This window comes from Thermotoga sp. Mc24 (genome assembly GCF_000784835.1).
Classification (GTDB): Bacteria; Thermotogota; Thermotogae; order Thermotogales; family Thermotogaceae; genus Thermotoga.
On the sequence record NZ_JSFH01000009.1, the window covers coordinates 342,052 to 399,722 of the forward strand.

The following is a 57,671-nucleotide window of genomic DNA, read 5'->3' on the forward strand; positions in this document are numbered from 1 at the left end:
GAGGAATGGTTTCACGATCGTGGAGCTTTTGATAACTATAGCTGTTCTTCTCATCGGAATACTCTTGGTTCTGGGATTCACAACGAGAACAATTGTTGCCACTGTTCAGTCGTTTACCACGATCGAGTTAGCGGACGATCTTTTGAAGGCAGCGATGGAAATAAGAAAGGAAATCCTGAAAGCTGGACCTAGAGCGGATCAGATTTATTTTGATCCGGAGAATCCTGAAAAAATTTCTTTCCTTGTGAATGTTCCTTTCGGTGGAGAAAAGTACTATTCCAGGAACTACACATACACTATCACATTTGAAAAACCGGACATCAAATTGTACATCTTCCAGGAAGATTCGAACAGCACAGATACGAGGATACTCGTAACGGATGTTTCAACCTGCACATTTTTGGCGGGTGCCGGTACTGTCTCCTTTGTTATAGGAAAAGAAAAACACAACATCGAAAGAACCTATTTCATGAGCGTAGCCCTTCCCAATCTGAAGTGAAGGGGTGATCTTTATGAGGAATGGTTCCATTCTTGTGACCACTGTGATAATTCTGGTCATCGTTTCCGTTCTGGGAATCTCTGTGTTCTTCGCGTTCAATCAATATCGTGAAAATGTGGGATTGACCGCTCAGAGACTGGAGGCTACTTACAGAGCTTCAAATATCCTGAGTCTCGGTGTTGCCTGTCTAAAAAAGCACTTCGGTTTTTCAGGAATGGAAATCAACTGGTCCACTGGAAGTGTGACATGGTTTGATGATTTCAGAAAGAGAGTTCTGCTTCAGTCAGATGGAGATGCCTGGGAGAATGTTTTCTCATTGCTGGACACAGAAAAATACTACAATCTTTCTTCAGACATCGATTTCTCTACTGAAGCATCAAAATTGGGATTTTCTAACTTTGAAGCAGTAGCCATTCCGTTCGAGAACAACCCGTTCTTTGCTCTGCTTGTTGTAAGAGCACAAGTCGGAAAGGCTGTGGTTTACAAATACGCTGTTCTTTCTTCAGACTTTCTGAACAAGTACGCGTATTTCACAGAAAAAGAAACAAGACCGGATGGAGATAAGATATACTTCATCACCCAAGATATTATCGATGGGCCTTTCAGATCCAACGATGTGATACACGTGGAAGGAAAGCCTCTTTTCAAGGGAAGCGTGGAGTTCAAGGATATCGATATCGATTTGGAAGCAGGAGAAGGCCCAAGGTACGAAAATCCGCCTCCGAAGTATCTGACTGACGAAGACATACAGAAATACAACATAGAAAAGATAAAAGACTATTACGCGAGAGAAATCGAAAGGATAGCGAAGCCAGCGTCTGAAGTTGTTCTTTCGAGTGAACCAGTGGGGATCGAGCTTCCGTCAGCTATGATCGTTGAAGAAAAAGAAGGTTGGTACTGGTGGGGAGAATATCAATGGAGATACTACAAGAAACAGCTGGAGCCGGTCTATATAATCGAATTCAATGCACCGAGGGGAAACAGTGGAAATGACTATCTAATAAAAGTAAAATACAAAGAAATTTACAGAGAATACTTAAGCAACAATCGAAAGGATTGGTATTTCATTCAAGAAAGCGAAGGTAGAGAAGTTAATCTTTTCCACATCAAACCCAAACCGAACAGCGATCAGTACCATCTTGTTCTCCAGGGGGAGGAAGCAAGACGACTTCTTGATCTCGACAGAAACGAGTACGATATCTACTTCAACGGTGTTATCAAAACAGACAGTGATGTTTATCTAAGAAATGCAAGCAGTCAAGAAAACCAAGAAAACATAAAACCCATGTTCGTCGATGGAAGGTACACCATCGTTGCGAACAACATCTACATAGAAGACCACATCATCTACAACGATTACAGAGAAATTCTGGAAGAAATTGCCGATAAGGAAGGAATAAAAGGAAACTCCGATCAAAAAGTTGCACAGGTTTTGATCAGAAAACTCGATAAGAACGGAAACATCGAAGAAGACTACTCAGAACTTTTGAAGAATCACGAATCAGACGATTTCCTCAATCTTGTGGCGTACAAGAATGTGGTGATCACCGACAAAAAGCCCAACATGAAGATTTTCGCCAGTATATACGCTTTCACCGGAAGCTTTTATGTGAAAGATTACGATAGGGGAGATCCTGTTGGCGAGCTCACCATTTTTGGTTCTCTTGCGCAATACGTGAGAGGAGCCGTTGGAACTTTCACTTCGGCGTGGTGGTCGAAGGATAGAAAACCCGTTGTTTTAACAGGTTACCGTAAAAACTACATCTACGACTGGAGAATCCTCAAGGGGTTTTCTGTGTTTGGTACCCCCACTGTGCCGAAGGAATCGAACATACTCAATGTGAGAGAGGTGTATTGACATGAGAAATGGGAGTCTTATAGTTGAAACTTTGATAAGTCTGTTTCTCATTCTTCTCACCGTCGTTATATTCACAACGATCATTGTGGGAGTGGCAAAAAATGTGACACTCACCGAAAAATCCATTGAAACCTTTCTTTTTACCAACTTTGCGTACGATTTTCTTTCCAAGTACGGGGTTGGACATTTGATAGAACAAGGTGTGTACGAAGAGATAAACAGAGAATTCTGGAAAGACAAATGGAACGATCAAAATCCTCCTTTTCCTCATATTGATTCTTCGGGTTCAACCGTTGAGGATGTTGTTTTGCCCAGCAGCAGTGATGTGAAATACAAAAAAATCACGTTGAAGATAAAAATCAACGAAGGAGCTTCAATAGAGAGAATTGTTATAATAGGGGATTAAATTTTCCTGCCAACTGACCGATATATATAAATGGAAAATTGGATGTGGAGGGATCCACGATGAGGATCGATCCCACGGATGGGAAAGGAAACGAGGTGCTTCATAGAGAAATAACAAGAAGGGAACTACATGTGAAAGAGAACGGATCAACACCCGTCGCTGAGATGAAAAAACAGCAGGAAGAGGACGTTCAGAGAGCTATAGAAGAATTCTCGAAGAAGCTGGAAAAACTGAGAAAGATCTTCAGAGGAGAAGCCGAATTCAGGTACGACGGCGAATTGAACATGGTGATCGTGAAGATAAAAGACACCGAAACTGGGGAGATCATAAGGCAGATTCCTCCTGAGGTGATGGTGAAAATCGCAAAGAGTATAAACGAACTGCTTGGGATTCTCGTAGACGAAAGGGTGTGATCGCATGGACCTGAGTAAAATAGCGAGCACCATAAATATGAGATATTACTCACAGCTGGGTGGTTTCCAGGTGGGGGGAGCTGTCAGCGGACTCGACACCCAGTCCATCATAAACGCTATTCTCGAAGCAGAAAGCCAGCCGCTTCAAAATCTCACAGAAAAGTACGAAAAGTACGAGCTCATGCAAGAAGCCTACACAGAAGTGAAGACCAAACTCAGAGAGTTCAGAGATCTGGTCTACGGTTTCAAACTCAAGAGTACCGTTGTCCAGAAAACAGCCGTTTCTTCCAGTTCTATTCTTTCGGCTGAAGCTTCCTCTGTAGCCGTCACGGGTGTGTACCATGTAAAGATCGTTCAGACCGCAACTTACACCACGTTGGCTGGAGCGAGTGAAGTTGTTCCACCTCCCGATTCAACGAAGACGTTTGGGGAACTCGATTACATGTACACACCTCAGGAAGGAACTGTAAGACTGTACAACAACGAAACGGGAAACTACGTGGAAGTCCAGGTTCTCTCCACAGATACCATAGACGATATTGTCAACAAGTTGATCAGCGCTCTTTCATCTGCTGGAATAACTGGAAGCGTCAGCTACGATATTAACACCGGAAAGCTCAGCATCACTTCCGATAAGAATTTCTCGCTCGTTGATATCACGGGAAACTTCACGAAGGTGTTTCACCTGGATGAAGCCAGCCTGAATTACAGCGGTGGGAATTATTCTCTCACCAGTACTGCCTCTGTGAGCGGGCTTTCCACAGCGAAAACTCTCCAGCAGATTGCCACGTACACTTCAAAGACCATAATAAGTGGAAAGGTGAAGATAAACGGTGTGGAGATAGATGTGGATCAGAACGACACGTTGTCTTCTCTTATAGAGAAGATAAACGACAGCGAAGCCGGGGTTACCGCCAGTTATGATTACCATGCGAACAGAGTTGTGATCATTTCAAAGACCTCTGGTCCCGAGGCCATCACCCTGGAAGACACATACGGGACGGGTTTGTTCTCGCTTCTTGGAATAGAAAATCACAGTCTCTACGTGGGTCAGAAGGCTCATCTTCAGATCAGTATGGACGGCACGAACTGGGCGGATGTGTATTCAGACACGAATGACGTGGAGTACAACGGTGTCACTTTCCACATCTCTGGAATGACATCCGAGACGATCACCGTTGACGTGAGAGTCGATACGGATACGATAGTTGAAAAGATAAAAGAATTCGTGGATAAATGGAACGAAACGATGGATTATCTGAACGAAAAGCTCACAGAAGAGCCGATAACCGATAAATCCGAAGAAGAGATGACAGAAGAAGAGAAGATGAAAGGGGTTCTGAAAGGAGACGATCTGTTAGAAGAGATCTTCTCCCGTCTCAGAGGATTCATCACGTATAAAGTTGAAGGAGACATAAACTACCTCTGGGAACTTGGGATCAGCACAGGAGACATAGGAACCGGATACGAGAACATGATGAAGGGTCATCTCGAAGTGGATGAGGAGAAACTGAGGCAGATAGTGGAAGAGGATCCAGACAAGGTGTGGGAATTCTTCGGTGGGGAGAACGGTTTTGCCACACAGCTCGACGATTATCTATGGGAACTGGTGAAATTCAACGGCAGGATCGATCAGGTCGCGGGAATAAGCGGTCGAATAGAAAGAGAACAGAGATTCCTCGCCACACAGATAGCGAGCTGGATCGAAAGGCTCTCCAAGAGAGAACAGGAACTCTGGAGGAAGTTTTCGGCCATGGAGGAAGTGATCTCTCAGCTTCAGTCCCAGGGAAGCTGGATCTCTCAGGCGTTGCAAAGTAATAATAAGTGATTTTTTTTGTATGACTTTCGATTTAAAAATCGATCTTTTTAAACGAAGAGCAACCTCTTGAAGGTTGCTCTTTTTGTTTTCTAGTTACTTTGATTATTTGACTGGTACAATAGAGGCATCTATGATATAATGATAGTAAAATAACTCTAAAAAATTTCAAATTATTTTAAATAGATGGGAGGGGGGATTATGAGCATTTTTGTGAAAACCTTTGGCGGGACAAAAGTTATCAAGGACAATGATATCGTGAATGCAAGAGACTGGCCATCGCAAAAGGCGTTTGCCCTGTTCAGGTATCTCATTTTCAGGAGGAACGAAGAAGTGTCCGTTGAAGAGATCTACAACCTCTTTTGGGAAGACATGGATGATGCATTCGCGAAATCCAACCTGAACACCACGCTCCATATCATAAGAAAAACCACCGGAATAACAAGCGAACAGCTCTTTGTGAAGAGAGATCTCTGCTGTTTCTTCCCGGGAGATGAAATCACCATAGACGCAGATATTTTCGAAGAGTGTCACAGAAAACTGATGAAAACTACGTCAGATGCTGAACGTGAAAAGCTCCTTAAGAGGATGTTCGAGATTTACACTGGGCCATTTTTAATCGAAGACATTTTCGCAGAATGGGTTCAGGAAATCAGAGAAATCTACGAATCGTGGTACTCGGATGTTCTGAAAGAACTCTTCGAATTGTACTTGTCGAGAAAAGATTACGACGCTGCTCTTGAGATGGTAAACGCTTATTTTCAGAGAGAGCCTTACGATGAGGATATGTACTACAGAGCCATTGAAGTTCTTTTGAAAAAGGGTGATATCACGAGGGCGAAACGTGTATACGACAAACTCTCAAGTCATCTTACGGAGATAGGGATCAAGCCTCGATTGAAATTCGAAGATTTTCTCTCCAAAAGAGACTCAGAATTCATGCTGAACGGTAACAAAGCAGTGGTGGTTGATGAAAAGCTCTTTGAAAGATTCCTCTTTCTGGAGAGTCGAAGGAGAGAAAAATCTTTTGTCATCGTCGAGGTGAAACTGACAGATAAGAGTATCAGCACTGAAGATGTCTCCCAAAGATTAGCATCTCAGCTTCGAAAGGGGGACGTGATGACCTTCTCAGACGAAACTATCCGAATTCTTTTCCACTGTCCTGAACAACGTCGTCCAACAATAGAAAAACGTGTGGTAAATGCACTCGAGAAAATTGGAGTGAATAAAAACCAGTACGAAATTTCCTGAAAACACAGATCAAAAAATAGCGCCGCTACCTCGCATTTGAAGCAGCGACGCTCAAAGAAATGTACTTAATGAATGTATTGGGAGAAATGGGGATAGAGAAGGATCAAAATGAGTACCTCACCCCAACGAAAATTTTGTAGTTTGTAAAGTCATATGATACTCCCAAAAGAACAGTTATACTCTTACTGGGGTAATATCCTGCACTTAGAAACACCTCCCATGGTGTTTCCTCGAGTGTCCAGTAACTTCTGAAAGAAAGGCTCACAGAAAATCTGTTGAGTTTCAGATCCCCCCTACCCCACCAAAGTATTCCAGAGAATTTTGTGAGATCGAAGAGTGTGTACACACCAGCTGAGAGTGAAAGATTTCCCACACTGGTACGATCTGAAAATCCAGCTCCCAAGTATTTGAACCGCCAGTAGATAACCCCGAGTTTCAATTCTTCTCCAAACAGTTTCGTTTCTACAAGAAGTCCATCGGGAAAAGAAGCAGAAAAATGGATGCTTTTGTTCAACCAGAGACTTATTCTGGCTTCTGGATAAGAGGAAATCAGTATGAAACTCTCTTCAGATTTTTCTTCTTCTTTACCCATGAACTTCTCAAGCCCAGAAATATCCCCCGCGACGAAAACTTTTTCTTCAGGCGGTTTTTCTACAACGAGAGCCCTGCAGAAAACGATCATTCTGTGTTCTTTCTCATCCGTTTTGAATTTGGAATAAGCAATCGGTTGAAAATCCTCTTGAGAGATCCAGATCTTTGTTCGAAGATATGCGCCGTCCAGTTTCATTTCGATATCAGATAGAACACTTTGTTTATCCAACTGTTGTGGTGTTATCGAAAGGTACATTTCCTGCACCGTTGTCATTCCCTGTGTTACTGTAAGAATCTCCTCCCTTCCTATACGCACAACGGCCGATTTCCCGAGAACAGTCAGGATCCAGGGTTTTGAAAGAATTCTATAAGAATCGCGTATCATGGGGAATTTCACTTTTATGGAAAGTGGAAAAAACTTCAATTCTACTGTATCACTCGAGTAGTGTATTGAACCCTCGTTGGACTCATCGGTACTGAGATAGAGCTCCTCCAGAGAGACTCTAGTTCCGGTACTCTCTTTCACTTCTGCCATTACAAAATGATACATGATCATGGGCTCCGAAAACACCGTTGCAACAGTGAGAATCAGAAAGATCATCAGCGACCATTTCATGATCACTCACTTCCCTGGATTTCCGCCTTGATGAATATGTAAAGTTCTTTCTGGGAATCCTTTTTCGTCGTACCACCGAAGAAGTATCTTATGAGTGGAATCTTGTTCAGTATGGGTACACCGGAACTGGTCTGGGCGCTGTCTTCGATGGTGGCGCCGGAAATCACAACGGTCTGACCATTTTTCAGGAAAAGTGTTGTAGAGAGTTCGTTCTGTTTTACAACGAATGCTCCGAGTTTTTCTCCTGCAAAGTGACTGACCTTTGGCGAGAGTGTAAGCTCGAGTTCTTCTTTGTCCATCACACGTGGTTGAATGTCGATACTCACTCCAACGTCTATGGACTCGATCCTGCTCACCGCTCCCTCAGCCTCAAGGAGAACCACCTGTCTTTCTCCCAAGAAGAGAGAAGCTTTTTCTCCACTCTTCACGATGATCCAGGGGTCTGCTGTGATCTTTGCTTTCTGATTCTCTTCGAGAAGTTTCAGCTTCGCTAGGATCTGACCAAAGACATCCGTCTGAATATTGATGAGTCCTGTTACCAGACCGAGAGTAGCCGCCCAGTTCTCGTTGAATTCCTGATCAGAACCGAAGGAGTAATCTAAACTGTTCAATCCCAGCTCGTTCGAGTAATCTTTGGAAACTTCTGTGACGATCACGCTGATTTTCACCTGTGGTATCGGGATGTCTATCTTCTTGAGATCTTCCTCGAACTCCTGCGTGATCTCTTCAGGTGCTGTGATGGTTACCATGTTGTTCTTCTCGTTGAATTTGACGTAACTCCTGTAAACTACTGGTAGAAGTTCCTGGACGTCGGCTGTGGTTATGTATTTCAGCTTGTAGGTCTTTGTAACTGCAAGGTATCTGAATGCAGGATTCGCCGGGTCCGGTGATCCCACAAAATAAAAGCCGTCCATCTTCTTGAAAACGTATCCTCCAGGCATGAGGATCATCTTCAGTGCCTGTTCCAGGGGTACTTCGTTTAGCTCCATAGTGATGAAACCAGTCACAGTCGTGTCCGCTATGATTGGAATTCCTGTCTGCGCGGATATATCAGCGAGAGCATCCAGAATGTAGGTGTCCTGGAATATGTTGCTCACCAGGGGTTCCTCCTGTGCCGTCATCACCGCTGTTATCAACACGAATAAAACGAAACCGAGTTTTCTCATTCCCCATTCCTCCCTTCCATCCGGAAAGACTTTCTCAAAACGATCGGTGCCCTACCGTAGTCGCACCTCGCGAGCAGTTCGTACTGTCCCTCTTCCAACACGACTGGTATGAAGATGCTGAAGATCCTCTTCGTTCCTGGAAGCACAGGATTCGTTGACGAGATCTCTTCCTGAATGAGACTTTCCATTTTCTCCGGTATTATGAGACCTTCGTTCGTCACCTGCTGAGACGTGATCCTGTTCAAACCGAAAGTGATCTTTGGCAGAAGATGATAGTTCCCCGTGTTCTCAAAGACGATGTCCGCGTAAATACCATCTTCCTTCACGGTGTAAACCAGATCGGCGCTTGCTTCTTTAGTTATATCTTCGTCTCTTCCAGCGAACACAAGAAGATTTGCCCCCACTTCCGTCTGTAAATCGCCTTCTGTTTTGAAGACCACATCCGCGTAGTAACCTCCCGTGAAATCTTTTGGAATTCTCACGGCGACACGTACGTTCCTGGACTGTCCAGGTCTCAAGCTGAAAGAAGATGGAGTGAGGTTGATCCAGTTAGGAGGAGTACCCCTTTCTTCTTCCGGAAGGATCTCTCCGTAGAGGTCGTAAACCAGAGGCAAGATCTTTCCTTCCACCTGAAGGGTTTCTTCTCCCAGATTCGATACTTTCACTATCGATGATCGGTAAGATCCTGGAACAGCTTTGATTTCGATGTCTGCTGGATCTACTGTGATCATCACAGGATTTGCTTCCTTCTTCTCTTCTTCGGTTTCCACTTTTTCTGAAGTTACTGTGAAGGTGGTCTCTACCACGATCGGTCTTCTTCCACCGTAATCGACAACGGCTCTTGCGACGTATTCTCCGGGAGGAAAGAATCTTCTTGTGATCGTTCTCATATTAACCGTGCTGTCGGGGAGAACAATACCTCTTCCCCCACCAAGCGGCATCTTCGCTATTGTTCGACCTTCTTTTGTCTTTATCGTGAGTGTGCCTTTCGCGACGATGTGAACGTTGCTCTTGTTCAAAACACCGAGCGTGAAGACAAGGGCACCGTTTCCAATCTGCATCCTTATTGAAGGAATGTCATCTGATCTTTCCACTTTGAAGTAAGCGGGAAATGCTTCCACCCTCTGACTTGTTCCGGAGACAACAACTTCTAAAAAACTCGCCATCCTGTATTTGAATTCGATCTCACCATATGCTCCCTCTTCAGGGGGTCGTTGTGTCTCCCGCGATTGAGGTGTTTGGATTTCAAAGGTAACGGCACCGTAGAGTCCTCCAGAAGCACCCCTTGGAACGTTCACCGTGACGATGATCGTTTTGGTTTCTTGGGGAGGAACGGTGATCGTGTCGGGTTCCACCTTCACCCATCTTGCGATCGAATATTTTGTGCTTCCCGGCTGTTTCAGGTCGTACGCTCCATCCTCAGTTTCTGTTATGTCCATCACCATCGCTTTCAGTGTGATGGATTCGAATTCGCTGTCGTTCTCCAGGAAAATTTCGTAGCTGAAACTCGTTCCCGGGTTCACGGTTTTACTCACCACAATGGGATCCATTCGAACGGAGATACCCTGCGCGAGAAAAACACTACTCATCAGAATCAGAACAATTAAACTTATCCTTCTCATCCCCATCACTCTCCCATAAAAAATAAAAGGCGAGGGAAGCCCCTCGCCTTCCTTTTTTGAAAGATTTATCTCTGGCTGTTCACGTATTCTTCAAGATCTTCCACGTAGTTTCCTTCCTCGTCGATCCAAGGTTTCTGGTTTTTAAGCGTGAGTATAATTGTGCCGCTATCTCTGTAAGTGGATGCACTGTTGCACCTTTCAACATGAATTCTATTCCAGAGTTTGTAGGTCGCACCGTTATGGAGAATTTGGCTGTCAGGTACCAGTAGGGTCACGTCGTTGAGATTTGGAGCGGGTGTCCATATATCTTCTGGTATGGGAAGCTGTGGTCCGAACGCGTAGTCCACTTCGATCGTGTCGTCAACACTTGTACCCGTTGCGTATTTCAAGTGATCAAATCCACTGAATCTGATCTCAAGATCGCTGTTGCTCTGAAGAGTTGCTGTTATACAGTTGGCAACGTAGATTCCAGGTTTTCTCACAAACCAGGTCCACTTCGTTCCTGTGAGGCTCCATTTCACCCATTGGGCAACCTGAACTTCCAAAGTCATGGGAATTTCCCATACATGCCTGTTACAACTTCCGCTCATTCCTTCACTGATAAACGCTCTTGCGTTGTCAGTATTACCCTCGTATGCGTAAACCGGTACTTCTTGCTGGGCAAAAAACAAAGAACCCACTATCAAAACCATCGTTATCAACAGAAGTCTTCTCATATCAATCCCCTCCTCAATTGTTCGCGATGTAACACTTTACCAACTTACCTTTCGTTGGTCACGTAATTTTCCAGATTTTCTACGTAGTTTCCTTCTTCGTCGATCCATGGTTTCTGATTCTGAAGTGTGAGATAGATATACCCGGTGTCTCTGTAGGTAGATGCGCTGTTACATTCAACTACCTTGATCCTGTTCCACAGATAGAAGGTCATACCATTGTGGAGTTCCTGGCTGTCTGTCAGCGTGTAGGAAAGATTGTTCACCTCAGGTGCTCTTACCCAGCTTTCAGGATTTGGTATTCCTTCATCGGTCATAACGGTGTAGTACGCTTCAATCTCCGGGTTGACACTGCTTGTTCCTGTGTAGGTTGGGTCATCAAAGCCGCTGAAAGTCACCAAAACATCTCCATTGCTGGCAACGGTCCCCACGATAGCGTTTGCGTAGTAGTCTCCAGGTTTTCTCACAAACCAGGTCCATTTCGTTGCGTTCAGACTCCACTCGAGCCATTGAGCAACCTGAACCTCTGTTGTGAATTCAATCTGCCACTCAGGTTTGTTACAAGATCCATCCTTAGGGAACGCACTAAAAGCTCTTGCCAGATCGTTTGTTGCTGGCAGATTGATATACTGGCCATCCTCGTACTTCCAAACTTCGAGTGGTGTCTGTGCCAGTACAAAAGAAAACAGTGCTCCCATAAGAACTAACCAAAGTAACTTTCTCATACAAACCCCTCCTTCTACTCACCTTATGGTGAGGTATCGACGTACAGTTTAGAGTTGTTGATGGTGAAGGTTATAACGCCTGCGCTGGTGTAGATGTTCGTTGACAGAGTCTTTGGAACGTTGATTTTTTGCCACAGAGAAAATCTGTCTTCCAGAAAACTGAGGTCATCAAACCACTCTGTAGGAATCTCGTCACCATAGGCCACTTTCAGATCCACACTATCTTTTTCGTTCGAAGGATCGGGAAAATTCACGTAGATTGAAAGGTATGTGTTTGCTTCAACTTCCAGCACTTTCGCGACGTACACGCCGGGTTTCTTCACAAACCAAGTGACCTTTGTACCGCTCAGATGGATCTCTAGGCACTGCGAGAGCCTTCCTCCCCATGCGGTTTCTTCTCTCCCACTGCTGCTACTCACAACTCCATGAAGGAGAATGTAGTATTTGTTGTTCAGCCTGTTCAACCTGGTGAAACTGTTCTGGAAGAGAAAAGAGAGAGGAACTTTGAAGATGTAGATGCTCACGGGTGGGTCAAACTCTTCCTTAAACGGAAACTGACCCGGCGCTTGATTCCCATCGGGCTCTTCGGAGAGAACGTTGAGGTGTGTTTCTTCCAGATTCCACTCATCGTCGATATCCACTCTGACGTAGAGATATTCTGAATCGTTCCAGACGGTGACGGTTCCCACCACCGTGTCCTGACCTGCCCAGAAGCTGAAAAGTTTCTCCCCATCTCCCAGTTCGTATTCCATGTAGTAATACCACTGACCTTTTCCACGATAAGAGTTCATTTCAACAACACTCCCTGTGGTTTGTCTCTGAGCAGATGGGAGAACGAACACGTCTTCCTTGATCTCTTTTTCCCATCTTCCGAGTTCTTTGTTATACTTGTACATCGTTGTAGAAAAAGAAAGAGCGAAAAGAAAAACAATGAAAACTCCCAATCCCCACCTTCTCACGGTACCGCCTCCTACGTTTCAAACTCTATTCAAAAGAATGAAACAGGGTTGAAATTGGAAGAAATTTTCAATGAGTGTTTAATGAAAAAACAATAAAAACTGGTAGACTTTTAACGGGAGGTGAGAGGCGTGGAAGTGAAGATAGAAAAGCCCACCCCTGAAAAACTCAAGGAACTCGGTGTGGAGAGATGGCCCATCTGGGAAAAAGAGGTCAGTGAGTTCAACTGGTACTACGACACAAACGAGACCTGCTACATACTGGAAGGCAAGGTGGAAGTCATAACAGAAGATGGAAAAAAGTACGTCATAGAGAAGGGTGACCTTGTCACCTTCCCGAAAGGTTTGAGGTGCAGGTGGAAGGTTATAGAGCCAGTCAGAAAGCACTACAACCTCTTCTGAACTTGAAACCTTCCGGAAAGTGTTGTAGAATACTGATGCACCACGCTAGGCGGGGGGCTGGCGGTCCCCTGTACCCGAAATCCGCCGTACGCGGGGCCGAATTCCCACCCGAGGCTCTTCGGGTCGGGAAACGGCGTGACTCGGGGGCGGTGAAGACCGGGTCCCACGCAACGGGGCCCTGTGAACCTGGTCAGGCCCGGAAGGGAGCAGCCATAAGCAGGTGTCTCCGTGTGCCGTGGGGGAGCCCGGTCGGAGCTTTCCGATCACGCACGCCCCGGTCTGGAGAAGTCGACGGTGGGTGCGTGGTGCATTTTTCTTCTGGCTACTCCCTCGTTGAAACGTTAGCCCTCATGTTCTGCATCTGCACGGTTGTGATGGTAGGCCTTTTCTCCCTGTCTCTTGCCATGAAAACACGCGCCCGCCTCGTTTACGACATCGATCTTCTAACCGACGAATTCTACGCGGTGGATTTTATGAGACACGAATACGAGGTGAAAGCCGCGGCGTCTTCTTCTGTTTCTGTCACATTGAACAGTTTGATTTTTAACGCGAACTACGATAAAAAGAGTGGAAAGATTTCTTATCTTGTGATGTTCAAGGACGGCCTGTACAAAATCGTTCGTTTCGGTCTGAGCGGAGAGGGAAACAACTACCTGATAGAAACAAAAAAGGAAATTCACTTTTCACAGGAAGGGAAGGTATTCTCCGTAACAATAGGAGACACTATCTATGACCTTGGGATCTCAGAGTAGCCCTCTGTGTTTTATGAAGTAGTAGACGATGATCCAGCTACCCAGCATCACTTTCAGGTACACCACCATGTTCGCCGGAACTATGAGGTTTCTTCCCGGGATTATCAGAACAACGAGGAAAAGAAAAACGATCATGATGAACTTCTCCAGAAAGTACGCTTGCGTTCTTTCGAACTTCCTCTCGAAGTTTTCAAAATCTTCCACCATGGCGATCAGAGCGAGCGCCGTTCCACCCGCAACCCCAGCAGAGAATCCACCGCCTGGACTCACATGGCCTTCGAGGGCAAGGTACAGCGATCCCACGAGGAGAAAGAACGCTATGAATCTGGCGAAGATCCTGATAGTGACGTCCGATATGCCTTTTATCTCCTCTGGAGTAGGAAGGTAGGCCATGTGGAGAGAAACTCCAAGCACTGCGAGCGAGAAAACAAGAACCTCGAAGACAGTATCGTACACCCTGTTCAGAAGGTAGATCTGGGTGATGGGATTTTTCACCACGGGGTTTTCAAAGTTCACTTGAACCTTTTCGAAACTTCCGTTCAACAGAACAACAAAACAAAAAACAACGAAGATGGTGATCCACATCCATTTCATCCGATCTCCTCCCCAAAGTATTTCTTTTTCAATTCTTCTACGAACTCCTTTTCGGTTCTGAGAAATTCCCTGAATCTCATTTTCAACTCCTCGTCCGCGAAAAGAATGTGGTAGCTCCCATCTCTGTGTAAAACGTGATTCAACTGCTCGCCTCTGTACACCCTCTCTGTGTACCTCAGCAGATCGAGTTTTTCATCCTCGAGGTAGAAGATCTTTGTTTCCAGATAACCTTTTTTGTCTTCACTGAACACTCCGCCACAGGCAACGTCCACTTTTCCATCGTTCAAAGCCTCAAGGAGATCTTCCAAAGAGGAAAACTCGACGAATTCTGATCTGTAGTCGTACTTCTCACAGAACCTCTTCAGAAGTTCGTATTCGAAACCCATGAACGCCTCTCCCAATTTCTCGAACAGGAGCCTGACGGGTGTGAAACCGATCTTCACTCGATCTCTCGATTTCAGAGCGATCAAATAAACAAGGGTGGTGAGAAGCGCTCCAAGGAGGGCCTCCGCGATGGCCACGTCGGGAGAAGAAAACAGTGTGTACAGAAGAACCGCAAGAACGCTCAAAGCCGTTCTTCCAATGACCGCGTTCAATCTTATCGGGGTGAAGATCGTGTACAGAGATACAGAGACCATCAGAATCAGTACCAGATTTTCTATCAAGACGATCCCTCCGTGTACATGCGCGCTATAACGTGTGAAACGAAAGGTCCCCATACGAGAAGGAGTACCACCATGAGGATCGTTCTCGAAACGTCTTCCCAGAAGTTGAGTACAATGAAAAGGGATCCCACCGTGTCTGAAATTCCTATGAGATGGATCTTCAGAAAGAAGTCTTTTTTCAGAAGAGAAAGGAGAGTGCCGAGAAACATCAAAACCACACCGACGTATATCATTCTCTGTTCCTCCTCAGAAAGTAGGAGAACAAGATGACTCCGCTTCCACCGGCGAGCAGATAGAACACCGCGACGTCTCTTGCCTGAGATAGCCCCGGAACGAGGTACGAAAGAGCGTAGATCAAAACACCGACCTTCGTCGAGAGCGACGAAATCCCCAGAAGTTTTTCCCACTGGTTTTTCCCCAGAAGCACCTGAAGAACGCTCAAGATCAACGGAGAAACAAGAAGCCATCTCATGTTTTTCTCTCCCCCACCTGGTGGACTACCATGTAACCTTCCTCCGAGACTATCACCAGTGTTTTCGGAGTGAGGGTGATAGTAAGTGTTTTTTCGAGTTCCTCCCACTCATCTTTCACCGGAACTTCGTAAGCCTTTTTAGCCTCGTTGTGGAAGAGCAAAACCAGGATCGATTCAAAAACCGCTTTTGGAACGTTGTAGAAGAGTTTCAACACAAGAAAGGGAAACTTCTCAAAGTGGATGGGCCTTGTGAAGATGTACGTGACAACGCTCATCAAGCTTCCAAGTACGATTGTTGTCAGAGTCGCTTTCTGAGACAAAACCATGAAGAAAACGGTTCCCGTTATCACAGCGACAAGAAAAGACAAGCCACCACCCCCAGAAGATAGACCCCGAGCATGGACTCGAAGTCTTCAAGCGGATATTTTTCTATCTTCAAATTCTTGAAGAGAAAATGAACCAGAACCCCCGCACCCATTAAGAGGCAGCTTTCAAGAGCCTTTCCCCAATTTGCAAAGTAGAGTCCTATCGTCAGAGAAGCAATGAACAGAACGAGATTGTACACCCCTGGTAATTTCTTTCTTTTGAATTCAAAAGGTTTCAGAAGAAATTTCCAGAAAGAAGCCGCGGTGCCAACAAAAACAACTTCCATCAAGATCTTCTCCCATCTGTGAAGCTGTTCGAGAACCAGATTCTTCGAAAAACCCGCAAGGCCTGGAAATCCCATGATCGAAAGACTTGCCAGTGAAAGTGACAGCCACGTCCAGAAATCGAGCCTTTTCCACTTCGTCACATCCCTTTCTGGAAGTTCATCTTTCAAAAGAAAAAGCCAGGATTTAAAAATTCCATGTGCGAGGGCGTATACAGAAGCGGTGATGGGGGACGCAAGGACGATCCCTATCTGTGAAAGGGTACTGTAAGCAAGAATCCTCTTGTAATCTTTCGAAAGAAAGGCAAACAAAACACCTGAAAGCGCCGAAAAAATGGCAAAGATCTTCACCACATTCCAATTCACCACGTGTTCCAGCCGAACGAGCGCGTACACAGCACTCTTCACAACGACACCGGATAGAACCGCTGAAACGGGTGTTTCTGCCTCCGAATGAACCTGTGGAAGCCACATACTGAAGAGGAACACACCAGCTCTCAAAAGAAGTCCAACCGCAACGAGAGCGGAGGCAAACGAATCAACCTTCAAGATGTCAGAGATCGAGAGTGTGCCGTTTTCCGCGTATAGAACACCGATTCCTATCAGGTACAAATTCATACCAACAGTCCCCAGGATCAGATACTTGAAAGCGGACCAGTACTGAATCTTCTTTTTTCCCTCCACGACGAGAAGGAAGGTAATGAGGGATATCACCTCAACTGTAACGTATATGTTGAAAAGATCGTAACTCACGAACGCAAGGTTCAACGCTCCAAGAAGTATCAGAAGAAGGTTCGAAAGACTGACGTTCAGGTCTTTCGTGAAGACAGCGAGAAGAACCACAGCTGTGAGGATGAGAAAGAAATACGATGTCTGATCTAACAGAAGGTGAACGCCGAAATTTCCGGTCAAAACAAGATCGAAACGATATCCTAAAAGCATCATCGTGACTACGAAAAGAAGATTCACCAGTGTTGCCCACCAAGGAGCTTTCCTCTTCAAGAAGAAAAAGACAATCCCAAGCGATACAATGAGGAAATTGTAAACGAGAAAGATCACTCTTTCTTTCCTCCTCCTTCTCTGTCGAGCCTGTCGGAAGAAACAGAAGAGTACTTGGAAGCGATCACGCTCGCAGTGGTGACAAGGAGCGCTACGGTGGCGAACCCTATCACTATCGATGTGATGATCAGAGCCTGTGGGACAGGGTCGGCTGAGTTCTGTTGAAACGGTATCGGAACAGCTTCCCCCTGCTTTCTGGAGATGAGGACAAAGAAGCTGACAACACCCGTTCCCATGATATCTAGCGAGATGATTTTCTTTATCAGATCTCTGTTGATCAGAACTCCTAAGAGTCCAATCAGGACAAGAAGAAGAGTCAACCGTTCAGCCACTTCTCGATCACCTCTTTTCCAGTAAAGAAGAGAGCGTCCGCGTAAGAAAGGTCATCGAATCTGAATTCATCTCCCACTTCTACTTCTGCACTTTCGAACCAGACGAGGTAATTCTCCGGAACAAAAATCCTCGATGGTTTCAAACTTTCAATCACCTTCTTCATCGTTTTCTTCCGCACTCTGTCACCGAGAGATGGATCGAATGGCCCCGCGACCACGTACTTTCTCAGCTCAACAGGAACGTGATATCCTATTCTGATCACCTTTGTCCCCCAGCCCTCAAAAATGCAGACTAGATCAGAACAAATATCTACCACTTCTTCGACATTCAAAGGTGTGTACTCTCCTTCTTCCATCACCCTGTGGAGTTCCGTTCCTTCAAAAACGAGTGTCGGGTGTATTCTCACCATATCCGCTCCACATTCCACGGTCCTCAGCGCGGACAGAATTTCCCCTTTTCGATCACTTCCCGGAAGTCCTACCATCAGATGAACACTGAGAATAAATCCGTTCTTTTTGATGAGTTTGCAGGCTTTTTCAGCTTCCTCGGAGGTGTATCCTCTCTTCGACCTCTCGAGCACCTCATCCAAGAAAGACTGTACTCCCACTTCGATCATGTTCACACCGTATTTCTTCAGAATCTTCAGTTTTCTTTCGTTTATCTCATCCGGGCGCGTCGAGACCCTGATCGACTTCACCACAGAAAATCTCTTCACGAAACTCAAGTACTCTTCCATCTTTTCCTCTGAAAGACCGGTGAACGTTCCTCCGTAGAATCCCAGTTCGTATCCATTCGACGTTCTGGAGTACTCTTCTATGATTCGCGCGATATCATCAAGAGACGGGATTTTTGTCTGTCCCGTGGCTTTTATTTGATCACAGAAGACACATCTTTTCTTACAACCTGCGTATGGAAGAAAAATGGGAATTATCTTCATGATCTCTCCTTCAAAAGTTTTTCGTAGGCGATTCTTGCGGCCTCCTTTTCCGCTTCTTTCTTCGTTCTGCCTCTGCCCGTGGCGATGGGCTTTTCATCCACCCTCACTTCCACAACAAAAATCCTGTCACCATCATTCTTTTCCGTTCCCACCAGCACGTATTCCGGAGGCACTTTGTGTTCGCTCTGGACTATTTCCTGGAGAGCCGTTTTGTAGTCGAAGAGCATTTCACCCTTCATGATCTTTTCTATGTAGAACTCGAATTCCTGCTCAAATAGCTCCTTTATCTTCTCATAGCCCTGATCGAGGTATATGGCAGCCAGAAGCGCTTCGAACGCATCGGCGAGTATGGAATCTCTGTCACGTCCTCCAGTTTTGTCCTCTCCCTTTCCAAGGAACAAAAACTTACCAAGGTTCATCTTTCTGGAAACAAGGGCGAGAACTTCCTCACTCGCCGCTGCGGATTTCACTCGGGCCAGGTCTCCCACTTTCGCTTCCGGATACTTTTTGTAGAGTATTTCGCACACGAAGAGTTCCAGAACGGCGTCTCCCAGAAACTCCAGCTTTTCGTTCGATTCCACGTCTTTCCTTCCCGATTGATTTTGCTCGTTCGCGTAAGAACTGTGACATAGAGCTCGAAAGAGAAGTTCTTCGTTCTTGAAGTTGATTCCAGTTTCTTTCTGAAACTCCTCCACGATTTTTCTCTCACTCTCGTTCAACGAGCATCACCTCTTTCAAAACATCACCTTCCAGCGAGCAAAGGTAGAATTTTTTCTCATCCGTATCGATGATACCAAAAGTCGGACCGACCTCAGATTTTGGAAGAGAAACCGATCCCGGATTCAAAAGTAACACCCCTTCGCACCTTTCTGCCATAGGAACGTGAGTGTGACCGAAAAGAACCACACTGCATCCATGAGCCTGTGCCATACTCGCAGGATCTCCTCTTTCGTATTCGAGCTGGTCGCCGTGAATAAGGAGCATCTTCACATCTCCCAAAAATTCCATTCCAATCCTGGGCATTTCCGGAATTTCCAGAACCCTTATGTCCACATCCGCATCACAATTTCCGCGTATGTACTTCACACGGTGTTTCTTCAAAAATGAAGTGAGTTCCTTTGGACTGTATCCCTCGGGAAGTGGATTCCGAGGACCGTGGTAGAGAACATCACCAAGATGCCAGATTTCATCGAAATTCTCCGCACTCTTCAAGGCTTTCTCTGTGAGAGACAGTGAACCGTGGGTATCCGATATCACAAGAATCCTCAAAGTCAACCCCTCCTGATAACGAACTTTCCAGATAAAACGGAAATGGAGAACAAAACAACCGTCCAGAGCAAAACGACAAAGATCGAGTGATTATCGACAGTGTGTTCCAGCTGATGCACCCTGAGGGCGTACATGGTTCTGAACACAGGCGTTGACATGGTGATTCTTCGAAGGATATCTGGCAAATTGCTTACAGGAATGGCGAAACCGCTCGAGAACAGGGATATTCCTATAACAGAAACACCAAGTATGTTTGCAAGGCTCTTGTCAGGAGAAATGGAAGAAACCAGAAAACCCACAGACGTGTGAAGAAGCGCGTTGAGAAGAATGAGTACAGACGTAATGAGGAAACCCAGGCTGTCTCCTGTCAGTATCACCGTCAGGGTGTAGGCTATGAAAGAAACGGATGCTCCAACGACGGTGTAAGCGAGTATCTTCCCGCAGGCGTATTTCCATGCCGGAAGGTTGTACACGAGGAACATCTCGTGCAGGTTCTTCTCTCTGTCGAGAAAGGTGGAGACACTCGCTAGTGATACGGTTATCAAAATTGCCGTGAAAAAGACGACGAACGGGGAGATGAGATCGGAAAATCTGAGTTCTGAATCTTTCAATGTCAATCTGGGTACGGGATAATCGGACTCTGTGAATATGTACCGAAGCACCTTGGGATCGAAGAAGGCACTCCCCTGGAAATCTGCCAGAACGGAATCGAGAACGTTGTATATCGCGGCGGCGAGGTGAAGATCGATGGGACTCGGGATGAAGATCATCTGGGTTGGCTGTTTGGAATACAGTTTCGCCGCGAAGCCCTTTGGAATAATTATGACCGCGTTCAGCTTTCCTTCTTTCAAAAGTTTTTCGTAGTTTTGATCGACTTTCACTATGTTTTCCTGTCTCAGGATGGTTCCAATGAATCTCATGACGAGGGAAGACCATATGCTGTTGTCTTCGTTGTATATTCCAAGCTTCATCGTCTGAAGGTTGTACCCCTGCATGAAGAGAAGAGAGATCAGCACAACCAGAACGGGTGCAGTGATGATCATCAGCAGTGAAGATCTTTTCTTCAAGATCCTCTTCAGTTCCACGACAGTTATCCTAAACATCGAGTTTCCACCTTCTTTCAACCTCCCTCACCACGTCTCTGTGGATTTCCTCTATGGAGCGTTTTCCATCCAGCACCACGATCCTTTCGGGATGTTCTCTGGCAAGCACGAGGTAGCCTTCCCTTACACGTTCGAGAAACTCTCTTTTTTCAAAGCGGTTGAGTTCTCCTTTTCTTTTGAGGGCCGTTTCGACGTCCACGTCTATGTAGAAAGTTAGGTCAGGAATCAGTCCATCCGTGGCAAGATCGTTCAACTCCTCCACGATCTCTTTTCCCAGGTTTCTTCCAAAACCCTGGTATGCAACACTGGAGTCCGTATATCTGTCAAGAAGAACGGCGCACCCTTCGGAAAGATACTGTTTTATTTCTGTCACAAGGAGATTTCTTGAGGCAAGGAACAGGAAGAGCTCAGCTTTGGGAGTCACTTCTTCCTCCAGAAGAATCTTTCTGATCTTCTCCCCCGTTTCCGTTCCGCCCGGCTCCCTTTTCAGGATTACTCTCTTTCCTTTCTTTTCCAGGTATTGAGCCAGAAGCCTGATCTGTGTGCTCTTCCCGGATCCGTCTATTCCTTCGAACGTTATGAACATTCCTTTCCCTCCTGGTCATAAGGATGAAAGCGACAAGATTGTTGGAGGTGTGGTACAGAACAGCAGGAAACAGAGATCCACTGACAGCCACGCTGTGAGCGAATATGAGCGCAACTATGAATCTGTATACGAGGTTCGCAAAGGAAAATCTTTCGAAGCCCACGATCACGTTGAAGAGGTGAAGAAGAGAAAAAACGAGTGCGTTGGTCCATATGTCATTTCCGTTCAGTTTCAAAAAAACTCCTCTGAAGAACAACTCCTCCGAGAAAGGAGACAGAAACACCACCGAAACCATCACGATGAAGCGGTTCATGAAGGGTGGAAACCGAGCTTCACTGCCCCCCAAGAAAAACACGTTCACAAAGAGGAGAATCAGGAACCAGTGTAGATCGACAAAGCTTACTCTGAACGATGGAACGTATCGAAAGGCCGCACACACCGTCACAGCACCGGCGAGTCCCAGCAGGGACTGATAGAAGATCGCCTTCTCGAATCGGTGTATCCTGAAGAGATTTATTGAAAACATGAACGCAAGATACAAAGCAAGGGCTATTATCGAATAGAAAACGCTCACAGCTTCACCTCACAGCAGTGTTGCTATCATGACCGCTTTTATGGTGTGTTTTCTGTTCTCCGCCTCGTCCCAGACCCTGCTCTGTTTTCCCTCGATCACCTCGTAGGTGACCTCCTGGCCCTTCACTGCGGGGAGGCAGTGCATGAAAATCGTTTCCGATTTACCCGTCATTTCCATCACTCTCTCGTTCACCTGATAAGGTTTTAAAAGAGCCATTCTTTCCTTTTCTTTGTCTTCCTCACCCATGGATGCCCACACGTCCGTGTAGATAACATCGGCACTTGCGAGTGCTTCTTCCAGATTTGACGTGAAAGAAACGCTCCCATCGGTTTCTTTCGCGATCTCCTGACACCTTTCGAATATGTCAGATCTGGGCTTGAGTTCTTCGGGACCACACGCCACGAAATTCATCCCCATCTTCGCACAGGCAATCATGAGGGAGGTCGCAACGTTGTTTCTGGTGTCCCCCATGAAAACAACCTTTACACCCTTCAATCTTCCGAAATTCTCCTCTATGGTCATCAGGTCGGCGAGCGCCTGTGTTGGGTGGAACTCGTCGGTGAGTCCGTTGTACACGGGAACACCGGAGTACTCAGCCAGCTTTTCCACAGTCTCCTGTTTGTAGCCCCTGAACATGATGGCGTCCACCATTCTTCCAAGGACGCGTGCGGTGTCCTCGAGAGATTCTTTCGCTCCAAGGTGTATGTCGTTCGGTGAGAGAAAGATCGGATGTCCTCCTTCTTCTGCAAAAGCGGTTTCAAAGGCGAGTCTCGTTCTCGTTGATCTCTTCTCGAAGATCATGGCGAGGGTCATTCCTTTGAACCTTTCGGTTCTCAGTTTGGATCTGCTTTCCATCTTCACCTGCTCTGAGATATCGAGAAGGTATCTGATCTCTTCAGGAGAAAAATCAAGAAGAGTGAGGAGAGATCTCCCTTTCAGATTCACAGACACACTTCACACCTCCACTATATCCTCGAGTTTTTCACCTGTGGATATGTACCTTACCGGTCTTCCTGTCTCTCTTTCTATGAAATCAACAAAGCGCTCGAAGTTCTTATCTTCCAGAGATTTCCAGCCATCGAAGACTTCGTAGACAGGCTCTTTCTTTTCCAGATCTCTGAGTGAAACGAGATCTCTTCCATCGGAGTAGCGCACGCAGACCTTGATCTTTTCAAAACCGTTCAGCACGTCTGCCTTGGTCATGACCAGAGAATCGACACCGGAGATTTCAATGGCGTACCTGAGGAGCGGCAGATCGAGCCAACCACATCTTCTCGGCCGACCGGTCGTGGAACCGTATTCGTGTCCCGCTTCTCTCAACTTCTCCCCTTCCTCTCCTGTGAGCTCCGTCGGGAAGGGGCCTTCTCCAACCCGCGTTGTGTACACCTTGAAGACGCCTAAAACTTCATCTACTTCCACAGGAAAACCCATTCCCGCACTCACACCCGAGGAGGAACAGTTCATGCTCGTGACATACGGATACGTTCCCACGTCCAGATCCAGAAGAACCCCCTGTGTTCCTTCGAAGAGAACGCTCTTCTCTTCGAGGATTCTTTTCAACTGGACCGGTGAAACGACGAAGTCTTTTATTGTCTCATAAAAGGTGGAAAGATCTCCCATAATTTTCTCTGCGGCGAAATCTACCCCGTAGATCTTCTTCAAAGAGAGGTTCTTTTCGAGGAAATATCTGAGTTTTTCTTCGTTGCCGAGCTCTGCGACTCTCACATTCACCCTCATAACCCTGTCAGCGCAAGCGGGACCTATTCCTCTTTTCGTAGTGCCTATTTTCAACACTTCGTCTATTATCCTGTCCATTTCTTTGTGCACTGGAAGAACCACGTGTGCGCTCTCAGAGATGAAGATTTCACCTGAATAATCGGGAAATTTCTCTTTCAATTCCCTCAATTCTTCTGTCAGCACCTGAGGATCCAGGAGAACACCGCTTCCTATGGCGATTCCTCTGTTTTTTGTGAAATCGGCCGAAGGGAGGAGGTGGTGTATCACCTTGAAATCTCCGTAATTCACGGTGTGCCCGGCATTCGCTCCGCCTGAAAATCTCGCCACAATATCGTGGTATCTGGAAAGATACGTTACCACCTTGCCCTTTCCTTCGTCTCCCCATTGAAGTCCCACCACAACGCGGTTCATTCGCTTCACTCCTTTTCAAAGCGTTTGAAAATGTGGTCCACGTGTTTCAGGTAATAAGAGATATCGAAGAGTTCTTCGAGCTCTTCTTTGGTAACCAGTTTCTTAACCTCTTCATCCTCGAGGAGGTACTCGAGGAAGTGTTTTTCGGAGTTCCAGGTTTTCAGAGCGTTCCTCTGGACGATATCGTAAGCCTCTTTCCTCGTGAGTCCTTTCTCTATGAGTTTCAGCAGGACTCTCTGGGAGAACACGAGTCCCTTTGTGAGATCTATGTTCTTCTTCATTCTTTCTTCGTTCACTTTCATGTTCCTCACTACGTTTGTAGCCGTGACGATCATGTAGTAAAGAGTCTGTGTGGCGTCAGGAAAAACGTATCTTTCAACGGAGGAGTGTGAGATGTCTCTCTCGTGCCAGAGAGCGATGTTTTCAAGGGAAGGATTGACGTACGCCCTCATCATTCTGGAAAGTCCCGTGAGGCGCTCGCAGGTGATGGGATTCTTCTTGTGGGGCATGGCGCTCGAGCCCCTCTGACCTTCCCTGAACGGTTCTTCCACCTCGAGCACTTCCGTTCTCTGGAGGTGTCTGATCTCGACAGCGATCCTTTCTATTCCCGCTGCCACGATCGCGAGTGTGGACAGGTAGAAAGCATGGCGGTCCCTCGGAACAACCTGTGTGGAGACGGGTTCAGGTTTCAATCCCAGGTACGAAAGTGCCTTCTCCTCCACCTCCGGTGGCACGTTTGCATAGTTTCCAACGGCACCACTGATCTTACCGTAAGAAACTTCATCTATCGCCCTCTCAAGGCGTTGGACGTTCCTTTTCATCTCGGAATACCATCCGAGGACCTTCAAGCCTAAAGAGGTGGGTTCCGCGTGGACTCCGTGTGTTCTTCCAATGGTGGGAGTGTGTTTGTATCGATTTGCAGCTTCCCAGAGCACATCGCAGAATTCTTTTAGAGACTCTAACAGGATCTTTCCCGCTTCCACAAGAGCGAGGGAATTTGCGGTGTCGAGAACATCTGACGAGGTGAGACCGTAGTGGAAGAACCTCGAGTCTTCTCCTATCATCGAGCCGACTCCTTCGACGAACGCCACCACATCGTGGCTCGTTCTCTCTTCTATTTTCTTGAACAGTTCCACATCTATCTTAGCGTTGTTCCTTATTCTCTCTGTCACTCCCTTCGGAATCGTTCCCAGTTCTTCGTACGCCCTCGTCACTGCCAGTTCCACTTCCAGCCATCTTCTGTACTTCGCTTCCTCCGTCCAGAGATCCTTCATCGGTGACAGCGAATACCTTTCTACCATCTTTTTCCCTCCCAAACAGATCTCTTATGAACACGAGCGCAACAACAGGAAAAACAAGATAAGAAGCCGTTGGATATTTAATACTCGCCACCTTCCACAACGCCATCGCAACGAGAAACCAGAAAAGCGATTTGAGAGGTATGTTCACGGCTTTTTTCTTTGCAAAACTGGTGACGATCAGAGGAAAGAAAGACAGCACCAGAAACAACTCGGCTCGATCGTAATTTGTTCCTTTCAAATATTCGAACCCCTCGAGGACGAGGAGAAAGATCAGACTCACATGAAACAGGGTCTTTTCTCTCTCACTTCTGGTGAAGAAGAAAACAACGGAAGCGATAAGAGCGAGTATCGATACAAAAGTACTGTCTTTCCAGGAGAGAACAGCGAAGATCAGAGAAAGTCCCAGGCCTAACATCATCGATCCCCTTTCACGAGAGTCACAGCAGTTTCCACATGGTAAGTCTGAGGAAACATGTCGAAAGGCTTCACCCTGACAATAGAATAGCCGTTTTCCACCAGCACCTTGAGGTCTCTCACCAGAGTAGAAGGCTCACATGAGACGTAAACGATCCTTTCGGGTGAAAGTCTCGCTATTTCTTTCATCGCTTCTGGACCCGCACCTGATCTCGGTGGGTCCAGGATTATCCTGTCTGCCCTTCCGCTGTAGTTTCTCAGAAAGTCCAGCACATCTTGTTCCACGTATTCTATGTTCCTTCTGCTGTTTATGTTTGCGTTCGCCTTTCCAGCTTTCACGGCGACTCTGCTGGATTCAACAGAGATCACCCTCGCTGCCGAAAAGGAAGTCCTCATGGAAAACGTACCGATACCCGCATACAGGTCCAGCACCATCTCGTTACCCTGAAGTGATAGTTCCCTGTACACGTGATCTATCAGTTTGGATGTGATGGAGTAGTTGCTCTGGAAAAAGGCGGTCGGTGGAATTTGAAACCTTTCCCAGTCGAACTCTTCTACAATTACACCCTCACCGTAGAGAGTTTTGTACGGTCCCCTTAGGACCACAGAATCTTTGGAGTTCATCACATGGATGATGGAGTGAATCTTTGGAAATCTCTTCAATACAGCACGAACCAGATCCCTTCCCCAGGGAAAGGATTCCGTCTTCGTCACAAAGATCACCATGAACTGGTCCGTGCTGAATGCGTACCTGATCACGAGGTGCTTGAGCACTCCCTTCCTCGTTTCCCAGTTGTAAACAGGAATGTTGAGTACCTGAACGGCCTCTTTTACAGTGTTCAGAATCTCACCCGTGCCTTCCGGTGCCACCTCACAGTCTTTTATGTCAATCACAAAATCGGAGTTTCTCTTTTTCAACCCCAATTTTCTTCCCTGAAAATGAAACTCCATTTTCGTCCTGTAGTGAAAAACAAGATCACTCGGCTCCACATCTTCCACTTCTACCTTCAGATTTGAGCGTTCGAAAAGATCGATCAATACCTCCTTTTTGTAACGAAGCTGGGTTTCATACTTCACATCCATCCAGTGACAGCCACCGCATCTTCCAAAGTATCTGCAGGGTGGTTTTGTTCGATCTTCGGATTCTTTCAGAAGGGAAACTACCTTTCCAAAAGAAAAATCCCTTTTCTCTCTGTAGGTTTTTATCAGGACTTCCTCACCGGGATACGCTCCTTCTACGAGAACTACCTTGCCGTTCGAAAGATGGGCAAGGCCGTAACCTCCGTTGATCATCTTCTGTATCCTCACCTGCTCCAGCATCTTTCACATCCTCTCTGGTGCGGAAACTCCTATGAGTTTCAGACCCTTTCTTAAAACGATACCCGTTGCGAGGGCAAGGTTGAGTCGCGCGTTCGAAAGTTCGGGATTCTCAGGATCCACTATCACGTGTTTGGTGTAGAACGCGTGGAAGGACTCGGCGAGCGACTGGAGATAGTTCGTGAGCCTGTTCGGTGCGAACATCTGCGCGACCTCTTTCAAAGCGGTGTTGAACATACCGAGGTTTCTCATCAGAACCCTTTCTTCTTCGTTTCCAAGCAGTTCAAGGTGTTTTCCCTCTTCAAACTTCACACCTTTCTTTTCCGCGTTGGAGAAGAGATTGTGGATCCTGGCATGTGCGTACTGAACGTAGTAAACTGGGTTGTCCATGGATTTGGCCTTCGCCAGATCGATATCGAACACCATGTGGGTATTGGGGTCCACCATCGCAAAGAAATATCGGGTGGCGTCTCTTCCCACTTCGTCGAGAAGTTCGTCCAGAGTGACGAATTCTCCCGCTCGCGTGGACATGCGAACGATTTCCCCACCACGTTTCAGAGTAACGAACTGATGCAGTATAACGTTGAAGAAATCGTCGGGAATGTCGAGGGCTTTCATCGCTGCCTTCATTCTTGGTATGTGGCCGTGATGGTCACTACCCCAGATGTCGTAAACCTTCCTGAAACCTCTCTTGTATTTCTTGTAGTGATACGCGATATCCGTCATGAAGTACGTGTATGTACCGTCGCTTCTCACAAGAACCTTGTCTTCCTCATCTATGAAGGCAGAGACTTTCAACCACACAGCACCGTCTTTTTCGTAAACAACGTCCTTGTTCTTGAGGAGTTTCAGCACCTCTTCGACAGTCCCATCCTCTATCAAACTCTTTTCTGAGAAGTACACATCGAACGAAGAACCAATCTTTTCAAGGGTATCTTTCATGGAGGAGAGCATTCTGTTCAGCGCTGTCTGTTTGAAAAACTCCTCCACTTCTTCGTTCCACAGATCTTTGTATCTATCTCCGATTTCGTTCACCAGATCCCTCGCGATGTCCACGAGGTATTCCCCGCGATAGCCCCCTTCGGGAATTTCTTTTTCAACTCCGAGAAGCTGATTGTACCTTGCCCAGAGCGACTGAGCGAGAAGCCTTATCTGTTTTCCAGCGTCGTTTATATACATTTCCCTCGTCACATCGTAACCGAGCTCTTTGTAAACCTCGGAAAGCACGTCACCTATGATGATCTGTCTGCCGTGTCCAACGGTGAATGGTCCCGTTGGGTTTGCACTTCCGTATTCGAACTGCACCTTCATTCCATTTCCAACGTTTTCTCTCCCGTACTCGTCTTTTTTCTCCAGCACGGTTTTAACCACTCCACGGAGCAGTTCGTTCGACAGGAAGAAATTTATGAAACCGGGTCCCATGATTTCTATCCTGTCAAACGAGGGATCTTCATCGAGACTTTTTACGATCTCTTTAGCTATCTCCCGCGGGTTTTTCTTCAAAGTTTTTGCGAGCTTCATAGCAACGTTGGTGGACAGATCTCCGAATTCCTTTCTGGGTGGAATTTCGACCTCGAATTCGATTTCTGAACCGTACGCTTTAGAGATGACTTCGGACACCTTTTGCCTGATCGCGTTCACCAGCACTCTACCGCACCTCCATGTTTCGGATTCTGCTGATCTGTTACCCTCTGAAGAGAATGTGTTTCACCGTATCTATCCTGTGCCTCTTTCCCTTTAGAAGATCCAGTTCGAGGTCCACGGACATTTTCACACCACAATCCTGTCGCAGAAAACCCGTCAGGTTCGGGGTGAGCGGGATAGGTGCGCTCACGTAGCTTTTCCCTCGGTAAGTTTTTCCAAGAAAAGTTCCTCTTGGAGAAACTTTGATTCCAAAAACCTCGAGACTCTGGGAACGTGCCCATAGACCTTTTTTCTCTTTCCACCAGTCGTTTTCTTCCGTTTCCAGATCGAAGTGGATGAAAGCAAAGACGTTCTTTTCCACGAGCGGCCTCAGAGCCTTTGAAGAGAGTGTGTCTTCCTTTCTGAGAACTGCGGCGTACCATTCCCCAAAATCCGCAACTGCGAACCTTTCTCTGAGGGTGTATCGATGTAACACTTCACCGTTTTCTATCACCAGCACATCGGGAGATGTTCGAAAAGTCTCCACACCTGGAGCGACAATTGGTACGTCCAGTCCTTTCGAAATGTATCGAAGCAGATCTGTGTAAAATGGATCGAGTTTTTCAAAATTCTCTATTCTTATCGGAGAAACCCCGGCGAGGAGATTACCTGTCAGTCTTGGGAAAATGAGAAGGTCCACAAAAGGAAGATCCTCCTGCAAGATTTCCATCAGAGCATCTATGAAATCGTCCGCGGATTTGAACATCTGGTCCAGAGGAAACGCGACGCACACTACCCTTTTTACACCTTTTCTGCTTCGGTGCACTCTTGAGATTTTTCTTTTCGGGATCAACCTTTTTTTCACCATCTTCCAGAGAATGTTCTCAAACATCTTCGGCTTCCTCCGAAGAGAAGAAATTCTTTTTCAACTCCAGAAAAACGGGAGCTACTCCCTCTGCCACGACCCCCGTTTGGTTTTTTGTTTTTTCGAGAGGAAAGTAGATATTGTTGTGAACCTTTCCCAGGAAATTCAACAAGACTATGGAGGCCAGAGATGTTTCCTGCGTGTGTGCCCAGAACTTTGCCTTTACAAAATTAAAATCTATGAAGTTTTGAATCTCACAGAAACCAACCACCAGTTTCGCACCGTTCTCTTTTGCAATGTAAAAGACTTCCGGGTAGAGAGCAAGATCCCCACCCACCACAAAAATATTTATGTCAGCATCTACGATTCCGAATTCGTAACCCTTCTTCCATTCCCTTCCGTTCTTTCCGATGATGAAAAATTTGCTGGTACCCACAATGGAAAATCTGGCGTTGTCTGGAATCACATCCAGCCATGATATGAAAAGGTCTATTGTTTCAAACTCCTCAAGAGATACGGGTGATCCAACCAGAATTTTCAACTTGATCCACCCATTTCAAGTATAGCATCAATCTTTTGAAACCCTTTCAGCGATGTAGTCAGCGGCGAAGTCCCGATCGATTTCAACCTGGTCTCCCGTCTCGAGGTCGCGGAGAATGACGATTCCTTTTTCCAGTTCTTCATCACCAATAATGACCGCATACCTCGATCCCATTCTGCTGGCGTGCTTAAGCTGACCGGAGAGCTTTCTATCCATGATGTCCACATCCACACTCAGGCCCTTCTTTCTCAATTCACCCGCAAGCTGGACACCATCCATAAAGGCTTTTTCACCAAGAGTTGCGATGTAAACAAGATGAACATTTTTCATCGGGATTTCTATTCCCTCTGCTTTTAAAGCGAGTATAATTCTCTCTATACCACCTGCAAAACCAAGGGCGGGTACGGAAGAGCCCCCAAGTTCCGCAAAAAGGCCATCGTACCTTCCACCACCCGCGATGGCGCTCTGGGCTCCAAGACCTTCGTGCCTCACCTCAAAAACCGTTCTGGTGTAGTAGTCGAGCCCGCGGACCAGGGTGTGATCTTCCACGTATTCGATCTCGAAAGTGTTGAGGTACTCTTTCAACTTCTTGTAGTGTGCCCTGCAGGAATCACAGAGATAGTCGACGCTTTTTGGTGCATTCAGAGAGTATTCGTGGTCCACCTTGCAATCGAGCAGTCTCAAAATGTTCGTCTCGTAACGTCTTTTGCAGTCGTCACAGAGATTGTCCAGAACTTGACCGTAATACTCTTTGAGGGCTTCGCGATAGTTTTTCCTGCACACCGGACAGCCTATGGAATTCAGGTGAATCTTGTATTTCGTGAGTCCGAGCCTTCTCAAGAAGGTATCAACCAGCATGATCACCTCGAAATCCGCTTTTGGAGATTCGGGGCCGATGATCTCGAAACCCACCTGGTGAAACTGTCTCAATCTCCCCGATTGTGGTTTTTCGTATCGGAACATGGGACCTATGTAGTAGTATCTCTGCTGAAACCCCCTGTCTATCAGAGAATTCTCCAGAAAAGCCCTGACGACGGGCGCGGTACCTTCTGGTCTCAGAGTGATGCTCCTTCCCGCTTTGTCCTGGAAGGTGTACATCTCTTTCTGAACAATGTCCGATTCTTCTCCCACACTTCTAACGAAAAGTTCCGTCTGTTCGAATATGGGAGTTCTGATCTCCTCTATTCCCGCGCTTTCGCACACATTTCTGAAGGTTTCCTCGACGTACCTCCAGTACCATATCTCTTCACCGAAGATATCGTTTGTTCCCTTTATCCTTCTGTATTTCAACTATTCACACCTCCCCTTTCCTCGAGAAGAATCTTCACATCTCTTATGATTCTCACAATTGCGTAAAAGACGACGAGGAATTCCAGTCTTCCGAGGAACATGCCCACCGTCATGGTCCATATTACACCCACCGGAAGATTCGGACTGGTGAGCCCCACCGAGAGACCTACTCCATTCATTGCGGAGGAGAATTCGAACATGGAAACCAGTGGATCGTATCCGTAACTCATGAGGATCAAGGTTCCCACCAGATAGGTCAGAGCGTAGACACCAAAGAAGACGAACATGTCCTTTATGATCCCATCGTCTATGGTTTTCCTGTTTTCACCTTTCCAAACTATGATCTTTTCAACCTTTCGCCTCGGTCCCATGAAATTGATGATAGATCGATATATCAATTTCAGTGTGACGAACACTCTGAACTGTTTCAAACCACCAGCCGTTGAATCCATCATTCCACCGAGCATCATGATAACGGTGAGAAGATACACGCCGATTGGAAAGAGAGTAACCCACGGAACAAGATCGGCGTTGGAGAACCCGGTACCCGTTATTGCGGAGACCACCTGAAACACCACGTATCTGAGCGCCTTTTCGTGAAAAACCTTCCTGGCTGGTCGCAGTAGAAACAGCGATGCGATGACAATGGTGGATCCCATGATCCAGGGTTCCCCGTTTTTGACGAAGGCTTTGAAGTTTCCCTTCCAGAGGGTGTAATGGATTCCAAAACCCGTTCCACCGAGCAGCATGAGAACGATGGTTATCACTTCTATCGATACACTGTTGTAGTATCCAATACTCGCGTTTTTCACCGAGAAACCACCCGTTGCGAGAGCCGTGAGAGAATGGTTGAAGGCATCGAACCAGGGCATACCGGCCATATGAAGAAAGAACATACCAGCGGCGGCGTACGCCACGTATATGACCATGATCACCTTCGTGGAGTGGGTCACATTTGGGAGTATGTTGTCCACCCTACCTTCGGAACTGTAAAGGGAAGCTCCGAGAGGTCCGATCAATGTGGCGAGCATTATGACGGCAAATCCCGCACCTCCAATGAACTGCATGACACTTCTCCACACCAGAAACACATGGGGAAGACTCTCCACGTCAGAAAACATGGTGAGCCCCGTTGTGGTCCAGCCGCTTGTGGCCTCGAATACTGCCTGGTGAAAATTCAAAAGACCCTCTATAACGAACGGAAGTGCTGAAAGGACTACCGCGGCGCACCACGTTGTGACAACTATCACCGCTCCTTCTTGGTATCCCACCACACGAGTCTCGTTCAATTTTGAAACTTTTTTAAGAACAACACCAGAGGCAAAGGAAATGATTGAGGGAACCAAAAAAGACTCGATGTATATCCACTCTTCAGGATAGAAAATCACAAAAATTGTTGGCAGAAGAAGGATCGCAGGGAACCATATCAAAAGCTGACCTACGTACCAGAAAATCACCTTGAGTCTGTATTTGGTACTGGTCATTAGGTCTTCCAATTTTCCTCACCTTCCAAGCAGTGTCTCTTCGACTGTTTCTTTGGCTTCTGCACTTACGATCACGTACAGTTTATCACCGGAGAGAATCTCCGTATCTCCTCTCGGAACCACAAGCACCCCACCGCGGACGATAGCTGCGATGATACTATCCCTTGGAAGCGGAAGATCCTTCAACTTCTTTCCCACAACCGGACTGTCTTCTTCCACGTTCACACTTAGAAACTCAATACCTTGTTCCAGCGGTATGATGCTGGAGAACTCATCTGGAAAGATGAGAGCCTCCACCGTGTTCGTTATGAGAGTGGTGAGATTCAAGACGGTTGTGATACCCATTTTTTTGAATATTTCCATGTTTCCCGGGTCGTTGACAAGACTCACTACCCGCTTTACCCCGAAGTCCTTCATAACAAGCTGTGCGATGAACAAATTGACCTCATCTCTTGGAGTGAGGATCACCACCACATCGTTTTTTGAAACCTCGGCGTCTCTGAGTATTTCTTTGTGACTTCCATCTCCGTGTATGATCGTCGCCTTCAATTTCTTGGCGAACTCTTCGCAGAGTTCCCTGTCTTTGTTTATGATCACTACACCGTACTTTCGTGACAGCATGGAACGCGCAAGGTAATACGCCGTCGTTTCTCCACCGATTATTATGACTTTCAATCTTCTTCACTCCCTATGATGAACTCCTTTACTTTCTCTATCATGAGAACGGCGGGACAGATGGTTTTTATTCCATTTTCTTCGAAAATCTTTATCTTTTCCGGATCGTAGACCCTGGCGATCACGTTCTCCACGTTGAACATGTACCTTGCGTTCATCGAGATGAAGAAATTCGTACTGTCGTCGTTCGTGAACGCAAACACCATGTCTGCCTTCTCCATACCACACTCTTTCAGAGTTTCAAACTCCGCGGCATCTCCCACCACGGTGAAACCGGAAAACTCGGAGTTGAGCCTGTGAAACGCGTATTCGTTTTTATCCACGACCACGACACTGTGTCCCGAAGAGGAAGCAAGATTTGCTATCAGCGATCCAAGTCTTCCACAGCCGAATATCACGATGTACTTGCTTTTCTGTTTTTTTGACATACTGTTAACTCCCTCACCTTCAATATCTGTACCTGTGAATCCTTCTCATCTTTAAAATATATCCCCAAATCATCCCGTAGACAAATCCACCTATGTGTGCCCACCACGCTATTCCGTAGGATCCAACAAGGCCGTTCAGAACCTGGATAAAGAACCAGATCATCAGATAGTAGAACGCCGGTATTTCCACGAGTGTGAGGAAGAAGAAAATTGGAAACAGAGTCACGATCCTCGAGTACGGAAACAGCACGAAATAAGCTCCCATAACGCCGGACACCGCTCCGGATGCTCCAACCATGGGAGTTGTTGAATGAAACGCAAAAACGAATTGGGTGAGTGCGGCAAAAATACCGGCAGATAGATAAAACAGAGTGTAGCCAACATGGCCCATCTCGTCTTCTGTGTTGTCTCCGAATATCCAGAGAAACCACATGTTACCCAGGATGTGCCAGAACCCTCCGTGGAGAAACATGTGAGTTATGAAAGGAAGAAGGGAAAAGCCGAGCGCTTCTTTTACTCTCTCAACCGTATAACGAGCTGGCACGAGGCCATATCTGTACATGAACAGGAGAAGTTCTCTGTCGTTCAACATGAGTTCATACACGAAAACAACCACGTTTATCAAAATCAAAGCTATCGTTACGTAAGGCTTCTTTCTACTTGGGAGAACATCGTAAAGAGGAAACACGATATCACCTCATCAGATGGTCAGATATGTTCGCCCTTTCCACCACTTCCGGTAATATCTTCGATTCGTCTCCCGTCATGATCACAACCACGCCCGGACCGTGTCCTGCTGAAACGCAGGCAGAGTGTACCACAACACCTATCGATACTGCCCCTTTTCTGTACTTTCCAACTCCATAGGAATTGTCGTGGTCCTGAATTGCGACGATGTCTCCAAGTTTCAGATCCGCTACTCCAAGATCCTCAGGATTCGATGCCATTATATCGTAGTCGGTGGAAGCACTGCTCGAAGCGCCAATCCCAGATCCCATCATGTGCGCTGGAATCTTCGCAACAACAGGTACATGGATTTTCCCATTCTTTTCCTGTATCCCAAGTTTTTCGAAGAGATCTGGGTCGATGTTCATCACCTTCACATCCGGATGATCCAGAAGCTTCAGTCCCTGCCCCCAGGCCTTTATCAATATCTTATCCCCCACCATAAGCTTTCCGAGTACTTCTTCTTCGAAATAAACGAGAACGTGGTTCACACCTCCGTGTTTTCCCGTGACGAACCCTCTGCTTCCCTTCGCGTCTCCAGACATCACGATCACTTCGTTTCCTATACACGAAAGGGTCATCAGCGGTATTTCCTCTTCCTTATTCCTTGCCATGACAGAAACACCCGGTTCTACGTGGTCTCCTGCCCATCCGTAAGCACTGTCACCCACTTTCACGTTGTAGGTGATGCCCCCAAGCACTGGAATTACCCTCACTGTCCCTTCGGTTGTTACACTGTAAGGAGACCTCATTTTCGCTGGAGCGATCTCTCCAACAACCGAAATTCGAACGAGTCTGTCTTTGTTAGTTCTCACAAATCTCACCTCCAGTGTGTGGTATCATTGAGTAGATAGGGAAAACAAGGAGGTGACACTTTGAAATTTTACATCACCACCCCAATCTACTACGTGAATTCTGAGCCTCACATAGGAAGTGCCTACACCACTATTGTAGCCGATATCATCGCTCGCTACAAACGTTTCATGGGTTACGATGTGTTCTTTCTCACGGGAACGGACGAACACGGCCAGAAGGTCCTGCAGGCAGCCCAGCAGGCTGGAAAGGACCCGCAGGAATTCTGTGACGAACTGGCTGAAAAGTTCAAACAGCTCTGGAAAGAACTGAAGATCACGAACGATTATTTCATCCGAACCACAGACGAAATGCACATGAAAACCGTCCAGGAATTCGTTGCGAAGATGAAAGAAAACGGAGACGTCTACAAGGGCATCTACAAGGGATGGTACTGTGTCCCCTGTGAGACGTTCTGGAACGAGGACGAGGTTATAAAGGAAGGAGAAGAACGTTTCTGTCCGGAGTGTAAAAGACCCGTCAAATGGGTGGAGGAAGAGAATTACTTCTTCAGACTTTCGAAATACAGAGATCCTCTCCTGAAGTACTACGAGGAGCATCCCGATTTTGTGGAACCGGACTTCAGAAGAAACGAGATGCTGAAGATTCTCGAAGGTGGTCTCAAAGACCTGAGCATCACCAGGACGACCTTCAAATGGGGCGTTCCCATGAAGGACGATCCGGAACACGTGATCTACGTGTGGGTGGACGCGCTCATAAATTACATATCCGCTATAGGATACGGCTGGAACGATGAGATGTTCAATAAATGGTGGCCTGCAGATTTGCATCTGATAGGAAAAGAAATAAACAGATTCCACTCCATCATATGGCCTGCGATGCTCATGTCGGTTGGACTCCCACTTCCAAAAAAGGTGTTCGCACACGGGTGGCTCACGGTGAACGGCCAGAAGATCAGTAAGTCCCTCGGCAACGCTATAGACCCCAGATTCTTCGTGAAGAGATACGGCAACGACGTGGTGAGGTATTACCTGATACGGGATATCATGTTCGGAAAAGACGGCGATTTCTCGGAGGAAAGGCTCGTCCACAGATTGAATTCCGATCTCGCGAACGACTACGGAAATCTCCTTCACAGGATCACGGCTATGATAAAGAAGTATTTCAACGGAAGACTTCCTTCTCCTTCTGCTCAGGAAGGGCTCGATAGCTGGCTGAAGGAGAGATTCTTCGAAACAAAAGACGCTTACCATGAACTCATGGATTCCTACCGGCTCACAGAAGCCCTGGACAAGATATGGGAGTTCATAGCAGATGTGAACAAGTACTTCAATGACACGAAGCCCTGGATACTTGGAAAAGAGGGAAATATGGAAAGGCTCGGAACGGTGCTGTACAACTCACTGGAGGCCGTGTTCAAGGTGGCTCTGATGACACTCCCGGTGATGCCAGACACCTCCAAAGAAGTGTTCAGGAGAGTGTCCTTTGAAGAAAAGCCTTCGAAGGAACATCTGGAAAACTGGGGAGTTCTGAAGTCTGGTTCCACAGTGATCCACGGCGAACCTCTCTTCAGAAAAATCGACGCGAAAGACTTCAAAAAGGTGGTGGAGACGGTGTCGGTCGAACAGAACGTGATCACAATAGATGATTTTTCCAAAGTAGATCTCAGAATTGCAAAGGTCCTCGAAGCGGAGAAGGTTCCAAATTCCAGAAAACTTCTCAGATTGATAATCGATCTTGGAACGGAAAAGAGACAGATAGTGGCGGGAATTGCAGAACACTACAAACCCGAAGAACTCGTAGGAAAACTGATCGTCGTTGTCGCTAATTTAAAACCCGCAAAACTCATGGGCATAGAGTCTCAGGGAATGCTCCTCGCCGCAAAGTCCGGCGATACCTTGAGACTTTTGACTGCAGATGGAGAAATCACACCAGGTGCGAAGGTGTCCTGACGGAGGGATGTGAATGCCAGAGATCCTGATAAACAAACCCGTAGAGGATGAACTTGTTGAGTCTTATCTTCTGTACTCGATGAGCGTTATAGTGGGAAGGGCCATTCCGGACGTTCGGGATGGCCTCAAACCCGTTCAGAGGAGAATTCTCTATGGAATGTACGAACTCGGTCTCAAACACAACTCACCCACCAAGAAGAGTGCGAGAATCGTCGGTGAAGTGATGGGTAAGTACCATCCTCACGGTGACGCACCCGTGTACGATGCCCTCGTGAGGATGGCTCAGCCGTTCACGATGAGGTATCCACTCATAGAGGGTCAGGGAAACTTCGGTTCCATAGACAGAGACCCTCCGGCCGCGATGAGGTACACGGAAGCGAGACTCACGAAGCTTGCCGAAGAAATGCTCGAAGACATAGAAAAGAACACGGTGAACATGGTCGACAATTTCGATGGCACGCTGAAGGAGCCGGAAGTCCTCCCATCCAAGGTGCCAAATCTCATAATAAACGGTGCCTCCGGTATAGCGGTGGGAATGGCCACAAACATACCTCCACACAATCTCTCCGAGACCGTGGATGCCCTGATTTATTTGATCGATCATCCAGAAGCCACGGTTGAAGAACTCATGCAGTTCATAAAAGGACCGGATTTTCCCACAGGAGCCGTGGTAGTGAACGCTTCTGAATTGAAGAAGGTTTACGAAGAGGGAAGAGGCAGGATCATCGTCAGAGGAAAGGTGCACGTCGAGGATGGAAAGAGAGTAAAGCGAATCGTCATCACGGAGATTCCGTACGGAGTCAGTAAAGCGGGTCTCATAGAACAAATAGCAAAAATAGCGAAAGACGACGAATCACTCCCAATCAGGAACATAAGAGATGAATCCGATAAACGCGGAATGAGGATAGTTATAGAGATCCCGAAGGACACCAGCGAAGAGGTCATAATAAACAATCTCTACAAGAGAACTGCTCTTCAGGATTACTTCAACGTTCAGATGCTGGTCATAGACAAACACAAAAGACCCAGGTTGATGAATTTGAAAGGATTGATGGAGGCTTTCCTTGAGCACCGCTTTGAAGTCATCAGAAGAAGAGCAAGGTACGAATACGAACAGTACACAAGGAGGGCACACGTTGTCGAGGGTCTCCTGAAGGCGGCAAGAGCGATAGGTGTTGTTGTGGACATCGTGAGGAACAGCAAGGATGTGGAAAGTGCGAAGCAATCACTCATGGAAACACTCGAAATCACCGAAGAACAGGCAAAAGCCATTCTCGACATGAGACTTTCGAGGCTGACTTCCCTCGAAATAGAGAACCTTCAAAACGAATACTCCGATCTGGTCAGGAAGATCTCAGAAGTGAAGGAAATACTCGAGAAGGACGAAAAAGTAAAGGAGATAATGAAAGAAGAATTCCTCTACTTGAAGCAACAATACGGGGATCCCAGAAGAACAGAGGTCACAGATCAAAGTATCGAGTACAACGAAGAGGAGCTCATTGTCGAAGAAGACGTGGTGATAACATTGAGTCATAACGGCTATTTAAAGAGCACACCGCTGAACAGCTACAGATCGCAGAAGCGCGGGGGTAAAGGAATCACCGTCTCGAAACTCACTGAAGATGACGAGGTCGAGTTCGTTGTGGTCGCGAAAAACACCGCATCGACCCTGTTTATAACGAACCTCGGACGGGCGTATGTTCTCAAGAATTATCAGCTGGAAACCACCGGAAGAAACACGAGAGGAAGGCACATCACCGCGTTTCTGAATCTCGAAGACACAGAAAAGATCGTAGCACTCGCTTCTCTGAACGGTGATGGAAATGATCTTGTGATCGTTACAAAATCTGGGAAGATCAAAAGAACCGCTCTCAAAGAGTTTGAAAACGCCACCAGCAACCGCGGTGTCAGAGCCATAAAGATAGAACCTGGAGATGAGATCGTCAGCGCCAGGGTTGTTAACAGCGAAAAAGAAACACTCATAGTGGCAACGAAGATGGGTATGGCCGTCAGATTCCCGGTGAGCGATGTTCGCAGGATGGGAAGAAATGCAGCCGGAGTTCAGGCGATAAAACTTCAGCCAGGAGACGAAGTGGTGAGTGTGGACGTGATACCTCCAGGTGACGAAGGAGAGATTCTCACCGTGACAGAGAAGGGATTCGGCAAGAGAACACCCGTTCAGCTGTACAGGATTCAGAGAAGAGGAGGAACGGGTCTCAGAAACATCTCCGATGTGAACAAAACAGGGTACGTAGTAGCCGTGAGATACGTGAGGGGCGACGAAGAGATAGTGGTGGTCACAAGAAACGGCATGATGATCAGATTTCCCGCGTCTGAAATCGGTGTCATCGGTCGTGTGACAAAAGGCGTGAAACTCATCGAACTTGGAGACGATACCATATCGAAGGTGGCGGTGGTGAAAGATTGAGGAAACCCATAGAGCACACTGCTGACATTGCTTACGAGATATCCGGGAATTCTTACGAAGAACTTCTGGAAGAAGCGAGGAACATCCTTTTCGAAGAAGAAGGGATTGTCCTCGATAACGAAGAGAAAGAGAAAACTTATCCTCTTGAAGAGATGGAAGACGTTTTCTTTGACACGGTGAACGACTGGATTCTTGAGATATCGAAAGGATGGGCTCCCTGGAGGATTAAAAGGGAAGGAAACGAGCTAAAAGTAACTTTCAGGAAGATCAGAAAAAAAGAGGGGACCGAAATAAAAGCCCTCACATACCATCTTCTGAAGTTCGAGCACGATGGCGATGTTCTGAAAACGAAGGTGGTGTTCGACACTTGAAAGATCTCACTGAAAGGCAGAGAAAGGTACTTCTGTTCATAGAAGAGTTCATAGAGAAAAATGGATATCCCCCCTCGGTGAGGGAGATTGCGCGGCGCTTCAGAATCACCCCGCGCGGCGCTCTTCTCCATCTAATTGCTCTGGAGAAGAAGGGTTACATCGAAAGGAAAAACGGCAAACCGCGGGCACTGAGGGTTTCGAAAAGCATAAGGAACAAAATACCTCTGATTGGAGAGATTCGTGCAGGTGAAAAAAGAGAAGCCATCGAATATCTGGAAGATTACATAGAAATTCCCGAGAGCTTTCTTTCGAGCGGTTACGATCACTTTTTGTTGAAAGTAAAAGGAGAAAGCATGATAGAAGAACACATCTGTGATGGGGACCTCGTTCTTGTGAGAAGACAGGATTGGGCGCAGAACGGGGATATCGTGGCGGCGATGGTTGACGGAGAGGTGACGCTAAAAAAGTTCTATCAGAGAGGTGATACGGTAGAGTTGAGGCCCGCTAACAGAGAGATGTCGTCGATGTTTTTCAAGGCGGAAAAGGTGAAAATCCTGGGTAAAGTGGTGGGAGTTTTCAGAAAACTCTAAGGGGGGATAGGATGTTTCCCTACAAGATTGTGGATGATGTGGTGATATTGATGCCGAACAAAGAGCTCAACATAGAGAACGCACATCTGTTCAAAAAATGGGTCTTTGACGAGTTTTTGAACAATGGTTACAACAAGATATTTCTGGTCCTTTCGGATGTGGAGAGCATAGACAGCTTCAGTCTGGGTGTCATTGTAAACATTTTGAAGAGTATCAGCAGCAGTGGTGGTTTCTTTGCACTGATATCTCCAAATGAGAAAGTAGAGCGAGTCCTCTCTCTGACGAATCTGGATCGCATAGTGAAGATATACGATACGATATCGGAGGCCATGGAGGAGGTGCGAAGAAAGTGAAGATCGCTATTGCATCGGACCACGCAGCCTTTGAACTGAAAGAGAAGGTGAAAAACTACCTTCTGGGCAAGGGAATAGAAGTGGAAGATCACGGTACCTACTCCGAGGAATCCGTTGATTATCCGGACTATGCGAAAAAAGTCGTTCAATCCATTCTGTCGAACGAAGCGGATTTTGGAATCCTTTTGTGTGGTACAGGACTCGGGATGTCGATCGCCGCAAACAGGTACAGGGGCATAAGAGCGGCTCTCTGTCTTTTCCCGGACATGGCAAGACTCGCGAGATCGCACAACAATGCAAACATCCTCGTTCTTCCGGGAAGGCTCATCGGAGCAGAGCTCGCTTTCTGGATAGTGGATACCTTCCTCTCAACACCCTTCGATGGAGGAAGGCACGAAAGGAGAATCAGAAAGATCGATGAGGTTTAAAGAGCTGATCTTTCCTTTGAGAGTCGAAGAGGAAGAACTCGTAGAAAAATTTTACGAAGAGGGATTCTTCAATTTCGCGATAGAGGAAGATGAAAAGGGAAAGAGGGTGTTGAAGATCTACCTTAGGGAGGGTGAACCCCTTCCTGATTTTTTGAAAGATTGGGAGATTGTTGATGAGAAGATCACCACTCCCAAAGACTGGATAGTCGAGCTCGAACCCTTTGAAATCGTCGAGGGAATATTCATAGATCCAACTGAAAAGATAAACAGAAGAGATGCGATCGTGATAAAACTGTCTCCCGGTGTGGCGTTTGGCACAGGTCTCCATCCCACCACGAGAATGAGCGTCTTCTTCCTGAAAAAGTATCTGAAGGAAGGAAACACTGTGCTCGACGTTGGATGTGGAACGGGAATACTCGCCATCGCTGCCAAAAAACTCGGTGCGTCTCAGGTGGTAGCGGTCGATGTGGATGAGCAGGCCGTCGAGGTGGCTGAAGAGAACGTTCGAAAGAACGACGTCGACGTACTGGTGAAATGGTCGGATCTTCTCTCAGATGTGGAGGGTACTTTCGATATTGTGGTGTCCAATATTCTGGCTGAGATTCACGTGAAGCTACTCGAAGATGTGAATCGTGTCACACACAGAGATTCCATGCTCATACTCTCAGGGATCGTTGACAAGAAAGAAGACATGGTGAAAAGGAAGGCCAGTGAACACGGATGGAACGTTTTGGAGAGAAAGCAGGAGAGAGAATGGGTAACTCTCGTGATGAAAAGATCGTAGAGTGGCAGATTGGAAGAAAGATCACGAACATGAATCGGGTGGCTTATCGCTGTCCATACGGCTATCCGGTTGTGATCGAAAGTCTGCCCATCAAGAATGGAAAGCCGTTTCCCACGCTCTACTGGCTCACCTGTCCCCACTTGAGAAGAGAAGTATCCAAACTCGAGAGCGAAGGGTTCATAAAGAAACTCGAAGATCGAATAGCGTCCGATGTGGCGTTTCGAGAAAAGATGAGGAAGGCACACTTAGAAGTGATAGAGAGAAGAAAAAGGCTCCTCACCGGGGAACATCCCTTCCGCGAAATTCTGGAAAAGGTAGGAACAGGTGGTATTCGAGATTTCTCGAAAGTGAAGTGCCTCCACCTTCACCTGGCGGATTACCTGGCAGATGTTGGAAATCCTGTTGGAGAAACCGTGTGGAATCTCATCGAAAAGAAATTCTGTGATGATGTTTTCTGCAAAATCGGGGAGGCGAGAGAATGAAGATCATAGAAACCATAGAGGAAATGAAGAAATTCTCCGAGGAAATGAGAGAGAAGAAAAAAACGATAGGATTCGTCCCCACCATGGGATACCTCCACGAAGGGCACCTGTCTCTTGTGAGAAGAGCAAGGGATGAAAACGATGTGGTCGTGGTGAGTATTTTCGTGAATCCTACCCAGTTCGGTCCCAACGAAGACTACGAGAGGTACCCAAGAGATTTCGAAAGAGACAGAAAGCTCCTCGAAGAAGAAAACGTGGACTGCATCTTCCATCCGTCAGTCGAGGAGATGTATCCTCCCGATTTTTCCACCTACGTTGAAGAAACGAAGCTTTCAAAAAATCTGTGTGGTAGATCCCGTCCTGGACACTTCCGTGGAGTGTGCACCGTGGTCACGAAGCTCTTCAACATCGTGAAACCTCACAGGGCGTACTTCGGTCAAAAAGATGCACAGCAGTTCAGGGTTCTGAGGAGGATGGTGAGAGATCTGAACATGGACGTGGAAATGATCGAGTGTCCCATCGTGAGAGAACCGGATGGCCTCGCGATGAGCTCAAGGAACGTGTATCTGTCGCCCGAAGAAAGGCAGCAGGCGCTTTCGCTCTATCAGTCTCTGAAAATAGCGGAGAATCTCTATCTGAACGGTGAAAGAGACGCAGAAAAGATAAAAGAAGAGATGATAAAACACCTTTCCAGGTTCGATAAGGTGAAGATAGACTACGTGGAGATCGTGGACGAGGAGACTCTGGAGCCGGTTGAGAAGATCGATCGAAAGGTGATCGTCGCGGTGGCTGCCTGGGTTGGAAATGCAAGACTCATAGACAACACGATCCTGGGGTGAGAACGTGAAGAGGTTCCTTTTGATCTCCGACTCACACGTTCCCGTGCGCATGGCCAGTCTTCCGGATGAGATACTGAACTCTTTGAAAGAGTACGATGGCGTGATAGGCCTTGGAGACTATGTGGATCTGGACACGGTGATCCTTCTTGAGAAATTTTCTAAGGAATTCTACGGAGTTCACGGAAACATGGATTATCCAGACGTGAAAGAACACCTTCCGTTCTCGAAAGTCCTGCTTGTAGAGGGTGTCACCATAGGAATGTGTCACGGGTGGGGTGCCCCGTGGGATCTGAAAGACCGTCTTTTGAAGGTCTTCAACGAAAAACCTCAGGTGATACTCTTCGGACACACCCACGAACCGGAGGACACGGTGAAAGCGGGTGTGAGATTTCTGAACCCGGGAAGCCTCGCTGAAGGCTCTTACGCCGTCCTTGAACTGGACGGGGGTGAAGTACGATTCGAGTTGAAGACCTTGTAAAAGAGATCGTCGAGGACATAAGAGAAACCGTGAAAGACGGAAAGCTCTACGTTGCCTTCTCCGGGGGAAAGGACAGTTCGCTGGTGGCAATCCTGGCGAAGATGGCCCTCGGAGAAGAAAGGGTGGAGCTCGTCACCGTGGACTGGAGCCCTTACACCTACGAGAGATCGAGAGAGATTGTTCGAAACTTCGCAGAAAAACACGGCTTGAAACACACTTTCATTCCTTCCAACAGGATGCAGGAGAAGGTCTGGAGACACGGTCCATCCTGCAACGCCTGCACCCGCGACGTGAAGACCGTTTTGGTGAAAAGATACGCTCAGGGTCACCTCGTTGCGAGCGGTGCAAACGCCTCCGACAGCTGGGGAAAAACGGGCCTGAAGGTCTTCGACGGTGTCTACTCACCACTCTGCAGGGTCGGTAAAGAAGAGATAAACGAGATGCTGAAGTTCCTCGGACTGGAAGTGAAGAAGATCGGTGAGTCTGCGGGAAGAGAAGGATGCAAACTGAAACACCTTCTGAAGATGCTCATAAACCCGGATTACCACGGAAAAGCTGTTTCTACTGCAAACGAGATCCTTCTCAGAGTTCTCGAAGAACATGGCTTCAAGCCGGAACTCGCCAACGTGAAGATCATCGGGCCGCTTTCAAGAAACATCGCCCTCGTGAATGTGAAACCTCTTCCACCAGAAAAGGTGATGAACGAGATCGTCGAAAAGCTCTCCGCAGAAGAGACGATAGACGGGGTCATCGTGGTCGATGGCCCTATGAAACTCGTGGTTCTGGCCAGTCCCGCGATCTACAGGAACGAAGAGTCAAGAAAGTGGATAAAGGAGGGAAGGCTTCAACCGGAGTTCGCCTTCCCCATCGAGATCGAGTGGAGAGAATCGAAGAACAACAAACTTCGCACCTTTCAGGTGGTCGATGCCAGAAAGGAGTGAGACTATGGCCTTCAGATGTCCCCTTCTGCTCTTTCTGAGAAAGATATTCAAGTTCAGAAGAAAACCGAAGTTCATCGTGAAGAAGAGCTGAGAACGGCGACGTTTTCCAGGCCGAAGGGCAGCAGGATGTATCTGTCCGTGTGGTGCTCGAAATCTATGAAGCTCTTCGGTCTTCTGAAGGTCTCCTCGAGAACGTCTGCCTTGTGGTTCGCCTCTATGAGGTTGAACAGTGTGTTTGTGAGGACGAGTTGGAGTTCGTTTTTTCCATTTCTCAGAGCATCTGTAATATCTATCATGAAAGGTCTCCAGAAAAGAACGCCCAGGAACTTCCCGTTCAGAATCACCTCGACCGAGGCCGCCTCCACACCGTTCAGCTTGAGGAAGTATCTTTTCCCCGGGTCTTTTTTACACTCAAATATCTTTTTGAGCGTGAAGGATCCCACATAGAACGGGTACCCGTCCCGTGTGATGTCCCTGTGATCCGGTACCTTGGGTGCATCGATCACGTACCTCGTCTCGTCCACGTTCACAAGTGAAAAATCTCCCACAAGATATATCGTCTCCACCTCTGTTGGCCTGTGATTCTCTGGATCTTTCACCCTCGTGTGACACCCCGGGCCTGTGATGTTGTTTTCTTTTCTTCCCTCCAGAACAACCGTGTTCTTTCCTTCTCTGACGAGATCTGTGATCTCCATCTTTCCAAAGTTCACATCCAGGAAATTCTGTTCCTCGTTGAAAATGCAGCTTTTTCTTTCGTACCTCACCTCTCGACCGTTCACCGTGATTCTGTCAAGATTTTCCGCGCACTCAACGACGAGAAAGAGTTTTTGAGGCTTTTTCCTGACCTCGAAAGAGTACTCCACCCTGAACGGTGTACCATCCGGTAACCTGTAGAACTCGTACCAGATCTTCGAGACGAACTCGTTCCTGAAAACCCTTCCACCCGCTTCAAAATACTCCACCCTGTCCACTGGAAGAACGTTGAAAGAGTTCATCTTCACTTCGAAATCGTTCAGTGCCGTCTCGAAATCGAATTCTTTCTCCAGAAGAACTCCTGTTGAAACCACTTTCTCATCTTCCGCAGGAACCTCCTCGTCCGTTACCCAGATACAAACACTCGACGCTGGGAACATGACAAACTCGTTTTCCTTCAGCTCCACCAATTTGAAATCGAACAGGTCTATCGCGTACGTGTGTTTTCTCTTTTCCTTCAGTTCCAGATGGCAGTGCACTTCCCGGTCGATGTCCGTGTTCGCAAGAAAGAGAAGATAAGATCCGTCTTCCAGCACTCTCTTCTGCGCGATCACCGCTTTTGCATTCTCTTTCGTTTTCGTATCCAGAACATCCACAGAAAAGAAGGGTTTGAGTTCTTCGATGAGATCTTCGAGCGTTTCAAAAACACGAGCCTTTTTGAGGAATTCGATTCTTCCCTTCTTTCCTTCCACTCTTTCCGGGAAGAACCTGCCGTACCTGAAATCCTTCAAAACAAAGACCTTACCACCGTTTTCTGCCAGTGAGTTCAAAAGTTCCACAGTAGAACTTTTCAGATTCAGGAGCGGTGGCAGCACCACGACTTCGTATTCGTACTCTCCTACTCTCAGTTTTGCCTCTTTCACTCTTCCATGTTTTGAGAGGATCATCTCGTCGCCGAAGTGGAAGTCTATCTTGTTCGCAACGAGTTCCTTTGTGATCGTATCGAAGAGCTCGTTGAGCTTATCGATCTCGTCATCGAACTTAGAATACACACACCACGCTGAGGAGATGGGATGTATCATGAGCACTTTGACCTCTCTCTTTCCCTGTGTGACGATGTGGTTCAGTCTTGCAAAGTAATCCGACAGGAATCTTTCGTTCTTCCACCAAGGCTGTTGATAGAAGAGATTCGGTGGGTAGTCCCTCTTTCTCTCTCCTCTCATCGAGTAAAGACTGAGATGCGGGTTTATGTACGTGACACCGAGAACCGCCTGCCAGTCCGCTATCCATTTTCTGTGCAGAAAACTCACGTGCTGACCCGTTGTACCGAACGTTTCGCAGAGCACCCATTTCTTCCCTAACTGCTCTGCCGCCGATGAAACCTGCTTTATCGTGACCACCTGTTCCAGGTGTCTGGCGAGTTTGTCTATTCCCGGTATCTGCATGTATTCGTAGTGTGGCATCGCGGCACCTATCCACTCCACCTGTCCTCTGAGTGTATCTTCTGCCATGTAGTGTCCCGTCATGAAGATGCCGTTTTCTTCACACCACTTCGCGTACGGGATCGTGAAGTTTTCGATGAACAGACTCGTCGCAACATCGAAGAAATCGTATCTCACCTTCATGTAGTCCTTCACGTTGAAGAAGAGTTCTTCTAAGTGGTCTCTGATGTCGTATCCCTTTCGCCTCAAAAACTCCTCTGGAAATCGTTCTGTCCAGGGGAGTGTGGGTTCTTTGGGGTGATGCACTCTCAGATAGGTGGGTTCATCGGTGAAGATCCCGGGGATGGAGACTCTGAAAAGATCACCGCACGATTTTTTGTACCTCTCGTGTGTCGATCTGAGAAACGCCTCTGTGGTCTCTCTTGAGAGCAGATCGACGTAGCAGGTTCCGTTGAACCACGGATCACCAAGCTTCATAACGCGTTTTACCACGTAGAATTCTTCGCCGTCTCTTTCTATCTTTTTCAGGATCTCATCTTCTGGTTTGATCTGATCCTTTTTCAAGAGTGTGAGGTATTTGTGCCTGTGTTCCGGTTTTTCGAGTGGCACGATTCCTCCAGCGAATCCGGAAGGCCATCTGTCCTCATCGTAGAGCCAGGCGAGCATCCCGAGTTTTCTGGCGTGTTCTGCACAGCTTCTTACGAGTCTCATCCACTCCTCAGAGAGGTATTCCGTTACAAGCCCCACTCTCGAGTGCATGAAGAAGCCTCCGTAGCCCTTCTCATACATTTCGTCTATCTGCCTTAGAAGTTCCTCCTCGCACAACTTATCGTTCCAGCTCCAGAAGGGAGCGGGTCTGTACCACACACCCGGATTTTTCAGTTCTTCCAGGTTCATATTTCCACCTCTTTGTATTTCTTCCACTCTTCGTAGCCCTCGTTCCACTCTTCCATATTTTCCGGCTCGAACGTTTTCAATTCGAAGGATTCTTTCACGATCTTTCTGGCTTCGTTGATGTCTGCTATCGCTCCCAGGGTGATCAGCTGAACGAGTGCGTTCCCGATGGGAGTGGCGTCCACAGGACCCGCCACCACCGTCTTCCCCGTCGCACTGGCTATGAAACTCATCAAAAGATCGTTTCTCACAGCTCCACCCACCACGTGGATTTTCCCGTATCTTTTGCCGGTGAGTTCTTTGATCTGCTCCACGATCCATCTGCAGTTGAACGCAAGGGATTCGAAGATGAGCCGGGAGATTTCTCCGATCCTCTCCAGGATTTTCTGGCCCGTTCTTTCAAGATAATTTCTGATCCTCTCCGGCATGTTTCCAGGGTGGAGAAACTCTTCTCTATCGGGATCGAGAAACGCCTGGAAACCAGGGGCATTCCTGGCCGATTCGATGATCTCCGAATAATCCTTCTTCCAGATTCTGTTGCACTCTTCCAGAAGCCACATGCCCGTTGCGTTTTTTAGAAACCTGATCTTCCCGTACCCACCTTCGTTCGTGAAATTTCTCTCCAGTGCCTCTTTGCTCAGAAGTGGTCTTTCCAGCTCCGTTCCCACAAGAAACCACGTTCCAGAGCTGATGTAGATTCCTTCCCCTTCAAGCGGTACAGCAACAACAGCGGAAGCGGTGTCGTGACAGGCGGTGGCGATCACGTTTATACCTTTTTTCACTCTGCATTTTCCCAGGATGGTACCCGGCGGAACCACCTTTGGAAAGATCTCAGTGGGAATGGAGAGTTTTTCGAGAAGGTCGTACGCCCATTCCCCATCCGGCACGCTGTAGCACTGAGAAGTGCTCGCGATGGTGTACTCACTCACCATCTCTCCAGAAAGCCAGAAGTTGAACACGTCGGGGATCATCAGAAGGTGCTTTGTCGTCTTCAAGAACGGATCGTTCGAGAGCACCATGGAATACAGCTGATAGAGCGTGTTTATCTCCATGAACTGTATACCCGTTCTCTGGAATATCTCATCTTTTGGAACCACTTCGAAGGCCTTTTTCATGACTCCCTTCGTTCTCACATCTCTGTAGTGATAGGGAAGAGATACGAGTCTTCCGTTTTCGTCGAGTAAGGCAAAATCCACACCCCATGTATCCACCCCAACAGACTGTGCGTCAGAGACCTCAAGAACACCCTTTATCTCCTCGTAGAACCCGGGAAGATTCCACACGAAGTGTTCTCTATCCTTCCCAGGAAGAAAGGTTCCTTCTGTTCTGAATCTCTTTATTTCTTTCACCGTCAACCTGTCTTTCAACTCCACCTCGTAGATCTTTCCGTTCGTTGCTCCAAGATCGATCGAGAGGACCTTCACAGCCATCCCTCCGGAACACCCGTGGGATTTCTTCCGAGGCTGAGCACTCTCAAAAGGATCTCCGCCGCTTTTTCCAGGATCTCGACCCTGTCGTACGCTTCTGCGACATCTTTTCCGAAAGCCACAACACCGTGCTTGTCCCAGAGAACTGCATCTTTCCCTTCTGACTTCTCCACCGTCTTCAGGCCGAGTTCCACACTGCCAGGTTTTTCGAACTCAACGACGGAGATTCCCTGCGGGAAAAAGATCAAAACTTCCGGATGAATCTTCATCATCTTCGGAAGAAGTTCCTGAAAGTCCTTCAGGTTCATCAGAGTGAGCAGGTTCAGAGGGTGAGTATGAACGATGGCTTTCTTTTCCGGATTCATCTCCTTGAATTTTGCGTGGATCATGAGGTGTGTGGGAAACTCGCTGGTGGGCTTTCCGTTTCCATGGAGTATTTCGTAGTTTTTCCCCGGAAGGACGTGAAGAAGACAGATCTTGCTGTCGTCTTCGTAGATTTCCCTCATTCTCGAGCCCGTTGCCGTGATCAGAAGGTACATCTCGGGACCGTCGTAATCGAACCCGTATTCGTTCACACTCTTGACCTCGTATCCTTCTGGTCTTTCATCCAGTCTGACGGAGATGTTCCCTGCGTTCGCCTCGGAAAGGCCCTTTATGGCAAGCCAGTAAGCTACTTTTTGAATCTCTCTTATCGTCTCTCTCATCGTCTCTCTCTCCTTCTTTTTTCCATGTAGTCTTCTTCCCGAAAGACTCTGAGCGGATCCTCCGGAAGACCCTTCTGCCTTCTGTACTCCCTCAGAATCGGCCTTACGTCTGTTCGAAACGCATCGAGGAGAATTTCTTCTGCTTCAACCACGTCGTAGTTTTTCTGAGCCTCTCTCAGTAGATTTTCGTCTATGAGAAGTGCCTTTGTGAAAAGTTCCTGGGCGATCAAAACAGATTGTATCATCGCGAGGATCTTCGGTTTTGTGATGTGGGCCTGATCGAACATGAGAACCACCTTCTTTGCAGAATCAGAGAGTTCAGGATCTCTCCATGCAAAGACGATCTCCTTGAAGATCAAAAACACCTCGTACGGATTTATGGAGGCGATCGTGAGATCGTCATCTGCGTATTTCCTGTTGTTCAGATGAAAGCCTCCGAGTTTCTTCTCAGACAGAAGTGTTGCAACGATGTACTCTATGTTCGTTCCTTGGGGATGATGCCCTAGGTCGACGAGTACAAGAGCACGTTCTCCCAATTTTTCCGAAAGGAGATAGCTCATTCCCCAGTCTGGAATGTCTGTGTGATAAAAAGCGGGCTCGAAGAACTTGTACTCTATGAGGAGATACATGTCGGCCGGCATGTTCTCGTAGATGTACCTCAGGGACTCTTCGAGCCTTTTCTTCCTGGAGCGGAAATCGTCCTGACCGGGATAGTCCGTTCCGTCCGCGAGCCACAGACTGATCACCTTTGAACCAGTTTTTTCGGCTATGTCCACGCACTCCATCACGTGAGCGATCGCTTTTTTTCTGATCTTTTCGCTGGGATTCGTGAGGCTTCCGTACTTATAATCAGGATCCTGAAACAGATTCGGGTTGATTGCACCTATCTTCAAGCCTTTCTCTTCAGCAAACTCTCTCAGTTCCTCCCAGTTTTCCACTTTGTCCCAGGGAATGTGAAGGGCAACGGAAGGACAACAACCTGTGAGACGATGAACGAGAGCGGCGTCTTCTATTCGTTCGAAAACGTTCCGGGCGGCTCCTTCTTCGTGGAAGACGGCAAACCTCGTTCCTGCATCGCTGAACGCCCAGGAGGGAAGTTCGAACATCAGCTCGTCGAGTTCTTCAAAAATCTTTTCCATATTCATCACTCCTCCCAATAACCGATGGTTGTCATAAGAGTGTAGTGATCCTTTCCAGCGTCAAGGCGTGAAAGTTGCATAACAACCGGCACACTGCTTTCCGCCATTATGCTGTAAGGCTTACATTTTGGTATACCAAGTTTGTCCAGTCTCAGGTGCAAACTCTTCATTGGTGAAATTTCTACTTCATGAACAACTGGTTCAGAGTCTTCGAAGAGGAACGTGATCCTTATTTTTGCTGTTTCATCACCCGTATTCATGATACACAGAGATTCATGGGAAGCAAGATATCCTCTTTTCCCATTTGGAATGTAACCATCTGGAAAGAACCATTTTCTGGCACCGTTCATTATTCATCACCTCTGGGTACGAATTCATACATAAAGTTATCATAAATTAATCACAAAAGTCAACGATGTTTGTGATAAAATTTTTCGAAAGGAAAGGAGGTGTTGATATGAAAGAGGAAAGATTGAAGGAAATCCTCGATATCGTTGACAGAAACGGTTTCATCAGCATGAAGGATCTTCAGGAACAACTCGGCGTTTCGATGATCACCGTGAGGAGAGACGTCGCGGAACTGGTGAAAAGGAATTTGGTGAAAAAAGTACATGGTGGCATAAGGAAGGTGAATTATTTTGAAAAGGAAACAGACTTCATGAAACGACTCTCAATAAACAGAGAAGCAAAAGAGAAAATTGCCCAGCTTGCACTGAACTTCATCGAAGATGGAGACATTATCTTCCTGGATGCAAGCACCACCGCGCATATCTTTGCCAAACACCTGGCCTCGTCTCAAAAGTCCGTTCATGTCATCACAAACAACCTGCTCACAGCAATGGAGCTCTCGAAGAACTCCGATATAAGCGTTGTTCTGCTCACAGGAAAGGTGAATCCGGAGAACCTGGCTGTGGAAGGCTCTCTGACGATAGAGTGTGGGAAAAAATTCTCCGTGAAAAAAGCCTTTGTCTCCTGCAGAGGAGTGACTGCGGAAGAAGGAACCTACGAAATAAACACCATGGAAATGGGAATAAAAGGAATTTTCGTGGAAAGAGCGGAAGAGATCTTCGTCCTTGCTGATTCCAGCAAGATCGGGAGGAGATCTCTGGCACACCTGATACCCGCAGAAAAAATCGATCATCTCATCACCGACAGAAAACCTCCAGAAAATCAGTATGAAATATTCAGGGAAAAAGGTGTGGAAATTGTTTATTGATTAATTCAACAGGGAGGTGCACACATGTCGAACATAGTATTTGTAGGAGCGGGGAGTGTGAGGTACACGATCAAGCTGGTAGGGGACCTGGCGAAGACACCGGATTTGTATGGGTCGAGACTGGTATTGATGGACATCGACGAAGAAAGGTTGAAAGCAACGTACATTCTCGTCACGAAGTACCTCAGGGAACTGAATGCAGAGTACACAGTGGAACAGACGACAAGCCTTGAGGAGGCACTTGAAGGGGCAGACTTTGTCATCAACACAGCCCTCTACAGGGCACCAGGGCACGAAGACGGATACGTACACTACGAGATCATGAGGGAAGTAGGGGAAAGGCATGGCTACTACAGAGGGATAGACAGCCAGGAGCTGAACATGGTCTCGGACTACTACACACTCAGCAACTACAACCACCTGAAGATGAGTCTTGATATAGCAAAGGCAGTGGAGAAGATAGCACCGAATGCGTGGATACTGCAGACGGCCAATCCCGTTTTTGAGATCACCCAGCTTGTGAAGAGGCTTACGAAGGCGAGGATAGTGGGTTTCTGTCACGGATATGCGCACGTGTTTCACCTTGCGAAGGTACTCGGTGTGGAGCCAGAGGAATTAGACTGGCAGGTAGCAGGGGTGAACCATGCGATATGGATGAACAGGTTCAGATGCAGAGGGGAAGATCTCTATCCGAAGCTGGACGAATGGATAGAGGAGAACGCGTCGCGATGGGAGCCGAAGAATCCATGGGATGTGGACTTTTCACCTGCAGCGATAGACATGTACAGGTTCTACGGGATGTACCCGATAGGGGACACGGTGAGGAGTGGGACATGGAAATACCACTACGATCTTGAGACGAAGAAGAGATGGTACGGGAAGTTTGGGGGGATAGACAACGAAGTGGAAAGGCCGAAGTTCTACGAGAGTTTGAGGGAGCAGAGGAAGAGGCTGATGGAACTTGCGAAAGAAGTAGAGAAAGATCCGACGATAGAGCTGACGAAGGTGTGGCCTGAGGTGTTCACAACAGGCAGTGAGAGTGTAGAACAGCACATACCTTTCATCAACGCGCTTGTGAATGACAAGAAGGCGAGGCTTGTATTGAACATAGAGAACAGAGGGGTGATAAAGGGGATACCGGACGATGTAGTGGTGGAGGTGCCAGTGGTAGTTGATAAAGAGGGGATACATCCGGAGAAGATAGAGCCTGATCTTACAGACAGGATCAAGAAGTTCTATCTTCTTCCGAGGATACTCAGGATGGAGTGGACACTTGAGGCGTTCATATCTGGTGACAGGAGGGTTCTGGAGGAGATCCTCGTCAGGGATCCAAGAACCAGATCCTACGAACAGGTCGTCGCTGTTATTGATGATATCCTTAACCTCCCCTTCAACGAGGAAATGAAGAAGCATTACGGCAGTTGAAAAATCGATTTGTAAAAACCGTAGCGCCCCATAAGGGGCGCTTTTTTGTTGTAAGGGGTTGTAAGCAAAAGGAAAACTAATATAATCAATAATAATCAACCATATTTATCTCTTATAGTTCGATATTAGGATTATTTTATACTGAAAGCCCTTGACCTTGTTGTATGTTTGTTGATATTATATTGATAACTTCAAGATCATAATGGTTCATTTTTATGATCATTCTATAACGCAGGGGGTGGTATGATGTTCAGGAAAGTTCTGTGGAGTCTTCTTGTAGTAATCTTCACAGCTCAGATTCTTGCCATTGGACTCAACGAAATCGTTCCCGGTGAGTATTACAATCTCACTGATTACGAACGTCTGACGGGTAAGAAGATCACGAAATTCAACGAATCACCGATGCTGAAAGAGATGGTTGAGAAAGGACTGCTTCCACCTGTGGAGGAAAGGCTTCCGAAGAATCCGGTTGTGGTAACGCCGTATGAAAGCATTGGAAAATATGGCGGTACCTGGAACAGAGCATGGTACGGATTGTCAGATGAATGGAACGCTGGTCGTATTTGTTACGAGTTTATGGTAATTTCAGACAAAGCGGGTAAAAGCCTGTTGCCTGATGTTCTTGAGAGCTTAGAAGTGTCTAAAGACGGTAGAGAATATACAATGAGAATTAGAAGAGGATTGAAGTGGTCTGATGGAGAACCTGTTACCACGAAAGATGTTGAATTCTGGTATCATGACATTTTACTTAACGAATCACTTACTCCTTCCATACCTTCAGTTTTCCAGCCAGGTGGGAAAGTTTTCAAATTGGAGATTGTCGATGATTACACTTTCAAAGTGATTTTCGAAGAGCCTTATCCACTATTTCCATTTGCTCTAGCTGGTGATGGAGGAAGAGCGGGAATTGAATTCGTTGTTCCTTCACATTACATAAAAAAATTTCATCCAAAGTACATTGGTTTAGAACAAGCAGAAAAAATAGCAAAGGAAAATGGATATAGTTCTTGGTATCAATTCGTTAGTGACAAATGCTTGCAAACCAATTCTTGGCTGGTTAATCCCGACCTCCCGATTCTTTTCCCCTGGAAATTGTCTAAAGAATCTTCAGAGAGAGCGTTAATACTTGAAAGAAATCCGTATTACTTCAAAGTTGATCCTGAAGGAAATCAATTACCGTACATCGATAGAATCATATTCCATTATGTTGAAAATCAACAGATGTTGTTGATGAAAGCTATATCTGGGGAAATAGATATGCAGGGGAGACATTTAACAGTCGCAGATTATTCAATACTTGCAGCTAATAGAGAAAAAGGCGGTTACAAATTGATCCTTGCAAGGCAGGCCGTTGGTAGTGCCGATACCCTCATGATAAATCAAAACTACACTGACGATCCTGTTATAGGTGAAATATTAAGGGATCCTAGATTCAGGCAAGCTATTTCCTTGGCTGTAAACAGGGAAGAAATATGGCAATTGGTCTACCAAGGGCTCGGTGAACCGCGACAAGCTTCTTTCGTAAAAGGCGTAAAATATTACGATCCAGAGTGGGAAAAAGCATTTGCCGAATATAATCCAGAGAGAGCGAATCAACTACTAGATGAAATGGGGCTCAAATGGAATCCTTCTCGTACCTATAGGTTAAGGCCAGATGGTAAGAAATTGGAAATTGTTATTGAATACACAACTCCTTCCCAAACTAGAGAAAAAACAATGGAAATGGTCAAATCTTATCTTGAGAAAGTTGGAATAAGTGTTATTTTGAAACCTATAGATAGATCATTGTATGTTACAAGATTGGAAGCGGGTCAACTGCAAATAGGAGTATGGGAATTCGACAGGAACATAGATCCTGTTGGCGATCCTGCCCACATTTTGGGTAGTCAATGGGCGCCTCTTACCTGGCAGTGGTACAACAGTGGTAAAAAAACTGGTATGCCACCAGAAGAGGGAACCGATATGTGGAAACTATATGAAATATGGGATCAAATTGTCAAAGAAGTGGCCCCAGAAAAACGAGATGAACTAATGAAAGAAATAATCAACCTTCATAAGAAAAATATTTGGATGGTGGGTTTTGTAGGAGCTCTGCCCCAGCCTATCGTGGTGAAAGAGAATTTCAAAAATGTTCCGCAAGGTCTACTCTGGGATTTTCCGCTGATAAGAAGTCCGAAGAATTTCAGGCCTGAACAATTTTACTTTGAGTGAACGATAGGGGAGGGCCTCCCTCCCTTTTATTTACACCTTAGATAGAACGAGGTGGTAAATCATGGTAGCGTATATTCTTAGAAGACTGATAACTGCTTTTATAACGTTATGGATAATATCAATAATATCCTTTGTAATAATTCAACTTCCTCCAGGAGATTTTTTAACGTCTTATATTGCCCAATTGAAAGTATCCGGAGAAGACGTGGATATTGCTACAATTGAAGCTTTAAAGAAACAGTATGGACTCGATAAACCAATTTATGTTCAGTACTTGAAATGGCTATGGGGTATCCTACATGGTGATTTTGGGTATTCGTTTTCCTGGAAAAAACCTGTTAATGAATTATTATGGAATAGATTGGGAGTTACTGTCCTCGTAGCTACTTTATCCCTGATATTCAGCTGGATTTTTGGCTTTATCATCGGTATGTATTCGGCCGTTCATCCATATTCAATTGGGGATTACCTGGCAACTATTTTGGGATACATTGGTTTAGCTGTTCCTAATTTTCTTTTAGCTTTGATTTTGATGTGGGGAATTTATAGTCTAACTGGGATAAATCTAAGTGGATTGCATTCCGTAAAATATTTGAATACACCTATGACCATTGATAAGTTCTTGGATATTCTGAATCATTTATGGATACCGGTATTAGTTTTAGGAACGTCAGGAATGGCAGGACTCATCAGGACCTTGAGGGCAAATCTTCTGGATGAGCTTCACAAGCCATACGTGGAGGCAGCACTTTCCAAGGGGCTTCCGGAGAACAAAGTGTTCTGGAAGTATCCTTTGAGGATAGCGATGATACCCTTCATCAGCACGGTGGGGTGGAGCCTTCCTTGGATTTTCTCTGGAGCCACAATAACAGCTATCGTTCTAAATTTACCATCTGTTGGTCCATTACTCTTAAACGCTCTTAAAAACCAAGACATGTACCTTGCTGGGAGTTTGGTGATGTTTTTGAGTTTTTTCACTGTGATAGGGACATTGATATCAGACATTTTGCTTGCATGGGTAGATCCCAGGATCAGGTTCGAGTAGGAGGGGAAACATGAAGAAGAGAGAACAGATGGAGGAGAAATTCTATTATGCGTCTCAGTGGCAGCTGATCTGGTGGAGGTTCAGAAAACACAAGCTTGCAGTGATAGGAGGGGTGGTGCTTCTCATCATTTATGTTTTTGCTATTTTCTGTGAGTTCTTTGCTCCGTACGATCCGAA

Annotated in this window: 61 protein-coding genes, 1 other RNA gene and 1 pseudogene (2 of these 63 only partly in view); 26 read left to right on the plus strand and 37 right to left on the minus strand. The window is 46.7% G+C overall.

Annotated features, from left to right (window positions below):
• The 6 genes from MC24_RS05890 to MC24_RS05915 form a co-directional block, all read left to right on the plus strand.
• Positions 1 to 499: the 3' portion of a prepilin-type N-terminal cleavage/methylation domain-containing protein gene (locus MC24_RS05890; RefSeq protein ID WP_012896576.1), read on the plus strand. It extends 2 nt beyond the left edge of the window; 499 of the gene's 501 nt are visible here — the last part of the coding sequence; only part of the start codon is in view: it crosses the left edge, with 1 base visible at position 1; its stop codon occupies positions 497 to 499.
• Positions 500 to 512: 13 nt separating this feature from the next.
• Positions 513 to 2,357 carry a hypothetical protein gene (locus MC24_RS05895; protein WP_038053436.1) on the plus strand — a complete coding sequence of 615 codons (1,845 nt, stop codon included), beginning with the start codon at positions 513 to 515 and terminating at the stop codon, positions 2,355 to 2,357.
• Position 2,358: 1 nt separating this feature from the next.
• The gene (locus MC24_RS05900; protein ID WP_012896578.1) at positions 2,359 to 2,763 is read left to right on the plus strand and encodes a hypothetical protein; all 405 of its coding nucleotides are present in this window, start codon (positions 2,359 to 2,361) and stop codon (positions 2,761 to 2,763) included.
• A 59-nt stretch (positions 2,764 to 2,822) separates the two neighbouring features.
• Positions 2,823 to 3,176 (plus strand): flagellar protein FlaG, encoded by a 354-nt coding sequence (locus MC24_RS05905; protein WP_012311276.1) that lies wholly within the window; start codon positions 2,823 to 2,825, stop codon positions 3,174 to 3,176.
• Between the two features lie 4 nt (positions 3,177 to 3,180).
• Positions 3,181 to 5,004 (plus strand): flagellar filament capping protein FliD, encoded by a 1,824-nt coding sequence (gene fliD / locus MC24_RS05910; protein ID WP_038053437.1) that lies wholly within the window; start codon positions 3,181 to 3,183, stop codon positions 5,002 to 5,004.
• 189 nt (positions 5,005 to 5,193) lie between these two features.
• Entirely contained in the window at positions 5,194 to 6,243 is a 1,050-nt protein-coding gene (locus MC24_RS05915; protein WP_038053438.1) for an AfsR/SARP family transcriptional regulator, read from the plus strand.
• Between the two features lie 103 nt (positions 6,244 to 6,346).
• On the opposite strand, the gene MC24_RS05920 is transcribed toward MC24_RS05915, so the two are convergent.
• From MC24_RS05920 to MC24_RS05945, 6 genes are read right to left on the minus strand one after another with little or no spacing between them, the layout of a single operon-like run.
• Positions 6,347 to 7,450, minus strand: coding sequence for a hypothetical protein (locus MC24_RS05920; protein ID WP_038053441.1), 1,104 nt, complete (start codon positions 7,448 to 7,450; stop codon positions 6,347 to 6,349).
• A 2-nt stretch (positions 7,451 to 7,452) separates the two neighbouring features.
• On the minus strand, positions 7,453 to 8,616 hold the full coding sequence (locus MC24_RS05925; protein ID WP_038053444.1) for a type II secretion system protein GspD: 1,164 nt from the start codon (positions 8,614 to 8,616) through the stop codon (positions 7,453 to 7,455).
• Entirely contained in the window at positions 8,613 to 10,244 is a 1,632-nt protein-coding gene (locus tag MC24_RS05930) for a hypothetical protein (protein WP_038053448.1), read from the minus strand. Before MC24_RS05930 ends, MC24_RS05925 begins: the two co-directional genes overlap by 4 nt.
• A gap of 59 nt (positions 10,245 to 10,303) precedes the next feature.
• Positions 10,304 to 10,954, minus strand: coding sequence for a hypothetical protein (locus MC24_RS05935; RefSeq protein WP_038053451.1), 651 nt, complete (start codon positions 10,952 to 10,954; stop codon positions 10,304 to 10,306).
• A gap of 44 nt (positions 10,955 to 10,998) precedes the next feature.
• On the minus strand, positions 10,999 to 11,676 hold the full coding sequence (locus MC24_RS05940) for a hypothetical protein (protein ID WP_038053453.1): 678 nt from the start codon (positions 11,674 to 11,676) through the stop codon (positions 10,999 to 11,001).
• 23 nt (positions 11,677 to 11,699) lie between these two features.
• Positions 11,700 to 12,635, minus strand: a complete 936-nt coding sequence (locus MC24_RS05945; protein ID WP_038053456.1) for a hypothetical protein — start codon at positions 12,633 to 12,635, stop codon at positions 11,700 to 11,702.
• Positions 12,636 to 12,764: 129 nt separating this feature from the next.
• Between MC24_RS05945 and MC24_RS05950 the strand changes: the two genes are divergently transcribed.
• The 3 genes from MC24_RS05950 to MC24_RS05955 all read left to right on the plus strand — a co-directional run bounded on the left by MC24_RS05950 (position 12,765) and on the right by MC24_RS05955 (position 13,786).
• On the plus strand, positions 12,765 to 13,034 hold the full coding sequence (locus tag MC24_RS05950; RefSeq protein ID WP_008195658.1) for a cupin domain-containing protein: 270 nt from the start codon (positions 12,765 to 12,767) through the stop codon (positions 13,032 to 13,034).
• A 40-nt stretch (positions 13,035 to 13,074) separates the two neighbouring features.
• Positions 13,075 to 13,340: signal recognition particle sRNA large type (ffs, locus tag MC24_RS09360), an RNA gene on the plus strand.
• Positions 13,340 to 13,786 carry a hypothetical protein gene (locus MC24_RS05955; RefSeq protein WP_008195660.1) on the plus strand — a complete coding sequence of 149 codons (447 nt, stop codon included), beginning with the start codon at positions 13,340 to 13,342 and terminating at the stop codon, positions 13,784 to 13,786. Before ffs ends, MC24_RS05955 begins: the two co-directional genes overlap by 1 nt.
• Here the strand turns inward: MC24_RS05955 and MC24_RS05960 are convergent.
• The 13 genes and pseudogenes from MC24_RS05960 to MC24_RS09875 all read right to left on the minus strand — a co-directional run.
• Positions 13,778 to 14,380, minus strand: a complete 603-nt coding sequence (locus MC24_RS05960; protein ID WP_038053459.1) for a Na(+)/H(+) antiporter subunit B — start codon at positions 14,378 to 14,380, stop codon at positions 13,778 to 13,780. The genes MC24_RS05955 and MC24_RS05960 overlap by 9 nt on opposite strands.
• A complete protein-coding gene (locus MC24_RS05965) occupies positions 14,377 to 15,045 on the minus strand; it encodes a Na(+)/H(+) antiporter subunit B (protein WP_038053461.1) in 669 nt (222 codons plus the stop codon). The genes MC24_RS05960 and MC24_RS05965 overlap by 4 nt, the downstream gene beginning before the upstream one ends.
• Positions 15,042 to 15,278, minus strand: coding sequence for a monovalent cation/H(+) antiporter subunit G (locus MC24_RS05970; protein ID WP_029682903.1), 237 nt, complete (start codon positions 15,276 to 15,278; stop codon positions 15,042 to 15,044). Before MC24_RS05970 ends, MC24_RS05965 begins: the two co-directional genes overlap by 4 nt.
• Complete coding sequence (locus tag MC24_RS05975; RefSeq protein WP_029682904.1) at positions 15,275 to 15,517, minus strand: hypothetical protein; 243 nt, start codon at positions 15,515 to 15,517, stop codon at positions 15,275 to 15,277. The genes MC24_RS05970 and MC24_RS05975 overlap by 4 nt, the downstream gene beginning before the upstream one ends.
• Positions 15,514 to 15,885 carry a Na+/H+ antiporter subunit E gene (locus tag MC24_RS05980; RefSeq protein WP_038053466.1) on the minus strand — a complete coding sequence of 124 codons (372 nt, stop codon included), beginning with the start codon at positions 15,883 to 15,885 and terminating at the stop codon, positions 15,514 to 15,516. Before MC24_RS05980 ends, MC24_RS05975 begins: the two co-directional genes overlap by 4 nt.
• Positions 15,864 to 17,225 (minus strand): cation:proton antiporter, encoded by a 1,362-nt coding sequence (locus MC24_RS05985; RefSeq protein ID WP_038053469.1) that lies wholly within the window; start codon positions 17,223 to 17,225, stop codon positions 15,864 to 15,866. The genes MC24_RS05980 and MC24_RS05985 overlap by 22 nt, the downstream gene beginning before the upstream one ends.
• Positions 17,222 to 17,557 carry a sodium:proton antiporter gene (locus MC24_RS05990; RefSeq protein ID WP_156105072.1) on the minus strand — a complete coding sequence of 112 codons (336 nt, stop codon included), beginning with the start codon at positions 17,555 to 17,557 and terminating at the stop codon, positions 17,222 to 17,224. Before MC24_RS05990 ends, MC24_RS05985 begins: the two co-directional genes overlap by 4 nt.
• Positions 17,542 to 18,495 carry an elongator complex protein 3 gene (locus MC24_RS05995; protein WP_038053473.1) on the minus strand — a complete coding sequence of 318 codons (954 nt, stop codon included), beginning with the start codon at positions 18,493 to 18,495 and terminating at the stop codon, positions 17,542 to 17,544. The genes MC24_RS05990 and MC24_RS05995 overlap by 16 nt, the downstream gene beginning before the upstream one ends.
• The gene (gene rnc / locus MC24_RS06000; protein WP_038053475.1) at positions 18,492 to 19,214 is read right to left on the minus strand and encodes a ribonuclease III; all 723 of its coding nucleotides are present in this window, start codon (positions 19,212 to 19,214) and stop codon (positions 18,492 to 18,494) included. Before rnc ends, MC24_RS05995 begins: the two co-directional genes overlap by 4 nt.
• Entirely contained in the window at positions 19,201 to 19,764 is a 564-nt protein-coding gene (gene yfcE / locus MC24_RS06005) for a phosphodiesterase (RefSeq protein WP_038053477.1), read from the minus strand. Before yfcE ends, rnc begins: the two co-directional genes overlap by 14 nt.
• 2 nt (positions 19,765 to 19,766) lie before the next feature.
• Positions 19,767 to 20,867 (minus strand): ABC transporter permease, encoded by a 1,101-nt coding sequence (locus MC24_RS06010; protein WP_038053478.1) that lies wholly within the window; start codon positions 20,865 to 20,867, stop codon positions 19,767 to 19,769.
• On the minus strand, positions 20,860 to 21,453 hold the full coding sequence (gene tmk / locus MC24_RS06015; RefSeq protein WP_038053480.1) for a dTMP kinase: 594 nt from the start codon (positions 21,451 to 21,453) through the stop codon (positions 20,860 to 20,862). Before tmk ends, MC24_RS06010 begins: the two co-directional genes overlap by 8 nt.
• A 91-nt stretch (positions 21,454 to 21,544) precedes the next feature.
• A pseudogene (locus tag MC24_RS09875) lies at positions 21,545 to 21,766 on the minus strand (CPBP family glutamic-type intramembrane protease); the annotation flags it as partial.
• Here MC24_RS09875 and MC24_RS09695 point away from each other — a divergent pair.
• Positions 21,666 to 21,926 (plus strand): hypothetical protein, encoded by a 261-nt coding sequence (locus MC24_RS09695; RefSeq protein WP_162179033.1) that lies wholly within the window; start codon positions 21,666 to 21,668, stop codon positions 21,924 to 21,926. The pseudogene MC24_RS09875 and the gene MC24_RS09695 sit on opposite strands and share 101 nt — an antisense overlap.
• Before the next feature lie 110 nt (positions 21,927 to 22,036).
• Here the strand turns inward: MC24_RS09695 and argF are convergent, their stop codons facing one another.
• From argF to MC24_RS06085, 13 genes are all read right to left on the minus strand, one after another.
• Entirely contained in the window at positions 22,037 to 22,978 is a 942-nt protein-coding gene (argF, locus tag MC24_RS06025; protein ID WP_038034227.1) for an ornithine carbamoyltransferase, read from the minus strand.
• A 3-nt stretch (positions 22,979 to 22,981) separates the two neighbouring features.
• Positions 22,982 to 24,175 carry an adenylosuccinate synthase gene (locus MC24_RS06030; RefSeq protein ID WP_038053485.1) on the minus strand — a complete coding sequence of 398 codons (1,194 nt, stop codon included), beginning with the start codon at positions 24,173 to 24,175 and terminating at the stop codon, positions 22,982 to 22,984.
• Positions 24,176 to 24,180: 5 nt separating this feature from the next.
• On the minus strand, positions 24,181 to 25,476 hold the full coding sequence (gene purB, locus MC24_RS06035; protein WP_038053487.1) for an adenylosuccinate lyase: 1,296 nt from the start codon (positions 25,474 to 25,476) through the stop codon (positions 24,181 to 24,183).
• 414 nt (positions 25,477 to 25,890) lie between these two features.
• Entirely contained in the window at positions 25,891 to 27,210 is a 1,320-nt protein-coding gene (gene rlmD / locus MC24_RS06040; RefSeq protein WP_038053490.1) for a 23S rRNA (uracil(1939)-C(5))-methyltransferase RlmD, read from the minus strand.
• Positions 27,211 to 27,213: 3 nt separating this feature from the next.
• Entirely contained in the window at positions 27,214 to 28,854 is a 1,641-nt protein-coding gene (argS, locus tag MC24_RS06045) for an arginine--tRNA ligase (RefSeq protein WP_012311301.1), read from the minus strand.
• 37 nt (positions 28,855 to 28,891) lie between these two features.
• A complete protein-coding gene (locus MC24_RS06050) occupies positions 28,892 to 29,722 on the minus strand; it encodes a hypothetical protein (protein WP_004080369.1) in 831 nt (276 codons plus the stop codon).
• Positions 29,715 to 30,236: a hypothetical protein gene (locus MC24_RS06055; RefSeq protein ID WP_004080370.1), complete on the minus strand. Its 522-nt coding sequence runs from the start codon at positions 30,234 to 30,236 to the stop codon at positions 29,715 to 29,717. Before MC24_RS06055 ends, MC24_RS06050 begins: the two co-directional genes overlap by 8 nt.
• Positions 30,237 to 30,263: 27 nt before the next feature.
• On the minus strand, positions 30,264 to 31,526 hold the full coding sequence (gene hisS / locus MC24_RS06060) for a histidine--tRNA ligase (RefSeq protein ID WP_038053493.1): 1,263 nt from the start codon (positions 31,524 to 31,526) through the stop codon (positions 30,264 to 30,266).
• Positions 31,523 to 33,010, minus strand: coding sequence for a TrkH family potassium uptake protein (locus MC24_RS06065; protein WP_038053595.1), 1,488 nt, complete (start codon positions 33,008 to 33,010; stop codon positions 31,523 to 31,525). The genes hisS and MC24_RS06065 overlap by 4 nt, the downstream gene beginning before the upstream one ends.
• An 18-nt stretch (positions 33,011 to 33,028) precedes the next feature.
• Positions 33,029 to 33,685: a potassium channel family protein gene (locus MC24_RS06070; protein WP_004080380.1), complete on the minus strand. Its 657-nt coding sequence runs from the start codon at positions 33,683 to 33,685 to the stop codon at positions 33,029 to 33,031.
• On the minus strand, positions 33,682 to 34,113 hold the full coding sequence (locus tag MC24_RS06075) for a potassium channel family protein (protein WP_004080386.1): 432 nt from the start codon (positions 34,111 to 34,113) through the stop codon (positions 33,682 to 33,684). Before MC24_RS06075 ends, MC24_RS06070 begins: the two co-directional genes overlap by 4 nt.
• 19 nt (positions 34,114 to 34,132) lie before the next feature.
• Complete coding sequence (locus MC24_RS06080) at positions 34,133 to 34,801, minus strand: rhomboid family intramembrane serine protease (RefSeq protein WP_038053497.1); 669 nt, start codon at positions 34,799 to 34,801, stop codon at positions 34,133 to 34,135.
• A 4-nt stretch (positions 34,802 to 34,805) separates the two neighbouring features.
• Positions 34,806 to 35,654: a DUF4438 domain-containing protein gene (locus tag MC24_RS06085; RefSeq protein WP_012311307.1), complete on the minus strand. Its 849-nt coding sequence runs from the start codon at positions 35,652 to 35,654 to the stop codon at positions 34,806 to 34,808.
• A 60-nt stretch (positions 35,655 to 35,714) separates the two neighbouring features.
• On the opposite strand from MC24_RS06085, the gene metG reads away from it, so the two are divergent.
• Genes metG through MC24_RS06140 form a run of 11 tightly spaced genes read left to right on the plus strand, consistent with a single transcriptional unit; the run spans position 35,715 to position 45,298 of the window.
• Positions 35,715 to 37,604, plus strand: coding sequence for a methionine--tRNA ligase (gene metG / locus MC24_RS06090; RefSeq protein ID WP_038053500.1), 1,890 nt, complete (start codon positions 35,715 to 35,717; stop codon positions 37,602 to 37,604).
• Between the two features lie 13 nt (positions 37,605 to 37,617).
• Positions 37,618 to 40,032: a DNA gyrase subunit A gene (gyrA, locus tag MC24_RS06095; RefSeq protein WP_038053503.1), complete on the plus strand. Its 2,415-nt coding sequence runs from the start codon at positions 37,618 to 37,620 to the stop codon at positions 40,030 to 40,032.
• The gene (locus MC24_RS06100) at positions 40,029 to 40,403 is read left to right on the plus strand and encodes an archease (protein WP_012896606.1); all 375 of its coding nucleotides are present in this window, start codon (positions 40,029 to 40,031) and stop codon (positions 40,401 to 40,403) included. The genes gyrA and MC24_RS06100 overlap by 4 nt, the downstream gene beginning before the upstream one ends.
• Positions 40,400 to 40,993: a transcriptional repressor LexA gene (lexA, locus tag MC24_RS06105; protein WP_012311311.1), complete on the plus strand. Its 594-nt coding sequence runs from the start codon at positions 40,400 to 40,402 to the stop codon at positions 40,991 to 40,993. The genes MC24_RS06100 and lexA overlap by 4 nt, the downstream gene beginning before the upstream one ends.
• A gap of 11 nt (positions 40,994 to 41,004) precedes the next feature.
• Positions 41,005 to 41,346 carry an anti-sigma factor antagonist gene (locus tag MC24_RS06110; RefSeq protein ID WP_012311312.1) on the plus strand — a complete coding sequence of 114 codons (342 nt, stop codon included), beginning with the start codon at positions 41,005 to 41,007 and terminating at the stop codon, positions 41,344 to 41,346.
• Entirely contained in the window at positions 41,343 to 41,774 is a 432-nt protein-coding gene (rpiB, locus tag MC24_RS06115; RefSeq protein ID WP_004080405.1) for a ribose 5-phosphate isomerase B, read from the plus strand. Before MC24_RS06110 ends, rpiB begins: the two co-directional genes overlap by 4 nt.
• On the plus strand, positions 41,764 to 42,558 hold the full coding sequence (locus MC24_RS06120; RefSeq protein WP_012311313.1) for a 50S ribosomal protein L11 methyltransferase: 795 nt from the start codon (positions 41,764 to 41,766) through the stop codon (positions 42,556 to 42,558). Before rpiB ends, MC24_RS06120 begins: the two co-directional genes overlap by 11 nt.
• The gene (locus MC24_RS06125; protein WP_012311314.1) at positions 42,528 to 43,040 is read left to right on the plus strand and encodes a DUF501 domain-containing protein; all 513 of its coding nucleotides are present in this window, start codon (positions 42,528 to 42,530) and stop codon (positions 43,038 to 43,040) included. Before MC24_RS06120 ends, MC24_RS06125 begins: the two co-directional genes overlap by 31 nt.
• Entirely contained in the window at positions 43,037 to 43,879 is an 843-nt protein-coding gene (gene panC / locus MC24_RS06130) for a pantoate--beta-alanine ligase (protein WP_038053505.1), read from the plus strand. Before MC24_RS06125 ends, panC begins: the two co-directional genes overlap by 4 nt.
• Positions 43,880 to 43,883: 4 nt before the next feature.
• The gene (locus MC24_RS06135; protein WP_010865261.1) at positions 43,884 to 44,357 is read left to right on the plus strand and encodes a metallophosphoesterase family protein; all 474 of its coding nucleotides are present in this window, start codon (positions 43,884 to 43,886) and stop codon (positions 44,355 to 44,357) included.
• Positions 44,358 to 44,386: 29 nt separating this feature from the next.
• Positions 44,387 to 45,298, plus strand: coding sequence for an ATP-dependent sacrificial sulfur transferase LarE (locus MC24_RS06140; RefSeq protein WP_011944081.1), 912 nt, complete (start codon positions 44,387 to 44,389; stop codon positions 45,296 to 45,298).
• A 71-nt stretch (positions 45,299 to 45,369) separates the two neighbouring features.
• Here the strand turns inward: MC24_RS06140 and MC24_RS06145 are convergent, their stop codons facing one another.
• Genes MC24_RS06145 through MC24_RS06165 form a run of 5 tightly spaced genes read right to left on the minus strand, consistent with a single transcriptional unit; the run spans position 45,370 to position 51,947 of the window.
• The gene (locus tag MC24_RS06145) at positions 45,370 to 48,330 is read right to left on the minus strand and encodes an alpha-L-rhamnosidase (RefSeq protein WP_038053507.1); all 2,961 of its coding nucleotides are present in this window, start codon (positions 48,328 to 48,330) and stop codon (positions 45,370 to 45,372) included.
• Positions 48,327 to 49,757 carry a rhamnulokinase gene (locus MC24_RS06150; protein WP_038053509.1) on the minus strand — a complete coding sequence of 477 codons (1,431 nt, stop codon included), beginning with the start codon at positions 49,755 to 49,757 and terminating at the stop codon, positions 48,327 to 48,329. Before MC24_RS06150 ends, MC24_RS06145 begins: the two co-directional genes overlap by 4 nt.
• On the minus strand, positions 49,748 to 50,458 hold the full coding sequence (gene rhaD / locus MC24_RS06155; RefSeq protein WP_038053512.1) for a rhamnulose-1-phosphate aldolase: 711 nt from the start codon (positions 50,456 to 50,458) through the stop codon (positions 49,748 to 49,750). Before rhaD ends, MC24_RS06150 begins: the two co-directional genes overlap by 10 nt.
• Positions 50,455 to 51,597 (minus strand): L-rhamnose isomerase, encoded by a 1,143-nt coding sequence (gene rhaI / locus MC24_RS06160; protein ID WP_038053515.1) that lies wholly within the window; start codon positions 51,595 to 51,597, stop codon positions 50,455 to 50,457. Before rhaI ends, rhaD begins: the two co-directional genes overlap by 4 nt.
• 5 nt (positions 51,598 to 51,602) lie before the next feature.
• Positions 51,603 to 51,947, minus strand: a complete 345-nt coding sequence (locus MC24_RS06165) for a sensory rhodopsin transducer (protein ID WP_038034185.1) — start codon at positions 51,945 to 51,947, stop codon at positions 51,603 to 51,605.
• Positions 51,948 to 52,054: 107 nt separating this feature from the next.
• Here MC24_RS06165 and MC24_RS06170 point away from each other — a divergent pair, with 107 nt between their 5' ends.
• The 5 genes from MC24_RS06170 to MC24_RS06190 all read left to right on the plus strand — a co-directional run.
• Positions 52,055 to 52,813 carry a DeoR/GlpR family DNA-binding transcription regulator gene (locus MC24_RS06170; protein WP_038053518.1) on the plus strand — a complete coding sequence of 253 codons (759 nt, stop codon included), beginning with the start codon at positions 52,055 to 52,057 and terminating at the stop codon, positions 52,811 to 52,813.
• A 24-nt stretch (positions 52,814 to 52,837) separates the two neighbouring features.
• Entirely contained in the window at positions 52,838 to 54,238 is a 1,401-nt protein-coding gene (gene aglA, locus MC24_RS06175; protein ID WP_038053521.1) for an alpha-glucosidase AglA, read from the plus strand.
• Positions 54,239 to 54,484: 246 nt separating this feature from the next.
• Complete coding sequence (locus MC24_RS06180; protein ID WP_004080420.1) at positions 54,485 to 56,449, plus strand: ABC transporter substrate-binding protein; 1,965 nt, start codon at positions 54,485 to 54,487, stop codon at positions 56,447 to 56,449.
• 61 nt (positions 56,450 to 56,510) lie between these two features.
• On the plus strand, positions 56,511 to 57,494 hold the full coding sequence (locus MC24_RS06185) for an ABC transporter permease (protein ID WP_004080421.1): 984 nt from the start codon (positions 56,511 to 56,513) through the stop codon (positions 57,492 to 57,494).
• Positions 57,495 to 57,504: 10 nt separating this feature from the next.
• Positions 57,505 to 57,671 carry the beginning of an ABC transporter permease gene (locus MC24_RS06190; RefSeq protein ID WP_038053525.1) on the plus strand. 937 nt of this gene lie beyond the right edge of the window, so only the first 167 of its 1,104 coding nucleotides appear in the window; the start codon lies at positions 57,505 to 57,507; the stop codon falls past the right edge of the window.

Coding starts and splice junctions, on each gene's coding strand:
- MC24_RS05895 (WP_038053436.1), top strand. CDS start 513: ATGAGGAATGGTTCCATTCTTGTGACCACTGTGATAATTCTGGTCATC.
- MC24_RS05900 (WP_012896578.1), top strand. CDS start 2,359: ATGAGAAATGGGAGTCTTATAGTTGAAACTTTGATAAGTCTGTTTCTC.
- MC24_RS05905 (WP_012311276.1), top strand. CDS start 2,823: ATGAGGATCGATCCCACGGATGGGAAAGGAAACGAGGTGCTTCATAGA.
- fliD (WP_038053437.1), top strand. CDS start 3,181: ATGGACCTGAGTAAAATAGCGAGCACCATAAATATGAGATATTACTCA.
- MC24_RS05915 (WP_038053438.1), top strand. CDS start 5,194: ATGAGCATTTTTGTGAAAACCTTTGGCGGGACAAAAGTTATCAAGGAC.
- MC24_RS05920 (WP_038053441.1), bottom strand. CDS start 7,450: ATGAAATGGTCGCTGATGATCTTTCTGATTCTCACTGTTGCAACGGTG.
- MC24_RS05925 (WP_038053444.1), bottom strand. CDS start 8,616: ATGAGAAAACTCGGTTTCGTTTTATTCGTGTTGATAACAGCGGTGATG.
- MC24_RS05930 (WP_038053448.1), bottom strand. CDS start 10,244: ATGGGGATGAGAAGGATAAGTTTAATTGTTCTGATTCTGATGAGTAGT.
- MC24_RS05935 (WP_038053451.1), bottom strand. CDS start 10,954: ATGAGAAGACTTCTGTTGATAACGATGGTTTTGATAGTGGGTTCTTTG.
- MC24_RS05940 (WP_038053453.1), bottom strand. CDS start 11,676: ATGAGAAAGTTACTTTGGTTAGTTCTTATGGGAGCACTGTTTTCTTTT.
- MC24_RS05960 (WP_038053459.1), bottom strand. CDS start 14,380: ATGAAATGGATGTGGATCACCATCTTCGTTGTTTTTTGTTTTGTTGTT.
- MC24_RS05970 (WP_029682903.1), bottom strand. CDS start 15,278: ATGATATACGTCGGTGTGGTTTTGATGTTTCTCGGCACTCTCCTTTCT.
- MC24_RS05975 (WP_029682904.1), bottom strand. CDS start 15,517: ATGAGATGGCTTCTTGTTTCTCCGTTGATCTTGAGCGTTCTTCAGGTG.
- MC24_RS05995 (WP_038053473.1), bottom strand. CDS start 18,495: ATGAAGATAATTCCCATTTTTCTTCCATACGCAGGTTGTAAGAAAAGA.
- MC24_RS06010 (WP_038053478.1), bottom strand. CDS start 20,867: ATGTTTAGGATAACTGTCGTGGAACTGAAGAGGATCTTGAAGAAAAGA.
- tmk (WP_038053480.1), bottom strand. CDS start 21,453: ATGTTCATAACGTTCGAAGGAATAGACGGATCCGGGAAGAGCACACAG.
- MC24_RS09695 (WP_162179033.1), top strand. CDS start 21,666: ATGTCATTTCCGTTCAGTTTCAAAAAAACTCCTCTGAAGAACAACTCC.
- MC24_RS06030 (WP_038053485.1), bottom strand. CDS start 24,175: ATGAACCGCGTTGTGGTGGGACTTCAATGGGGAGACGAAGGAAAGGGC.
- purB (WP_038053487.1), bottom strand. CDS start 25,476: ATGGTAGAAAGGTATTCGCTGTCACCGATGAAGGATCTCTGGACGGAG.
- rlmD (WP_038053490.1), bottom strand. CDS start 27,210: ATGCTGGAGCAGGTGAGGATACAGAAGATGATCAACGGAGGTTACGGC.
- MC24_RS06050 (WP_004080369.1), bottom strand. CDS start 29,722: ATGTTTGAGAACATTCTCTGGAAGATGGTGAAAAAAAGGTTGATCCCG.
- MC24_RS06065 (WP_038053595.1), bottom strand. CDS start 33,010: ATGACCAGTACCAAATACAGACTCAAGGTGATTTTCTGGTACGTAGGT.
- MC24_RS06075 (WP_004080386.1), bottom strand. CDS start 34,113: ATGTCAAAAAAACAGAAAAGCAAGTACATCGTGATATTCGGCTGTGGA.
- gyrA (WP_038053503.1), top strand. CDS start 37,618: ATGCCAGAGATCCTGATAAACAAACCCGTAGAGGATGAACTTGTTGAG.
- MC24_RS06110 (WP_012311312.1), top strand. CDS start 41,005: ATGTTTCCCTACAAGATTGTGGATGATGTGGTGATATTGATGCCGAAC.
- MC24_RS06120 (WP_012311313.1), top strand. CDS start 41,764: ATGAGGTTTAAAGAGCTGATCTTTCCTTTGAGAGTCGAAGAGGAAGAA.
- MC24_RS06125 (WP_012311314.1), top strand. CDS start 42,528: ATGGGTAACTCTCGTGATGAAAAGATCGTAGAGTGGCAGATTGGAAGA.
- panC (WP_038053505.1), top strand. CDS start 43,037: ATGAAGATCATAGAAACCATAGAGGAAATGAAGAAATTCTCCGAGGAA.
- MC24_RS06145 (WP_038053507.1), bottom strand. CDS start 48,330: ATGAACCTGGAAGAACTGAAAAATCCGGGTGTGTGGTACAGACCCGCT.
- MC24_RS06150 (WP_038053509.1), bottom strand. CDS start 49,757: ATGGCTGTGAAGGTCCTCTCGATCGATCTTGGAGCAACGAACGGAAAG.
- rhaD (WP_038053512.1), bottom strand. CDS start 50,458: ATGAGAGAGACGATAAGAGAGATTCAAAAAGTAGCTTACTGGCTTGCC.
- rhaI (WP_038053515.1), bottom strand. CDS start 51,597: ATGGAAAAGATTTTTGAAGAACTCGACGAGCTGATGTTCGAACTTCCC.
- MC24_RS06165 (WP_038034185.1), bottom strand. CDS start 51,947: ATGAACGGTGCCAGAAAATGGTTCTTTCCAGATGGTTACATTCCAAAT.
- MC24_RS06170 (WP_038053518.1), top strand. CDS start 52,055: ATGAAAGAGGAAAGATTGAAGGAAATCCTCGATATCGTTGACAGAAAC.
- aglA (WP_038053521.1), top strand. CDS start 52,838: ATGTCGAACATAGTATTTGTAGGAGCGGGGAGTGTGAGGTACACGATC.
- MC24_RS06180 (WP_004080420.1), top strand. CDS start 54,485: ATGTTCAGGAAAGTTCTGTGGAGTCTTCTTGTAGTAATCTTCACAGCT.
- MC24_RS06185 (WP_004080421.1), top strand. CDS start 56,511: ATGGTAGCGTATATTCTTAGAAGACTGATAACTGCTTTTATAACGTTA.